Genomic DNA, 57,671 nt, shown 5'->3' with positions numbered 1-57,671 from the left:
CGAAGTTAACCGCCTTAGCCTGACGTCGCATATTGGAAGTGACTTCTTCCTCCGCCACATGGAATACATCCATAGCGGTTTGGGTATGAATATCCTTATCTTGTTTGAATGCATCCTGTAACCTTTCGTCCTTAGCAATATGTGCTAACACTCGTAATTCAATTTGCGAGTAGTCTGCTGCAATCATCTTCCAACCTGCAGTAGATGGAATGAAAGCTTGACGGATTTTACGCCCTTCCTCAATTCGGATTGGGATATTCTGTAAGTTAGGATCGATTGAACTTAATCTTCCTGTCTGTGTTAATGCCTGGTTAAAACGAGTATGAATTTTACTAGTGTCCTTATGAATTACTTTTAATAATCCTGCGATGTATGTTGAATCTATTTTTTTCAATTGACGGTATAACAAGAGCTTGTCAATAATGGCATGTTTTCCTTGTAATTGCTCTAATACATCAGCAGCAGTAGAATACCCCGTTTTCGTTTTCTTAATCACAGGTAATTCTAATTTTTCAAAAAGGATCGGACCAAGCTGTTTTGGTGAGTTTATATTAAATTCTTCACCTGCTAACTCGTAAATTTCTTTTTCTAAAGTTGCAAGGCTTGCTTTTAACTCTTCACCCATATCAACGAGACGCTGTTTGTCCACCTTTACACCCGTTGCCTCCATTTCACCTAAGACAAGCGCAAGTGGTAACTCCAGATCAATGAGCAATGCCAATTGCTTATTCTCTTTTAATGCTTGTTCCATTTGTTCTTTCAGTTGATAAATCATATTCGTTTTCCGGACAATATGCTCTTCCCATTGCTTGGTTTCTTCAGGTAAACCTTTCTTTGCTCCTTTACCATATACCTCTTCATCAAACAGCACATTTTTTTGACCAAATCGGTGGCTAATCGCAGGAATGTCATGATTGTTTTCAGATGGATTAATTAGATAAGATGCTAACAGGGTATCGAAGGCAATACCTTTGATGGAAATCGATAATCGCTTTAATAGAACAGTAATTTTCTTAGCATCAAACACATATTTCTTCTGGTTTTCATCTTCTGCCCATTCTTTGAACACTTGTGAACTTTCAAGTGTAGAAATCGGAATGAAATACTTACCATTGTCATTCACCAATGAAGCACCAATCATCTTCTCAGTATGATAATTTTCATCTAGTATTTCTATTTCAAATGCGTCATGTCCAGTAAAAATATCTTTTTTAATTTCTGTCAGATTTTCATATGTAATATCTTCTAATGCTTCTGACTGTTCAGTCTCTTCCACATCACCATCTATCCGATTTAATAAGGACTGGAAGCCTAAATCCAGAAAGATTTCTTTAACATTTTGATCGACATATCCTTCGTACAGTGTATCATCGGCTGCTATTTCAATTGGTGCTTGTAGATTTATCGTTACAAGCTCTTTGCTCATAAAGGCTTCTTCTTTATTTGCTTCTAGCTTCTCTTTTAATTTTTTCCCTGATACTTCATCTAAATGTTCATATAAATTTTCCACCGTTTCAAACTGTTTGATCAGTTTAACAGCTGTTTTTTCTCCAACACCTGGTACACCTGGGATATTATCAGATTTGTCTCCCATCAATGCTTTCAGGTCTATGATTTGTTCCGGTGTAACTTCCATATCTTCTTTCAATGTTTCTGGTGTATAGGTCATGACATCACTAATACCTTTTTTCGTTAGTCTGACATCGACTTTGTCAGAAACTAGTTGTAGCAAGTCCTTATCACCTGAAATTACTTTAACTTGCCAATCCTTATCTTTAGCCTGATTGGCAACCGTACCAATAATATCATCTGCTTCATAGTTTTCTAATTGATAATGTTTAATGTTAAACGCATCTAATAGTTGTCGCAAAACCGGAAACTGTTCACTTAATTCAGATGGCGTTTTCTCTCGTCCGCCTTTATATTCCTTGTATGTTTTATGGCGAAATGTCGTTTTCCCAGCATCAAATGCAACAAGCATATGAGTAGGCTGCTCTTCTTCCAAGATTCTTAATAACATGGTGGTGAAGCCGTATACCGCATTCGTGTATACGCCTTTATCATTATTTAATAATGGTAAGGCGAAAAATGCACGATATGCAATACTGTTTCCGTCGATTAATATTAATTTATTCGTCATTTTACCGATCTCCTTTTTGGTTCAATACATTGCTTATATTTTACCATGATTGCAAATGATTATAAAAACTTTCGTTACTCTTGTCACCGTCTTTATATATAAATTAACTAATGTAAAATAGATATAAACTGTGAAGTAGCTTAGTTACAGAGTTAACAGGACTTCTCTTCCGGGGATATCTCTTTCTCTTCCCTGGATATCCTTTGCTGTTCCGGGGATATGCCCTTCTCTTCCCTGGATATAGTCGTTTATCCTCGGAAGAGAAGATCTTTTCCCTGGAAGAGAAGCCTTTTTCCTCGGAACAGATCGGCGCTTCCGGGGATATCTCTTTTCCATATCCTACGTTACTGCACAGTTTATGGATGTTGTTCATCAATTTAATCTTCACTAAAAATAGGACCAACCTGATTCCACATAAGGGGACACAGGTTGGTCTAAGCATTGATTATTCGATATATCCTAACAATAAATCCGCATATGGTGATCCTTGCGGGATAATGATGGTTGTTTCGCCATCTATTGTTTCTTTGTATGATTCAAGTGTTCGATATAGCTGATAGAATTCTGGATCTTGTGAGAATGCTTCATTATACATTTCTGCAGCTTCCAATTCCCCTTCAGCACGGATTTCTTCGGCTTCAGCATTTGCCTTCGATAACATTTCTGTTACATCACGGTCGGCATTGGCGGTAATTCTGCTCTTTTCCGCTTCCCCTTGGGATAAATATTGCTGAGCTTGTGATTCACGTTCAGAGATCATCCGGTTAAATACAGATTGTTCATTTTCTTCTGGCAAATCAGTCCGTTTAATGCGAACATCATCTACCTGAATCCCATAGTTATCCCTTTCTAATAGCGTATTAACACGGTCTGTAACTCTTTCATTAAGGTCACCTCTTGTGCTTCCTTCATCATTAATAATCTCATCATAATCCATGGATCCAAGTTCGGATCGAATAACTGAAAAGATAAACTCTCCCATTCTTGCTTCTGCACCCATTTCCGTTCTAGCATTTGCAATCATTGAAGCAGGATCCGTAATTTCCCAAATCGCATAATTATCAATAATCATACGCTTCTTATCTAAAGTATTGATTTCACGCTCCGTTACATCATATATTAGCTTTTTCTTAGGTAGTGTTGTAACTGATTGTAATATGGGTATCCTAAATTTCAGGCCAGGTTCATCTTTAATGTCAACCACTTCGCCAAACTGACGAACAACCTTGTATTCTCCTTCTTTCACAACATACATACTACTTACAAAAATGATCAAAAGTACAACTGTAAGTAAAAAGACAACACCAATTTTAATTAATCTTCTTATTTCTTTTGGTGTCATTTTCTTCATTTCATAGACATTATTCTGATCTGTCATTATTATTTCCCTCCTCACTATCGTCAGTATCATTATCTGATTGATTGTCTTCGGAGGACTCTGTTACTGGTGGTTTGGTAGATGATGTGTTTTCTCCTAACGGTAGATATTTCAATGTATTTCCATCATCATTCATAATGTAAATGTTTGCACCTGGCAAGACTTGATCAAGTGTTTCTAACACCAGTCGCTGTCTTGTAATATCAGGATTACTTTCATATGCATCATATAATGCGTTGAATCCTGCTACATTCCCTCTCGCTGTTTCAATTCTTTCAATTTTATCACCTTCAGCTCTTGAGATAATGGCATCCTTTTCCCCTTGAGCTTCCTCATATATCTCATTACGATATTTATCTGCTTCATTTTTCTTGGTATTCATTGTTTCACGAGCATCCGTTACTTTCATAAAAGCCTGACGCACTTCTTCATTAGGTAAATCTACTTCTTGCAATTTAACATCCTGAATCGTAATTCCAACTTCATAATCTTCCATAAGCGATACTAATAAGTCCAATACTTCATTCTCGATTTCAGCTTTACCATCTGTTAGTGCTTCGTCAATTGTAGAAGATCCTATGATACTTCTTAAAGAAGCCGACGTCGCATTATAAAGTACTTGTTGTGGATCGTTTGAATTAAATAAGTATTTACTTGGCTCAATGATTTTCCACTGAACAACTAAATCTGCTTGAAGAATATTCTCATCTCCGGTAATCATTCGCACAACATCTGCATCTTCTTCGTTTTCCGGGTCATATCCAAAGTTCAAACTAAATGTTTCCTTTGATAAAGTTTCTACTGTTTGAATTGGCCAAGGCAATTTAAAATGAAGACCTGGTTCGGTCGTTCCTTCTTCTGCTTTACCAAATGTAATTAAAACAGCTTGCTCTGATTCATCTACGGTATACCAACTCGTTGCCGCAAATAAACCTAAGACAACTACAGCTACAACAATCCCGATCCAGCTGTATATTTGCTTTAAAGTCATTCCATTTCCCCCTTCTGTACTTCCTCTGTAACTTTACCATACAACCAGTAAATACGTAAGATGTTACAGAAAGGTTTCATTTTCTTTACAAAAAAAGTGGTGAAAGAATCTATTCCATTCTCTCACCACTTTTTCGGTATTTTTACGGTAAAGCATGATCCTTTTCCCATTTCACTTGTGACGGTTATCGTGCCTTGGTGTGCTTCAATAATATGTTTTACAATGGCTAATCCTAAGCCTGTTCCTCCCGTATTGCGGCTTCTTGCTCTATCTACACGGTAAAACCTTTCGAAAATACGTTGTCTTGCTTCATCAGGTATACCAATACCAGTGTCTTCTACTTCGATTATCACTTCATAATCATTTTCATCAACTCGAAGGAATATACTTCCTTCTTCAGCAGTATAATTAATCGCATTATACATTAAATTTAATACTACCTGTTGTAAGCGGTCTGGATCACCATGAAAGGAAATGTTCGGTTTTATTTCTTTGGTAAATTCCAGTGATTTTTTACTTGCTTGTTGCTCGATTAACGTCAAACTGCTTTGTAACCATTCGTCCACTTCAATAAGTTTGGTTGAAAGCTTCATTTCTTCTTTTTCTATTTTGGACAGCTCGAGTAAATCATGTACTAACGATTGTAAACGAGTGCTTTCTTTTAAAATGATCGTTAAAAATTGTTCTTTAATCGCGTCGTCTGCTTTTTCATCTTCTAACAATGTTTCAGCAAACCCGCGAATCGATGTTATCGGTGTCTTTAATTCATGAGACACATTTGCTACGAAATCTTTTCGCATTTCTTCGACTCGCTTCAAATCTGTTATATCATGAAAAACAAGGACAGCTCCCTTTAAATCCTTTACATCGTTAATAACAGGTGCTCCTGCAACTTCAAAATAATGTTTTTCACCATTTATTGTTTTGGTAATATTACCAGTCATTTTTTCTTCATACAAAAAAGTTTCCTGTACCACTTTATGAATTGTCTTATCCTGTAACACGTCATAATATAGGAAGCCAATATAGTCAACAGATTTTTTACCAAACATTTGCATGAATTTCCGGTTGATCAAATGGACGTATCCACGTTCATCAATTAACATCAATCCACTTTCCATGTTATTCATCACTGTTTTCCATTGACTACCTTGCATTTTTTCTTGAATGGTCATTTCTTGTAAATTTCTTGCCAGTACATTAATTGCATTACTTAACTGTTGTGCTTCACCGTAAGGCTTTACATAAGTGCGGGCATTATAATTCCCTTTAACAAGTTCATTTGTAACATTAATGGACGCTCGAATTGGACGAACATAGTTTTCAAACATATGATATATTAATATCAATAATATGATAAATCCAATAATTAAAGAAAATAGCACAAAAAATTGCTCTTCCCCAGATGTAAGAGGCAAAATAACAATACCTATTAAAATAAATACAGAAGCTGTCATCAAAATGTAGCGATAAAACAGATTTATTCTTTTTTTGGCGTCCATTAATATGGCTCCTCCATTTTATAACCAAGCCCTCTAATCGTTTTAATATAGACTGGATGTTTCGTATCCGGTTCGATTTTCTCACGTAAATGGCTAACATGCACATCTACAATTCTTGTATCACCAACAAAGTCATAATTCCACACTGCACTAAGCAATTGATCACGTGATAAAACTTTTCCTTTATGTTTAGAAAGATAGTGTAATAGCTCAAATTCTTTACGGGTAAAGCTAAGAGGTTCCCCTTTTATCGTAGCTTCATATTGTTGTGGATAGATAAGTAAGTCAGAAATTTTAATAAACGGCTGGTCTGCTGCTCCTTCTTGTTTTCTAGTCCTTCGTAAGATCGCTTTAATTCTCGCGACTACTTCCTTCGGGCTAAACGGTTTTGTTAAATAGTCGTCAGCACCCAGTTCTAGCCCTAACACTTTATCAAATTCATCATCTTTTGCCGTTAACATTAAAATAGGTGTTTCAATTTGCTTCTGTCGTAAAGCTTTACACACTTCTGTGCCTTCCATACCTGGTAACATTAAATCTAATATAATTAAGTCAAATTCTCCGGTAGCCGCTTTATGTAAACCTTCCACTCCATCGAAAGCAGTATCCGTTTTAAAACCAGATTTTTCAATGTTATATTGTAATAAAGTTACAATAGATTGTTCATCATCAACGATTAATACTTTCTCTTCCATAAAAAAAGCACCCCATTTTTATATCTATCTTAATTTAATCATACATGGACGTGCAATTAATGTGAATAGATTTACACTAGAAAAGTGATAATTACTTGTAAATTTTTCTTTACAATATTAATTTATATTAATGTCCTATTTACAAATGAAGTAAGCACTTGATTTCTTTTAACCGTTAGTTTTTTGTTATGGTAAATGTGTAAGAAAAATAATAATTGACGGGAGTTGTAAAAATGAATAACCAAAATAAACAAATCCTTTTAGCTAAACGTCCAAGTGGAACACCCAGTAAAGATACCTTTCAGTTTGTTACAACAGATATAAAACAGCCTGAGAAAGGCGAAGTACTTATTCGCACCTTATATGTTTCAGTAGATCCATATATGCGCGGGAGAATGATTGACGCTCCTTCTTACGTAGCACCTTTTCAATTGAATGAAGTAATTGAAGGTGGAGCAATTGGTGAAGTAATTGAGTCACAGTCTGATCAGTTTACTGAAGGTGATATAGTCATTGGCGGATTTGGATGGCAGACATACTATACTGCTAAAGAAAAGGAAATTAGGAAACTAGATAAAGATATTGCCCCTATTTCTACTCACTTAGGTATTCTAGGGATGACTGGATTAACTGCATACTTTGGATTACTCGAAATTGGTAAGCCAAAAGAAGGTGAAACTGTCGTTATTTCCGGAGCAGCTGGAGCTGTTGGATCTGTTGTTGGCCAAATTGCCCGAATTAAAGGCGCACGAGTTGTTGGAATAGCTGGTTCAGATGAGAAGCTTCAATACTTAAAAGAAGAATTACAATTCGACGAGGCGATTAATTATAAAAAAGCATCAAATCTCAAGGATGATTTGGCAAATGCTTGTCCAAACGGTGTAGATGTTTACTTTGATAATGTTGGTGGAGAGATCTCTGATGCAGTACATGAACTCTTAAATAAATTCGCACGCATTCCAGTTTGCGGTGCCATATCTAGCTATAACTTGGAAGCCGAGGATATTGGTCCACGAGTACAAACTACGCTTATTAAGAAAAGTGCTTTAATGCAAGGTTTTACCGTCGGAGATTTTGCCAATCTATTCCCTAGTGGTACAGCTGAACTTGCAAAATGGCTGAATGAAGGAAAATTAAAATATCAAGAAACAATCAAAGAAGGCTTTGAAAATATCCCTGACGCGTTCCTAGATCTATTCAAAGGTAACAACATCGGAAAACTATTAGTAAAAGTCGCAGATATATCTGATTAATAGCTTTCTTTCAATTGAAATAGGAAAAACTGAGCAAAATTCGCTCAGCCCTTATCACAAAATGATCAGATTTACGCTTCCTCTAGTGGTATTATGGAATAATATCAACTGCTTGATCACCACTCCGGCTGCCCACTTCCCTTTCCGTGGGGTTTGTCCTTCAGCTAACTTTTTTGAGCAAAACCCGCTCAAAAAAGTGGATCTTCAGGTCAAACAATTCCCACAGGAGTTGAAGTGGGCGGCCTTCGCTATTATCAGGCTCTACAACGCTAGCATGAAGTAACACAGCTGCTTTTATACTCACGGATAACGGTCCATTGTAAAAAAAGTCAACCTATCACTTCTGACTAGAATTGTTGCACACTCATAGCGGAGACTAATTACATAGACTCCTGCGGGAATAGCGCGAGCCGAAAATCCACTTTACAAAGTGTTTTTCTTTGCAAAGTTAGTTGAGGCCGTGCCCACGGAAAGCGAAGTAATTAGTCGGAGCGTTGGCAACCACACATAAAATATGTCAAAATAACTACTTCGTTAAACATGGTCATTGCGCTGATTATATACTTCCTTACCTTTTAACATAGAAAAAGCACCGGTTATCCGGTGCTTTTTTCTTAGTCCATATTTTTAATTAATTCATCAGCAAATTCTGATGTTTTCACTTCTGTTGCGCCATCCATTAGACGTGCAAAATCATATGTTACTACTTTAGAACCGATTGTTTTGTCCATAGATTTAAGGATTAATTCACCAGCTTCTCTCCATCCTAGGTGTTCAAGCATTAATACACCAGAAAGAATAACAGAAGATGGGTTTACTTTATCAAGACCAGCATATTTAGGAGCAGTACCGTGTGTAGCTTCAAAAATAGCATGACCTGATTCATAGTTAATGTTTGCACCTGGAGCAATACCGATACCACCAACTTGTGCAGCAAGTGCATCAGATACATAGTCACCGTTTAAGTTCATTGTAGCAACTACATCAAATTCTTTTGGACGAGTAAGAATTTGCTGTAAGAAAATGTCGGCAATCGCATCCTTTACAATAATACGGCCAGCTGCTTCCGCGTCAGCTTGTGCTTTATCAGCTGCGTCACGACCTTGTTCTTCAACAATTTTGTCATATTCAGCCCAAGTGAATACTTTGTCACCGTATTCTTTTTCAGCTAATTCATAACCCCAATTTTTGAAAGAACCTTCTGTAAATTTCATAATGTTACCTTTATGTACTAGTGTAACACTCTTACGTCCTTCATTAATTGCATACTCAATTGCAGCACGCACAAGACGACTAGTACCTTCTTTAGATACTGGTTTTACACCTAGACCAGAAGTTTCAGGGAAACGAATGTTTTCAACACCCATTTCATTTTGAAGAAAGTCGATTACTTTTTTCACTTCGTCAGATCCTTCTTGCCACTCAATACCAGCATAGATGTCTTCTGTGTTTTCACGGAAGATTACCATATCTGTATCTTCAGGACGCTTAACAGGAGATGGTACACCTTCAAACCAGCGAACTGGACGCAAGCAAGTAAATAGATCTAACTTTTGACGTAATGCTACGTTTAAGGAACGGATACCTCCGCCGATTGGCGTAGTAAGAGGTCCTTTAATCGCAATTTTATAGTCACGAATTACATCAAGTGTTTCTTCTGGTAACCATTCACCAGTTTGGTTATATGCTTTTTCACCAGCAAGAACTTCTTTCCATTCAATACCCTTTTCACCGTTATAAGCTTTTTCAACAGCAGCTTCTAAAACTCGACTAGCAGCAGCCCAAATATCTGGACCAGTTCCGTCCCCTTCGATAAAAGGAATGACTGGTTTATTAGGTGTTTGCACAACACCATTTTCTACAGTAATTTTTTCACCCATAATTCATATTCCTCCTAGATTCATTAATATTTATATCATTTTCAAAAGAAAATGGTTAACGCTGATTGATATCCACGTATACTTGTTTTTGTGGACCTACATATTCTGCACGTGGTCTGATTAAACGGTTGTTTTCATATTGTTCTAAAATATGTGCAATCCAACCTGAGAAACGACTCATCGCAAAGATTGGTGTGTAAAGATCATGTTTAATCCCTAAACTATGGTACACCGAAGCGGAATAGAAATCAACATTGGCAGGTAAGCCTTTTTCAGATTTAATATATTCTTCTATCTTTTCAGACATTTCATACCATTTTTCCATTCCTTGCCGTGCTGTAAGTTCTTTGGACATTTTTTTCAAATGTTTTGCACGTGGGTCGCCCGTCTTATAAACGCGGTGGCCCATACCCATGATCTTTTCTTTATTCGCCATTTTTTCTTTTACATATGGAATCGCATTATCGACTTCACCGATTTCAAGTAGCATTTCCATTACACGCTCATTAGCACCACCGTGAAGCGGACCTTTAAGCGCACTAATTGCAGCAGTAATACCTGAATAAATATCTGATAATGTCGCGACACATACTCGTGAAGTGAAAGTAGAAGCATTTAATTCATGATCTGCATGGAGCACTAATGCTTTGTTAATTGCTTCTGTTTCTAGATCACTTGGCTCTTCCCCATTCAGCATATATAGGAAGTTTGCTGCATAGCTTAAGCCTTGTTTCGGCTGAATGATACCCTTTCCATCGCGAATACGAGAAAAAGCGGTTACGACAGAAGCAACTTGTGCTTGCAATCGCACAGCTTTACGCTTGTTTGCCTCATCTGTCATCTCATCAGCTTCAGGATCGTATAATCCAAGCAGTGAAACCGCTGTTCTTAAAGCTGCCATTGGATGAACATTATGTATATCATAAGACTTAAAATGTTCTACTATTCCATCTGGTAATGTCATATTTTCAATTAAGTCTTTTTCCAGCTCGGCTAACTCTTCTTTGTTTGGAAGCCTTTTATTCCATAATAAAAAGACAACCTCTTCAAAGCTAGCATTTTCTGCCAAGTCATCAATTGTATAACCGACATATGTGAGCTGGTCATCAATAATGGAACTTACCTTTGACTCTGCTGCTACTACCCCTTCAAGTCCTTTCGTTGTTGACATAACATCCCTCTCCTTTTCTTATCCAAATTGCTTTTATTTCTATCGTTCAAGCGATAAAAATAATGGTGCTTTTGAACATCCCCATGCCTATTATAAACAAACAAAAAAAGATAGTAAATGAAAACGATTAAAATTTATCATATAATCTTGTTTTCTCTCATAGCTTGTATTACCTTTCCTTACTTAAGAAATGGAAGTGCGTCAATCATTCTGATAATAACATATGCAATTCCTGCACCGATTAACGGACCTACTGCAACACCTTGAAACGCTACAACGGCAATGATAGTACCAATTACTAATGCAGTTGTGATCTCGGGATCGTTTGCTAACAATGAAAGTCCATGTCTGGCAACGACTGCTACAAAGATACCTGCAATAAGGGCAACCCAGGCATGATACGACTTTACACTTTGCATTAAATCTTTAAACCCAATCTCGCCTGTTGCAATCGGGATTAACACAGCAACTGTTATGATGATGACGCCCCAGCCAATTCCTTTATCTTGTATATATGGAAAAAGCTTGTCATCAATTTTTAATAATTTCATGCCAAAAAGTATGTATACAGCTACCATAATAGCCTGATTTTTTGCAATGTACCCTAGCAAAAATAGTATGAATAAAAATATCGTTGAACTACTTAACATAACATGTCCTCCACTGCATTCTAACCAATGCTAATCTTATCACAAAGTGCTAAATTTTTAAAAAAATAACCCCTGATTTCAAAGGAGACTTTCAATATGATGAACAGGCAAATGTTACTAAGGATCTTTTACCTGATTGCAATTCTTTCTGCGTTGTTTTTAACCGCTTATTTAATTATCCAATTTCTATTTCCGTTCTTTTTAGCTTGTATATTTGCCATTCTTTTATATCCAATTATTCAATTAATGCATGTTCATCTCAAAATCCCTTATGTACTCAGCTGTCTATTGGGAATAGTAATCGCTATCGTTAGTACGATTATGGCGCTGTTTTTTATTGGTGTGGAATTATTACAAGGAATTATTTATTTAGCAAAATGGATTCCAGATAATCTCCGGTTTTTACTAGAACAGTCTATACATCATTTTAATCAATGGGTTCAACCACTCATTCAAAAGGCGAATCAATATATCCATAGTCTGCCTGAAGAACAGCATACCATTATTGAAGAACAATTAGCCGAAATAAGTATAAGTATTGCCGATCAAATCGCCTATTTATTAGAGATCATCTTGAATTGGCTTGGAAACCAAGTGTCCAGTTTACCTGGATCTGTCATGATCTTAATTTTTTCTTTCTTATGTACTTTTTTTATCTGTAAAGATTGGGACAAGTTCTATCAATATGTTGCGGAAAAAGTCCCTTTATCATTCATCGAAATTACACAAACTGTTTCTATTCAAATAAAGTCAAAGATCATTCGGTATTTAAAAGCACAATTAATACTAATTTCCATTACTTTCATTATTATCCTGATAGGGTTAAGCTTATTCCAAATTAAACATGCTTTTACAATAGCTATTTTGATGGCATTAGTAGATCTATTACCGATATTAGGAACGGGGATTATTTTTGTACCATGGAGTTTATATTTATTTATGACAGGAGAAACGACTTTGGCTATCTGCTTATTTTCACTTTATTTATTCGTCATTCTACAAAGACAAATACTAGAGCCAAAAATCGTTTCCAATGCTTTGGGGATTCATCCAATCTTGACGATTACGACCATCTACTTAGGTTTTCAACTATTTGGCGTTAAAGGAATATGGCTAGGGCCTGCTATCCTATTTGTTGGAAAAGCATGTAGTGAAGCCAACCTGTTCCATATCCTTTGGCAATACATTAAGCATAATCGGATTAGCGTCGATAAATCGTAAATCTCCCACTATCCATCCATTTACGTGCGATGTTTTGGAACATATTTTTAAACGGTCTTCTTGTGAAAGGAATTAATAGACAAAAACCGATAGCATCTGTTATAAACCCTGGAGTTAACAGGACGACACCACCAATTAAAATACAAATCCCGTCAAAAATGGAGTCCTGTGGTGGATATCCCATACTCATGGACTCTCTTGCCTTTCTTAACGTTTCTAAACCTTGTTGTTTAGCTAACCAAGCACCAAGCACTCCGGTTAATATAATCAATAGAATGAGCCACCATGGACCAATATAACCACCTGCCCAAACAAAAATTCCAATTTCCAATGCCGGAACGACCAAAATAAATAAAAGTAACCAACGAAACATAGTATCACCCTTTTTTTGATTAAGAAAACTTGGTTTGTCGCTATATAGAGGCGAAACCCCCGTTTTCTTAAACTATCTTAAAATCTGAAAGTGTAAAAATAGAGAAGAAGGTAACCTTCTTCTCTATTTTCTCCACATTATAATACACTAGCATGACCAGCGTAAATATCACCTTTCTGTGCATCAATCGTGATATCTTGTCCATCATTAATCAATTCAATTGCTCTTTCTACACCTACGATCACCGGAATACCTAAGCTTAGACCAACAACTGCAGCATGAGAAGTCAAGCCACCTTCTTCTGTAATAATTCCACCGGCTTTCTCGATAGATGGCATCATGTCTTTGTCTGTACCATAAGTGACAATGATATCATCTTGCTTTACTTTTAACTTAGCTTCTTCTGCATCTTTACAAATAACGGCTCTCCCGTAAGTACTACCTTTACCAACACCTTGACCTTTAGCCAAAACATCTCCAATTACATGGATTTTTAGCAAGTTAGTTGTACCACTTTCACCAACTGGAACACCGGCAGTAATGATGACACGGTCACCGCGTTTGAAATGGTTAGTTTTCAACCCTTGTTCTATTGCTTCTTCCAACACGTCGTCTGTAGTATGTGCTAGTGTCCCAACTATGGTTTCGACACCCCATACTAACGCTAATCTTCTACTTACTTGCTCTTCAAAAGTAACAGCAATAATAGGTGATTCTGGACGATATTTCGAAATCATACGAGCTGTAAAGCCACTAACCGTTGGTGTTAAAATGGCATCAACATTTAGATTCATTGCTGAATGATTTACAGATTGACTAATTGCATCGGTAATGGTTACATCAGACGCTTTGGAACGAAGGTCAAGCATCGCTTTATGATCGATCGCTGTTTCTGCTTTCTTCGCAATGTTACTCATTGTTTCTACCGCTTCAATTGGATAGTCACCAGCAGCAGTCTCACCTGAAAGCATAATCGCATCTGTTCCATCTAGAATCGCATTGGCAACGTCTGATGCTTCTGCTCTTGTTGGTCTTGGATTGCGTTGCATAGAATCAAGCATTTGAGTCGCTGTAATAACTGGTTTACCAGCATTGTTACATTTATAGATCATTTCCTTTTGAACAAGTGGAACTTCCTCTGGCGGAATTTCAACACCTAAGTCACCACGTGCAACCATTAAACCGTCACTTACTTGGAGAATGGCATCTAAGTTGTCGACACCTTCCTGGTTCTCTATTTTAGGAATAATTTGGATATGTGTTGCATTCTGTTCTTCCAATAATCCTCTAATTTCCAACACATCTGATGCACGTCGAACAAAGGAAGCAGCTATAAAATCAACGCCTTGCTCAATCCCAAATTTAATATCTGCTGCATCTTTTTCTGTGATGCCTGGTAGATTTACACTTACGTTTGGAACGTTAACACCTTTTTTATTTTTTAGTAATCCAGAGTTTAACGCTACTGTTTTTAATTCGTTTCTATCTTTAAGAATTTCTGTAACTTCCAGAGCTATTAAACCATCATCTAATAGTAATTTAGACCCTACTTCGACATCATGAATTAGTTGCGGATAAGTTACTGAAATCCGTTCATCGTTTCCTTCAATATCATCCATTGAAACATACACGGTATTACCTTTAACAATATCAGCTTTTCCATCTTTTAAAGTACCTGTACGAATTTCAGGACCCTTCGTATCTAATAAAATGGCAACTGTTTTTCCTAATTTTTTCGCAGCATTACGAATGTTTTTAATTCTTGCTCCATGCTCATCAAAATCTCCATGGGAGAAATTTAAACGGGCAACATTCATCCCTGCCTCAATCAATTGTTCTAATTTTTCTTCTGATTCTGATGCTGGTCCAATCGTACAAACGATCTTAGTTCTTCTCATTTTGCTTCCTCCTTCAATCTCTAAACCCTATTATGACTATGTGTATCGATATTTATCAAATTAAATAGACAGTTGATTAGCTAATTTATACATGTTCATGTTAACAGCATGTTTTTTAGCTAAAACATCTGATATATCATGATCAACTACAATATTATTTTCAATACCAACCATGCGACCTCCGATTCCATCCAGCAATAAGTCGACAGCTTTTGCACCTAAACGACTTGCTAATACACGGTCATATCCTGAAGGTGAACCACCGCGTTGAATATGGCCAAGTACTGTTACACGTGTGTCCATGTTAGTTTCTTCTTCAATACGCTTTCCATATTCAACACCACTGCCGACACCTTCAGCAAGAATGATAATACTATGTTTTTTACCTCGTTCCTGTCCTCGCTTCAACTTACCTACAACACTTTCGAAACTTTCTTCTTGTTCTGGAATGATGACAGTTTCCGCACCATTTGCAAGACCAGCCCATAAAGCTAAGTCACCAGCATCTCTTCCCATTACTTCAATTACATATGTACGCTCGTGTGAGGTAGCTGTGTCTCGAATTTTATCCACCGCATTAACGATGGTATTTAAAGCTGTATCAAATCCAATCGTATAATCAGTACCTGGAATATCATTATCAATAGTACCAGGAACACCGATACACGGAAAACCTTTTTGAGTCAATTTTTCTGCACCACGAAATGACCCATCTCCACCAATAACAATGAGTCCTTCTATTCCAATTTCTCGCATTTGCTCGATTGCTTTTTGTTGCCCCGCATCTGTCTTGAATTCTTCGGAACGAGCGGAGTATAGAATCGTTCCACCTCGTTGGATAATATCCCCAACAGAACCTAGTTCCATTTTCTTAATATTACCTTCCATAAGACCTTCATATCCGTTATAAACGCCATAAACTTCTAATTCATGATAGATTGCTTTACGAACAACGGCACGAACTGCTGCATTCATTCCCGGTGCATCTCCACCACTTGTTAATACACCAATTTTTTTCAAATCAATCACCTCATTAACAAAATAAATTGCCCTACAACATTTCTCCCCATCTTTTATGTCTTTTAAACTATATAGGAATTCCACCTAAGATTATACATGAAATAAAAACGAAACTCACCCCTAAACATTATAATTTTAGCGTATTTCTCTTCACATTGAAAGTTTTTTTGTTTTTTTATCGTTTATCAAATTCAAAAAACTCTATTTATCTTTATAATAAATAGTATTAGATATAATATATACTGCGAAGTAATGAAAATACTGTTTGTTCGAAACTTAATTTACAGTTACCTATGAAGGCATTTTGACATTTATCGTGATCATCCGGCTCCTCACTTCACTTGCCTTGATATAATCGTTTATCCTCGGAAGAGAAAACTTTTTCCTTGGAACAGGATAGCTCTTCCAGGGATATCTCCTTCTCTTCCCTGGATATAATCGATTATCCCCGGAAGAGAAGACTTTTTCCTTGGAACAGGATAGCTCTTCCGGGGATATCCCTTGTATTACCGCACTATTTTCACAAACGCAATTAGAAAAACCTCTCCTGAAGTTGGAGAGGTTTATTTGAATTTAGACTTCTACTTTTTCTATGGATGATTGGACTTCACCGATTTGTTTGTACTTTTCCCATCGTTTTTCGAGTAGAGAAGTTTCATTTTCCTCTTCTAACTCGCGTAACGAATCATCTAATACTTTGCTGATGCTTAAGGCTTGGGTGACCTTGTCACGGTGTGCTCCACCAAGTGGTTCTGGTATTACCTCATCAATAACATCTAATGCTTTTAAATCAGGAGCAGTTATTTTTAACGATTTTGCAGCTTTTTCTGCTTGTCCCGAATCTTTCCAAAGCAAAGCAGCTGCACCTTCTGGAGAAATAACGGAGTAAGTGGAATTCTCTAGCATGTGAATTCGGTCTCCTACACCAATACCTAAAGCTCCACCACTTCCACCTTCACCAATTACCACACAGATGATTGGGACTTTAATACCTGCCATCTCCATCAAGTTTCTAGCTATTGCTTCACTTTGACCACGTTCTTCTGCAGCTTTACCTGGATAAGCACCTTTGGTATCAATAAAAGTAATAATCGGTCTGTTGAACTTCTCTGCTTGTTTCATGTGGCGCAATGCTTTTCGGTACCCTTCAGGGTGTGGACTTCCAAAATTACGTTTAATATTATCTTTCGTATTTTTACCACGTTGTTGCCCAATAATTGTAACAGGCTTGCCTTTGTACTTGGCGATTCCTGCAACAATCGCTTCGTCATCTCCGAAAAAACGATCTCCATGAAATTCAATAAAATTAGTAAATAATTGCTCAATATAGTCTAATGAAGTAGGACGTTCTGCGTGACGTGCGATTTGTACACGATCCCAAGGTTTTAACTTCCCGTAAATTTCATTTTCTAATTTAGCTAGACGTTCTTCCATTTTACTTATTTCATCAGATAAATCTATATCACTGTCTTTTGTCATAGCTTTTAATTCTTCTATTTTTTCACGTAATTCAATAACAGGTTTCTCAAACTCCAGCACTTGTTTCAACTGTTTCACCTCCATATCCATGGATATCCAATATCGTTCCTAGTGTATCTCGCATCTCCGCGCGCGAGATTACTTTATCGACTTGTCCATGTTTCAACTGAAATTCAGCTGTTTGAAAATCTTTTGGTAACTTTTCACGAATGGTTTGTTCAATAATTCGTCTACCGGCAAAACCGATTAGTGCACCTGGCTCAGCGAAATTGTAATCGCCGATCGAAGCAAAACTAGCAGATACTCCACCTGTAGTAGGATTTGTCATTACGGAAATAAATAACCCATTTTCACTATGCAAACGTTGAATGGCAATGGACGTCTTAGCCATCTGCATCAGACTTAATATACCTTCCTGCATACGAGCGCCACCTGAGGCAGTGAAAATGATAATCGGCATTTTTTCTTCACGAGCTCGCTCTATCGCTCTTGCAATTTTCTCGCCTACAACAGATCCCATACTTCCCATTCGAAAACGAGAATCCATAATTGCGATTGCAGTTCTGCTCTCGTGTATTTTACCTTCACCAGTTACTACAGCTTCATTTAATCCAGTTTTTATTCGATCTTTTTCTAATTTTTCTTCATACTGAGGAAATTGTAGTGGATTTTGCGATAATAAGTCTTTATCCCACTCCTCAAAACTACCTTCATCAAATAGACTGTTAATACGGTCATATGCAGAAATTTGATGATGATGTCCACACTCCGGGCAGACATTTAAGTTTTTTATAAGCTCTTTTTGATAAAATATCTTTTTGCATCCATTGCATTTTTGCATCAAACCTTCTGGTACATCTTTCTTTGCATTCTCACCAGGAATGGAAGCATATTTTTTCTTTTTTCCAAACATCAACAAGGAAGATTCCTCCTTCTTCATTACACTACAATGTATTCAAATCTAAAATTGCTTATTCAATTGTTTTTTTGTATTTTTTTAACATATCACAATAATATTGATCAGGGTAAACATCTTGCTCAATATTCTCTGAAAAGTCTTGCATAAGTCGCCATATTCTTAACAAAAGTTGGTTGTCATTTGCTTTAAAAAAGACCAAAAAGAAACGATGATGCTTTTCCTCTTTCGACAAAGATGAATCAGCTAAAATCTCTCTCAGCTGTGTTAATTGTTGATCGGAAAGGGAATCAATGGATAATACATAGTTTTCTAATACTTTTTTCGCTTGTTGTAACTCTTCTTGTATTTGAGAATCTTGTAAGACAAATGAAGCTAACAATTCTACGGCGTGGTACGTTTGATAATCCCTTAAATACGTACCTTCTCCTTGCCTTGTTTCGATTATCCCCAATAATTCAATAGCTCTTAAAGCTTCTCTAACAGAGGATCTAGCTGCATCTAATTGCACAGATAACTGCCTTTCAGATGGCAGTTTATCTCCAGGTAAATACCCATCTTCTTTGATAAGACGTTGAATTTCACTTAGCACTTGCTGATATACTTTACTGCGCTCTGACATCACTTTCCCCCTGTTAAAGTCTTTACTGGTCAGACCAATTAACTACTACATTATATCAGATCAATAAATGATGTAAAGAGGCACCCTTCTATGAAGAATGCCTAATCACTACATTATCTTCTCCAAAATATTGTTTTAACTCTTTGACAACATTCCACGCGCTATCTAGACTATAGTGACTCGATAACTTAAACAATTGTCGTTGACTCTCTTGATAAAGGTAAACAGTTGAAGACCCGGGAAACTTCGTCGCTAACTCTTCCAATTTCGCTAATGATTCTTCTTGCTCATCTAGTACTTTAATGTATACACTGTCTGTGGTTAGTTGCTTCTCTTCCAGTTGATATGGTTGAATATCATTGACAATTAATTGTTTTTTTTCATTTCGTTCTTCTAATTTTCCTTCCACAAACACGAAACTATCTTCTTCAAGCCAATGATTTACTTGTCGGAATATATTAGGAAATATGACGGTATCCATTTCCCCCGATTCATCCGAGATCGTTGCAAAAGCCATTGTTTCTCCTTTTTTAGTTCGGATAACTTTTAGCGACTGGACTACGGCAGCCATTTTTATCTTTTTCTGCTTTAGCTGGTTTGCTTGTTCGATCGAAACATATCCATACTTACGAATTTTATCACGTACCTGAGCTAATGGATGAGTCGATACAAAAAAACCTATCACTTCTTTCTCCATCATCAATTGCTTCATAATTGGATAGGGATCTGTCTCTGTATAAGAAACATCTAACGCTAAATCCCCCTCAAAGAAATGAATTTGATCATCAAATTCTCTAAATAACTCGCCTTGTTCCATTGCCTCATCAAGACTAGCTAACAGGGTTGCACGGTTGTCATGCAGTTCATCAAATGCTCCAGCTAATATGAGTGACTCAATAATTGTCCGGTTGATTTTTTGCAAGGGTACACGTAAGCAAAAATCAAATAAATTTTTAAATCGCTGATTTTTGCGGGCATCCAATATCGTTTGTACAGCTTGAAATCCTATTCCTTTAATCATATTTAAGCCAATTCTGATACTACCATTTTCTGCTTTGAATTTACCGATACTATGATTAATCGATGGCGGTAAAACCGCAATATTTCTGTTTTTCGCTTCTCGCAAATAAATTTGGATTTTTTCACTGTTTCCCATATGCATACTCAACATTTCAATAAAGAAAGCAACAGGATAATTTGCTTTTAGGTATGCTAATTGATAGGCAATAACACTATAGGCAACAGCATGACTTCGGTTAAATCCATAATTAGAGAATCGGACAATCCAATCAAAAACTTCTTCTGCCGTCTGGTTATGGTACCCATTTTTCAAACTTCCATTGATGAATTTTTGTTTGTTCTCCATTAAAAGGGTTTTATCTTTCTTACTGACTGCCCTTCTCAGAATATCTGCTTCACCATATGTAAAACCAGCCATTTTATGAACAATTTGCATAATCTGTTCCTGATAAACGAGCACACCATATGTTTTTTCCAATATCGAGGTTAAATCAGGATGAAGGTGAGGTATTTCCTTCTTTTTGTGTTTGCGCTCGATATAGGTTGGGATAAACTCCATTGGACCTGGTCGATACAAGGCATTTACTGCTACGATATCTTCAAAATTTGTCGGGCGTAATTCCCGTAAAACTTTTTGCATCCCTTGCGATTCTAGTTGAAAAATACCATTTGTTTCTCCTTTTTGCAAAAGTCTATAGGTATTTTCATCATCAAAGGGGATGTCTTGTAAAGAAATAATCTGCTTATGATGATATTCAATTTGTTTTAAAATCTTCTCAATCAATGTCAAGTTACGTAATCCGAGAAAGTCAATTTTTAACAAACCAATTTTCTCCAGATCATTCATAGGATATTGCGTAAGCTCAACATTACTTTGAGATGGCATTGTTGCGACGTGTTGTGTCATCTCTTGATCACTAATAATAACGCCGGCAGCGTGTGTTGATACATGTCGAGGGAGACCTTCAAGCTGATTAGCAATTTTAAATAAACGTCTCAACTGCTCCGATTGTTTAACATACTCCGTTAATTCCGTTGTTTGCTTTAATAATGCCGCAATACTACTATTACTATCCTTTGGCAATGCCTTTAAAATATAAGCCTGATCATTATCAGGTATGTCTAAAACTTTAAAAAGCTCTCTTAATAAAGATCGTGCCGCAAATGTTCCGAAAGTGATGATTTGTGCTACATGATCACTTCCATATTTCTCTACAACATAACGAATCACTTGATCTCTCTTCTCATCGGAAAAGTCTATATCAATATCAGGCATCGTCACACGATCCGGATTTAAAAATCGTTCAAATAATAAATCATATTGAATTGGGTCAACATCTGTAATACCTAGTAGATAGGCGACAAGGGAACCGGCAGCTGAGCCACGACCTGGTCCAACCATAATTTGATTTTCTTTGGCATAATTTACAAAGTCCCAAACAATGAGAAAATAATCACTAAAGCCCATCGATTGAATAACATCAATTTCATAGTGGAGGCGATCTGTAATCTCGTCTGTTACATGGGAATATTTATCAGGTATTTGTTTTTCACATAATTCCTCTAAATATTGATCGGCATGGATACCACCTGGGACAGGATATTTAGGTAATAACCTTTGTCCTAAACGAAGTTCAATTTGACACTGTGCTGCTAACTGGTTAGCTTCGGTCAGTAACTCTGGCCATGCTCGAAAAGCTATGTTTAGTTCATCAGCAGATTTTAAATAGGTACCTTCCACATCCTCCAACATTTCCTTATTCCATTTCACACCTTGATCCATAGCTCGTAAACAACTATAAGCAACCACTTCTTGCTTATTCAAGTATCTTATATCTGACAAAGCGACCTTTTTAATATTCAGTTGTTCAAGGATGTTACGCTGATCGACCAACTGTTCTGATACACCGAGATAGATATTGTTCCAACCACTATGCGAACTAATTTGTTGGAGATTTGCTTCTATTTGTGCTACTGACCATTGTTCGGCAGGCAGAATGGTAAAAAGTGATTCATCGTAGTTCTTCATCATATCGATCGTTATTTTTTCACCGTGCTGCAGTGCTGTACTTATTTGTAGCAAATGCTTGTAGCCTGTTGCATTTTTAGCTAAAGCAATGACGGCAACTGAATACTCATGGAGTTCAATGCGATAAGAAAGCCCGATAATTGGATTAATGCCTGCCTTCTTACATGCTTGATAAAAAGGAATTGCACCATGCAGGATTCCTTCGTCCGTCAATGCCAGGTGCTGATAGCCATAACTTTTCGCCTGTTTGACTAACGGTTCGATTTGGATCGTACTATTCATTAAAGAGTAGCCACTTTTCAGTTGCAGTGCAGATAAATCCGACATATTATCACCTCCTAGTGCAATGCGATCAAATGTTTCGTTCCTTTATTATATCAGACCTTGTGCAACTTGTAAGTTAGTAAACATATAGTAGACAAGTTTGCCATATATTTTAATTAAGGATTAAATTAATTCCCGGGAGGGGTGTGAATGGAAGAACGCTTCATGGCAACGATGATTCAATGTTATTTTATCGCTTTTGGTGTAATGATTGGTGGTTCGATCATTGGGAGTATAGGTGCATTTGTAGCTGGCGATGCCCCATTCACACATATTAACCGGATTGCTAAAAATTTACGCATTTGGGCTATTGTTGCAGCAATTGGCGGTACTTTTGATGCCATCTATAATTTTGAAAGAGGTATCTACGAAGGATCTACTATTGATTTAGTAAAACAAATTTTACTAATTATTACTGCAATGGGCGGTGCACATACTGCACTATTAATTATCGAATGGATTATTCAAGAGGAGATACAATAATGCACATTCCACCGTATCACAAACGTCCATCTTGGCAACGATTTCTGGCCGGTGTTGCGATTGGTACGATTATCGGCTATTTAATCTTTATTTACATGTTTGGCGAATTACAAGAAAAGTGGATTGAAGAAAATCTGGCATTGCGCGGAGATCTTCAGGACCTTAGACAAAGCTATGAAAATTTACGAAAAAATCATGAAGCACTTGATCAGCAAACAAAACAAGGTTTGCAGGTTGGAGAAATTAATATTGAATTTTTAAATCTGGAAGAATTGAATATAGACTCTGACCGAATTATGATTCAACAATTAGAAGATGCTGTTCGAACCGAGGCATCTCATGCTATCGGAAAAAGCGTGGAGGAGATTATCAATTCCATTGATTTACTTATTTCGACTATTGAAAACAAAACTATTAATATAGATGATTTCAGGTTTCAAGCAGAAGTTCGCAGAATTATTGTAACGGAGACAGTATATTTATCGATCGAACTTAAGATGGCACAATCCTAATCATTTCTCAAGGTCATACAACACTTGCTGACCTTGAGAGATGATCTCTTAAGGTTATTGCTCTTTACATACTTCTTCTAAATCAGCCAAAACATCGTCTACTTTCTCCCACTGATGAATTTTAGCACCAGATGCAAGCGGATGTCCGCCACCTTCATAATTTGCTGCTACTTGATTAATAACAGGGCCTTTGGAGCGGATTCGAACACGAATAACATCGTCTTCTTCGACAAATATCACCCATACTTTGATCCCCTCAATATCTCCTAACACCCCTACCACAGAGCTAGTCTCCGATGCCTCTACCTCAAACTCATTTAAAATATCCTTTGTTAATTTGACATAGCTTACACCAGCTTCTGATACAGATATATTTTGAAGAATGTAGCCTTTCAATTTGGCAATGTTTAAGTTTGTTTTGTACATTTCTTCATACATCTCAGAGCGGTCAAAATTATATGCAACTAATTCTGAGGCATATTGGAAAGTCCTTTCGGTCGTACTCGGAAATAAAAAGCGACCAGTATCACCAACTATTCCACTATACAAAAGAAAGGCAGCTCTATCAGACATTTTTAACCCGTTGTCTTTGTGTTCTCTATAAAAATGGTAAATCATTTCACTTGTGGAACTCGCATCTACATCTATCCATTGCAGTTCTCCATAAGCATCCACTACTGGATGATGATCGATTTTCACCACTTCCTTGGCTTGCTCGAAACGTTGATCAGAAATTCTTTCTTGATTTGCTGTGTCACATACAATAACAAGGGCATTTGAATAAACATTGTCATCAATATCATCCATTGTTGCTAGGAATGATAAAGAGGCTTCCTCTTCACCAACTACATATACATTTTTAGCTGGAAAGCTTGCTTTAATAATTTCGGCAAGTCCACTTTGAGATCCGTATGCATCAGGATCAGGACGAACATGGCGGTGAATGATAATCGTATCGTACTGTTTTATTTTCTCTAATATTTGCGACATTACTGACATATATATACTCCTTTTTTAGTACCTATTATTTTTTCACTAGCAATTCTATTATAGTCACGATACAATAGAAAGGTATTTTTATCTAGCATATAGCTCGTTATGTTATTGGAGGTTTTTACTATGGTTATTTTCCCCATCATGATTATCTTATCGTTTATGATGTATATTTATTATAAAGTAATGATAATACGGGATCGTGATCCACTGATGCAAGAGATTAAAAATGCCAAAGCTCGGATAGCATTGGGTGTTTTTATCGGCGTTTTTGGTGTCAATCAATACTTATATTATCAAACACAGCTTGCTTTATTTATAACACTTGTATTTCTTTTCTTTGGAGTTGTACAAGGATATGGTGGTATTAAACGTTTGTCTCATTATAAGGGAGAATTTCAAAAAAGAGCACAAACGAATCAATAACTTTTCTAATAACCTTAACGCACCATCCACAAATTGAGACGATGATCAGTAGTGGCACCGGGATAACTCTCTTTTGCGGATTTGCTTTTAAATCATTCTGAGGTTTGTATTAGAGGTGCAATACGTTCCGGCAAGATACTTGGCTTCGCGGGAGCGGACATTTATTCCGTTATTTGTGACAATAATGCCATTTTTATCATGTTGTCGGACATCCATTCCGCTATTCTTTAAAAAACAATGCTTTTTTTGTCAAAAGTCATCAAATAAGGGATTAAATGTCCGCACGCATCGAAAAAATGGGATTATTCAGTCAAATAACGTACTAAATGTCCGCTTACCACATAATAGCATTCTCGTGATGCTACTGAAAATATTCTTGAGTTTTCAGTTATTATCCAAAGTTAGCTCTACTACTGATTTAACGATCAATTAACTGTGCCATCAGCATCGCTTTTCCAACTACTTTTTTCTCATGATATACCTCTATATCAACTTTTGCCGACTTTCTGCCAACATCGATAATTTTGGGCTGAAAGGTAACCGTTGTTTCTAATTGAATAGGTTTGATGAAATAAACTGTAATATTCTCCACAACCAAGTCACCTTTCTTCTGATACCGCAACAATCTTCGCGCCGCTTCAATGACAAAGGAAACAAATACGCCATAAGATAACGTTCCTAGTTGGTTCGTCATTTGTGGAGTGATCTCGGCATGATAAGTAGCATGTTGTGGATCTGAAGGTGAATGATCAAAATAATTTGAAACGATATCATCAATAGTTTCACCGACTTGCGGCTGTTTTTGAATGTGCTGAAGTGCTTTCAACACATCTTGACGAGAAATAAGTCCCTCCAATTGATGATGATGATCGACAACAGGCATGATTTCTATACCTTCCCAGACCATCATATGTGCCGCATATGCCAAGGAAGTTTCTTTCATCACGGTTAACGGATTTTTGGTCATCACCTTTTCGATTAACATATCCATCTTACGTCCAATCACATCTTTTGATGTAACAATTCCTACCACTTTATGTTTTTCATCCACTACAGGATAGCGACTATGTGTTGTTTGTTCTTCCCATTCATACCATTTGGCAACTTGGTCTTTCGTTTTTAAAAAATATGTATCTTCTACCTTCGTATAAATATCACCAACTAACACTATTTCTTTTTTGATGAGCTGATCATAAATAGCACGATTAATCATCGCAGCTACGGTAAAAGTATCATAACTTGTTGAAATAATCGGTAATTGTTTTTGATCTGCTAATTGCTTGGTTGTATCATCTGTATCAAATCCACCAGTAATAAGTACAGCCGCACCTTCTTTTAACGCTAATTGATGGGCTTCTGTACGATTACCAACGATCAAAAGCGAATCCTTTTCGGTATAGCGCATCATTGCATCAAGCTTCATCGCACCGATAACAAACTTGTTTAATGTTTTGTATAAACCGTCTCTTCCTCCAAGTACTTGCCCATCTACAATACTTACAATTTCGGCAAAGGTTAGATTTTCAAAGTTTTCTTTTTGTTTGCGTTCGATTCGAATGGTTCCAACGCGCTCAATGGTACTAACCAGCCCCTTGTTCTCTGCTTCTTTTATGGCACGATAAGCTGTTCCTTCACTTACATTAAGCTCTTTGGCAATTTGTCTTACTGATATTTTATTTCCTACTTTTAAAGATTCAATAAAGGATAGAATTTGTTCATGTTTTGTAGCCAATCGCTTTTCACCATTCTTTCATCTGTACTAGTATATTTTCTCTTATTATAATTATACAGTTGTTCATTGTAATATTCAATTTTTTCTTGAAATATTATGCATTTCTTATGGTTATTAAATAATCAAGTTATACTGTTTTATCTCTTATTAATTATCTGTATTAATAAAAAAATATGGGTTGGATGTTCCTACCTATTGATTATTTATCGATCAAAGACGAACCTAGAAAATGTCAACAGCTTATCCTTTCTTTCATAGGCAAATTCATTTCAATTGAAACCCCTTCTTCTTTAACCTGGGTCGAATCAGAAATTATCCGATATGCTCAACGGGTATTACGCCCCATAAAAACGGACTTATCAACTTAAGTAAGTCTATGAATTTCTTGCGGACATTTGTTCCGTAAAATAGCAAAAAAAGGGGTATTCACGGCTTGTAACGGACATCTATTCCTTTATTCATCGAAATTATGCTCCCTATTTAACGATTTTACCTAAAATAACGGAATAAATGTCCGCTCAGCAACCCTGTTTTATCGTATCAACTCATTGGTCATCCATGACATCAAAAAAGGTCAAAGCAATATCGCTTTGACCTTTTTCTTATAATTCTACATGTTCTCCTGGTTTCAGGTGAACGCCTTTTCCTGTTTTTACTTGGTTGCAGAATGCTTCTCCATCTTGTTCGATTAATGGGAACGTGTTGTAGTGCATTGGTACAACTTGCTTTGCTTGTATCCAATCAGCTGCAATTAAAGCATCCTCTGGTCCCATTGTAAAGTTATCACCAATTGGTAAAAATGCTAAGTCAATATCATTCATATCTCCTATTAATTTCAAATCAGAAAATAATCCTGTATCACCTGCATGATAAATCGTTTTTCCCTCAGCAAAGAATAATATACCTCCAGGCATACCACCATAAATTTTGTTTCCTTCCTCATCCTCAAACATGGAGCCATGGAAGGCAGGTGTAAATTTCACTTTGCCGAAATCAAATGTATGTGCACCACCAATATGCATTGGATGTGTATTCAACCCTCGCGAACCGAGGTACACAGCTAATTCGTTTGGTGCCACTATAAGACAGTTGGTGCGCTCTCCAATACTGACCGTATCACCAACATGATCATTATGTCCATGCGTTAACAGAATAACATCTGGTTCTTGCTCATCTGGATCCAAATCACTCGTTCCGTTACCTGAGATAAATGGGTCAATTAATATCGTATGTTCGGATGTTTGAATTTTGACACATGATTGTCCGTGGAAAGATACTTTCATGCAAATATGCACTCCTTTTCACTATATTATTCTATTTCCGTTTTTCCCATTTAAGGTTTATTTAAACATGAATTAATAATATTGCCAAGAATTTTCATAGATTTCTATTAGTCTAGGGTTAATTAAGGTATTGACCTCTAATTCTTTCTGTTCACCGTTCTTTTCCAATATGTTCTCGTCTTCATCCTTGCCAAAAATGGTGAGGGTTTGTAGCATCTCATCTGTTATAAAATCCGTCTCGACATCAATGGCTAACGAATCAACATTTATCTGCTCCCTACTTGCCATTACAAATCCCCAATTACCAAAACTCGGTACATCTACATGGAAATTTTCCACTTCTAAACCAGTGGAAGCAATTGTATTCGAAATCGTCCAATAGACTTCACGAGCAAATACTGGGCTTGTTGCTTGTACCATTATCGCACCACCGGGCTGTAAGTGGTTGCGAACCAATGAATAGAATTCTTTCGTATATAATTTATTAAGACTTTCATTATTAGGATCTGGCAAATCTACGAAAATGGCGTCATACCAATCGTCACTTTGCTCTAGAAATTCAAATGCATCCTGATTAACCACTTTAACATGCTCATTTTGTAAGGAGTGATCATTTAGCGCCAGAAGATGCGGATTTGAATTGGCCAATTCTACAACAGCTGGATCTAAATCAACTAATGTTATGTTATTGATGTCTGGATATTTTAACAATTCCCTTACAGCTAATCCATCACCACCACCAAGAACTAACACTTCTTCATGACTTTCGGTATATGCCATTGCCGGATGGACTAATACTTCATGGTATCGATGTTCATCAATCGAACTCAACTGCAATGCCCCATCTAGATATAGCCGAATATCTTCGTCCTGTTTGGTAATGACGATTTTTTGGTATTGACTTTCTTCGAGATGGACAATCGGATCATTATAAATTTTTTGCTCAAAAGATAAAACTAGTGATTCGCCAAAAATCAAACCAGCTAATAACATGAGAGCGATGATTCCCCCAACAATTCCATGCAAAGTTTTTTTGATTAACTCCTTACGAAATAAATAAAGAACAACTAATGCTACAGAAAGGTTAATCAACCCTACTAAAAAAGCGGTCTTTACCATTCCCAATTGTGGTCGTAATAAGAAGACAAATAATAAACCACCAATTAAACCACCAGCATAATCAGAAAATAACACTCTCGCCGTACTTCGCTGTAATGTAACCCCTATTTCATTAGCTTTCCTGATTAAAATCGGTAACTCAACACCAGTTAATGCACCAATGATTAACGTAATGGAATAAAGAAATAATGCATCTGTTCCATCAGAAAAAAAGGCGGTTGCTGCAAACATGAGAAAGCTAGAAAATCCGCCAATCAAAGCAACAAGAAATTCTATGTAAATAAAAGATAAAATTAAATGTTTCGTTACTTTCTCACTTAAACTTGCACCAATTCCCATACCGGTCAGGAATAAGGAAATGGTTAATGTATATTGCTTTACACCATCACCTAAAATATAAGACCCTAGGGCACCGAATAATACTTCGAATATAATCCCACAGATCGATACGATACCTGATGCCCAATAAATAAAATGACTTTGCTTTACTTTTATCTCTTCCATACCTATTCCACACTTCCTAAGTAGTCACGATTGGAAAAGCCTGACCTTTTATGTATTGATGGTCAGGCTTTCTGTACCTTATGTGATAGATGATCCGATAACAAATGCCAAACCGACAGAAACAGCAAACGATATAATTCCGACTGCAACATTATTGGCCTTCAGTTGGTCCTCAACGGAAAATTTACGTGTGATCCCTTCAAATATAAGGTAAGCTATTAGTTGCAATACAACTCCATACGCTCCCCATATTAATGTTTCGACTACATCAATACTATGATAAATAGCAAATGATAAGATGATACAAATTCCAATTATTTTTCCTGCGATGGATAGTGCAATAGCTTGATTACCATCCCTTACCTGCTCCCAATCCTTATATTTAGTTGTCAACCATTCAAAAATGACCAACCCAATAATCACAATAATAATTGCAGCAATAAAATAAATAAATGTTGAAATAAAAGGTTCCATATTCAACTCTCCTTTTTTATTATTTTCCTGAACTAGGTCCGCCTCCACGAAAAGAACCTAAACCTCTGTTAGTCGTAGTACCACCCTTATTATAACTGCGTGATGTAGAGTAGCCGCCATAACAGTCATTGGAACTGCAGTAACTCCGTCTATTAGACACCCAGTTATTGCCAAAGAAACTGTCGAGCATGCGGATAGTAAAATATGTAGTTAAGAAATTAGGTGAATAATTTTTACGAACAAATTGCTCACTTGCGACTTCGATAAATGTTGCATTATCTAGCTCTTCACTGTCTTTGATAATAATAAACAAGTCAGAGTAAGCAAGGATTTGTTGACCATCGATATAGTCACTAACCTCTTGTGGTTTTTTAATGTCAGCCAAGAGATCGGCTAGCTCCTCTACTTCAAACAGCAGTGTTCCATAGACATTTGCAGTTGTGTCGTCACCCACAACAGAATCAACAAACGGGAAATTGTTGGATATAAGTGCTTCCATATCTGAGTTATTGGTCGATTTCAACTGGTTAATTATTTCATCTTTTGTTTCGGAAACCTGCAGATCTTCTTCTAAGATAGCATCGGATTCGTCAAATGCAGATAAATTACTGAACGAATTTGAATTACAACCTGCGAGTAAAATAAAAAATAGCAAGGTAACACTTAAGCCTATCTTTTTATTCACGCCAAAATCACCTCCTGCTTTCGTCCTAAATGTATCCATGAGAAAGAGGGTGTTCCAGACGTTTAGCACCATATAAGGTTAACTAACTGCTGAAACCCCCCGCTTATGTTTGTTACTCTTTTCCTAATTTCTTTTTAAGAGCTGCTAGTTCGTCATCGACATCACTTTTTTCTAAATCTTCAAATTCATCATCTAGTGACTTGCTTGCGGAAGATAAGTCTTCACTTGTGTCAGCTTCTGCTTCAAACTGCATCACTTTTTCCTCCATACGTTCAAACCCTTGTTTCGAAGCATCATTCCCAATAGATGACATAGTACGGTTCATTTTCGTACGAGTTTTTGCTGATTCTGCTCTTGCTTTTAGAGAATCTTTCTTCAATTGCATTTGTTGATATTCTTTTTTCATTTCATCTAATTTTTCACGTAGCTGATCTGCATCGCGTTTAGCACGCTCCCAAGATTCACGAAGCGTATTAGCTTGGGCTTCTTGTTCGTTCTTATCCTCTAAAGCACGACGAGCAAGGTCTTCGTTGCCAGCTTCAATAGCTTTTTCTGCTTGTGCTTGTCGCTTTTCTACTAGTGATTGTGCATCATCTGTCTTTCTTTTTAACATTTTTTCATTGGCAATTTGCTTAGCTACTGCTGATTCTACCTCGCGGATATCAGACTCCATATCACGCATGAACTGGTCAAGCATTTTCACCGGATCTTCTGCTTTGTCTAACATTGAATTCAACTCTGAGCTTACTACTGTTTTTACACGTTTGAAAAATTGAAACATATTAAATTCCTCCTAATAATGTTTAATGTGAACCTGCAATAATTTTAACCTCATAATTTTCAATTGGGTAACCAATGCTTGCTTCTACATCACTATTCCACTCTTCCACACTAATAAAAGATTCTTCAGCTGCATCACAATACTCAGCATAACGTATACGTTGACCTGTAAGCGAACTGCTTCGTCCCTCACCAGTCACATCTGCCTGGCCACTTTCATCTAGAGAGTAGGTTTTGTTATTATATACTAGCTGGTTAGGGAAATTGTCTGCTTCAGGAAGCTGAATTTTTTCATAAATACCTAGTTCCAATTCATCATCCATCTCGGCAGATAACCAAATTGTCCTGCCTTCCCCTAAAAGCTGGTAACTGTACCACTTATAATTGTTTTGTCTGTAGATTATTTTTCCAACTACTTCGTAATCTGCTAAATCATATTCAACAATATCCCCCACTTCTATTGAAAGCAGATCTCTTTTTCTGACAGTTGCTTTCTTTTCTTTTTTATTAAATAACTTGGAAAAGAAACCCAATGGTACACCTCTTTTCTTCCTTTAATGGGTTGTTATAATTAGATACGATCCATGTTAAAAAAGGTTTCAGTTTTTTTAAAAAAATTTATCGATGTTGATGAATAACATCTAATCCGCCTGTCACATCCACAACAGTACCTGTTACCATATCTGCATCGTTTTCACAGAAAAACATCACCGTTCGGGCAATATCTTCACCTGTTCCAGAACGCCCAATCGGTGTATCGGGATCTTCGGTCTTTCTGCTTTCCATTATCGATGCTTCCTTCATCTCTCCAACAATGTCGCCTGGACATACCATATTCGAAGTAATACCATTTTCGGCTTCTTCATATGCAATAGACTTGGTTAATGATACTAACCCCACCTTCGCAGCCGAAAAAGCAGCTCGATTAACCCAGCCAGCTGCAGTATTAGCACTCTGAAAGCCATAATTGACAACTCTTCCAAAATGCTGCTTTCGCATTGCTGGTATTGTTAATTGTAACAGATGAAAGACAGCATCTAAATTGCCGCGAATCATTTGATTCCATTCCTCTTCTGTATGGTCGATTAATTTTTTCCTTTCGAATATAAATGGTCCTGCATTATTTATTAAATAATCAATGGTTCCAAACCTTTCCACGGCTTTTTTCACAGCCTTTGTTAGATCATCTTTTTTACAGACATCAGCTTGAATGATTTCAATCGATGCATCTGGGAATTTTTCTAACATTTCTTTTGCACGCTGATGATCCCTGAAGTATGTAATAGAAACAGCATGTCCTTTATTGATAAATGCCTCTGTTACTTTTAACCCTAGGCCTTTTGTTCCAGCCGTAATAAAGGCGTGTCCCATGTTATTTCCTCCTTAAACTTACTTCTCTCTTATCTTATATGTTACATGATTGTTTTATTTTTTTCTATTAAAGTGTAGACAATTTCTATTTAAGAGTAAAGTTTTATCAATGGTTAATCGTGGTATATGAATAATAAGAAAAGTGGAGAGCGCCCGTTAGAAACGTAGTGACTGGAGCTAACAACTGAGATAAAGGAATCACTGAGAAAAGCGAGCCGATGATGACTTATCGTAGGATGACTCGTGAAGTCGCCTAGTTTCTGGGCGCTCGGAGCTAGACATCTGCGCAAATTTATACTTTCTGGTCTAAGAAAAATTTATTCAACCTTTCACCTGTAAGCGGATACATGATATAATGAGACTATAGACTTGAAGGGAGAGATAATGATGCCTTTTGAATATGGTCGTATTTTAGTAGCAGTGGATGGTTCAGATGCTTCAGAATTAGCATTCAAGAAAGCTGTTGACATCGTTCTAAGAAATGATGCGAAGATGTTTTTAGCGCATGTGATTGATACAAGAACTATTACCACTGTTGCACCTGAAGTATATGATCAAACACTTGCAGCCCGCTCAGAAAATTATGCGCAAACACTACTTGATGAATATAAAGATAAAGCGAGTAAGAAAGGAATTACAGATATTACGACACATGTAGAAATTGGGTCACCGAAAATTAAAATCCCGAAAGATCTAGCTAAAAAGTTTGACGCCGATTTGATTATATGTGGTGCAACTGGAATGAATGCAGTGGAAAGATTTTTAATAGGAAGTGTTTCAGAAAGTATTACCAGATATGCTAAATGTGATGTGTTAGTGGTTAGGAGTTAATAGCTTCCTTTAATTACAGTTTTACAAATGATAGAGAGAAGTCATAATCTCTCTATCATTTGTATTGTAAAAAGGCCGTATTTTTAAATGAAAGTTACATATTAAGTTTAATATCTTAGGAAAACCATTACACATTTCTGAATTATTTGAAAAATTAGAATTTTTTTATTTTTTTTAATTAATTAATTTCTTGCCTTTTATATGGTATAGTTATTTTCGTGTCTACTTGTATTTGATAATAAGCGACAACATTCTACAACCATATATAAAGGTTGTTATCGTTATTATCAAATGTAAAATGTAGGAGATGTTTTGTTAATTTATTTAACAGCCCACTTACATTAAATAACCTTTCCTATATAATAATTGGGGATAGATTTTGGATAAAAGGAGGTCATACTTTGAACAGTAATCAAATTGATCAAGCAAATATCAAAATTAAAAAAGCTGAAAGTCCATGGAAAAGGTCTTTAAAAGACTTTTATAAAAAGCTGGTAAAAAACAAAAGTGCGCTAGTTGGAGGATATTTAATCCTTATTCTTATCATTATAGCAATAATAGGTCCACATCTTACCAGTATTGACCCGGATACCCCAGATTATGGCATAAAACTTCAAGGTCCATCTGGTGAGCATTGGTTTGGTACAGACCATCATGGCAGAGATATTTTCACTCGAGTTATTCATGGTCTAGGCATCACCATGTTCATCGGTTTTACTGCTACAATTCTAGGTAGTCTTGTTGGTGTGATTATTGGAATCATATCAGGGTACTATGGTGGCAAAATTGATTCTGTCATCATGCGTTTGATGGATATACTATTAGCATTCCCTGGCATCTTATTAGCACTAGCGTTGGTTAGTATTTTAGAACCTAGTCGTGCAAATGTTATTTATGCGATATCTATATTTGCGATTCCTACCTTTGCACGGATTGTACGAGGATCTACACTAGCTACTAAGAACTTGGAGTATATTGATGCCATGAAAGCTTTAGGTGCATCAGATTTGCGAATAATTTCAAAACATATTTTTCCAAACATTCTATCTCCCATTATTATACAAATGAGTTTGTTTATCGCAAATGCGGTATTAACTGCAAGTGGTCTCTCATTCTTAGGAATGGGTGAACAACCTCCATCCCCTGAGTTAGGTGCATTATTAAGTGATGGACGAGACTTCATGTGGGATGCAGGACATATCGCTCTATTCCCTGGCTTAGTCATCATGCTAATTGTACTAGCTTTTAATGTATTCGGGGATGGCTTACGAGATGCATTAGATCCTAAGATGAATAAAAAATAAAGGAAGAAGGTGCGCCAATGTTTCAATTTATTGTCAGACGTATCATTCAATTGATCCCTGTACTTTTAGGTGTATCCATTATTGTATTTTCACTTATGCACCTTACTCCAGGGAACCCAGCTCAAATCATTGCTGGTGAGAGTGCTCCAAAAGAAACAATTGAGCAAATAGAAAATAGATTAGGTCTCAATGATCCTATCCCAGTTCAATATTTTAATTTCGTTAAAGACGCTGTTATGTTAGACTTCGGAAGTTCATGGAGAACAAGCTTACCAGTCAGTCAAGAACTATGGCCCAAATTTTGGGTTACCTTTGAATTAGCGGTTTATAGTACAATATTTAGTGTATTCCTAGGCTTAATAGCAGGTATTATCTCAGCTGTGAGACAATATTCATTTGCTGATGTAGGAATTATGCTAGTAGCTTTATTCGGGTTGTCCATGCCAAACTTCTGGTTCGGTTTAATGCTTATGCAATGGTTTTCAATTAAACTTGGTTGGTTGCCACCAACAGGCTGGGGGTCACCTGAGCAAGTTATTTTGCCGGTTATAACCTTAGGAACAATGGGTGCAGCTGTAGTCGCCCGAATGACACGATCAAGTATGCTTGATGTCATTTCTCAAGATTATATACGTACAGCAAGAGCAAAAGGGTTAAAAGAACGAGTAGTTATATACAGACATGCTCTCAAAAATGCGCTGATACCGGTCGTAACTGTGATTGGTTTACAGTTTGGTAGTTTACTAGCTGGTGCAGTTTTAACGGAGTCTGTATTTGCTATTAATGGTATGGGAAAATTAATCATTGATCGAATCCTTGCTAGAGACTTCCCTGTTGTGCAGGCTGCTGTACTAATTATCGCAGTGGTTTTTGTATTTGTTAACTTAATCGTCGATATATCTTATAAATTTCTAAACAAACGAATTGATATGGATTAACTCATTCAGAAAGAGGTGAGCGATGTGAGTCAAGAAACAATTTTGGATATAAAAGATTTACGGACGTCCTTTCTATTGGAAGATTTTGAAGTAAAGGCTGTTGATGGTGTTTCTTTCAAACTTCCAAAAGGAAAAACGATAGGTATTGTTGGAGAATCAGGTTCAGGAAAAAGTATTACTGCTATGTCGATACTTCAACTTCTAGATAAACCAGGAAAGATTATGGGTGGAGAAATTAACTTTAAAGGAAAAGACCTTACAAAACTAAGTGAAAAAGAGATTCAAAACATTCGTGGTAATGAAATCTCAATGATATTTCAAGAACCAATGACTTCTTTGAATCCTGTTTATACAATAGGTCAACAAATTCGTGAAACATTAAAAGTACACCAAGGACTTAACAAACAGAATGGTACAAAAAAAGCCATTGAACTACTGAGTTTAGTAGGTATTCCATCACCTGAGCAACGCGTTAAACAATATCCTCATGAATTATCTGGTGGTATGAGACAACGTGTCATGATTGCTATGGCACTAGCCTGTAATCCAGAGTTACTGATAGCGGATGAACCTACAACTGCTCTAGACGTTACCATCCAAGCGCAGATTCTTGAATTAATCAAGGATCTCCAAAAAGACTTAGGAATGTCTGTAATTATGATTACCCATGATATGGGAGTAGTTGCAGAAACTTGTGATTATGTCGCTGTTATGTATGGTGGTAAAGTAGTAGAATACCAAGATGTTAAATCAATATTTAAATCTCCTAAACATCCATATACGGTAGGGTTACTTAATTCTATCCCTAGACATGATACTGATGTAGATGAATTAGAGCCTATTAAAGGCAATGTACCAAGTCCAAAAGATATGCCTGCTGGCTGTCGTTTTGCACCACGTTGTCCGTTTGCCACAGAGTTATGCGCAAAAGAGTTGCCAAGTCTAGATACTCAAGCAGATGGTAGCGAAGTACGTTGCTGGATTTACACAGACCGTTGGGACGGAGATCCGGAGGTGAATGTACGTGAGTCAAAAAGAACTGCTGAAAGTGAATAATTTAAAGCAACATTTCCCTATTAAAGGAGGGATCTTAGGAAGAACTGTAAATCATGTCAAAGCTGTTGATGACGTTACTTTCGATATATATGAAGGTGAAACCTTAAGTGTTGTGGGTGAGTCTGGATGTGGGAAATCAACGACAGGTCGTGCCATTCTACGTTTAGACGAACCGACAGATGGTTCCATTGAATTTGATGGTGTCGATTTGCTTTCATTAAGTAAAAGAGACATGAGAAAGAAACGAAAAGATTTACAAGTAATTTTTCAGGATCCTTATGCTTCGCTTAATCCGAGACAAACTGTAGGAAAGATCTTAATGGAAGCTATGGCAATACAAAATGCTGTACCAAAGGGAAAGCGACGTGAACGAGCAATCGAATTACTAGAAACAGTCGGACTAAATGCCGATCAAATCGATCGTTATCCACATGAATTCTCAGGTGGACAGAGACAACGTATTGGGATCGCCCGTGCATTGTCTGTTGATCCAAAACTAATCATTTGTGATGAAGCTGTATCTGCTCTTGATGTATCTGTACAGGCACAAGTTCTTAACTTACTTAAGAAGCTGCAGAGAGAATTTAATTTGACATTTCTATTTATTGCACATGATTTAGGTGTTGTTCGTCATATTTCCGATCGAATTATTGTAATGTATTTAGGTAAAATCGTAGAAATCGCTGATAAAAAATCATTATTTGATAATCCTCAGCACCCTTATACAAAAGCATTACTTTCTTCGATTCCGACACCTGATCCCGAGGTAAAGAAAGAAAGAATAATCTTGAAAGGCGATGTACCGTCTCCTATTAATCCACCACAAGGATGCAGATTCCATACAAGATGTCCTTTCGCTACGGATATTTGTAAACAGGAAGTTCCTGCATTGCGTAATTTGGATAATATGAAAGAAGGGCATCGTGCTGCATGTCACCATATTGAAAAGATTGCTGCAGAGCAATAATAAAGAAAAGAGCTTAGATTACTTTAAGTAATCTAAGCTCTTTTTTCATAACCTCTGTTACCTCCATCACAATCCTTTCATATGCCTCAACAAATAGATGGTTCTCCTTCTAAACATCCCCCAAAAAAGGAAACAGATGGTCATAAAAATTTGCCATTTTAGTATCTGAGACTCTGTACTTCTTGAACATAAAACTAAACAATAATACCCCTAAAATGAGAGCAATTAGAGCACTTTTTTGAAAAAACCAGTCTCTAAAAACTTTCCCTTCTCGATATTTTCATTTTTCAACACAAAAAAGGAAGCCATACAGTAGGCTTCCTTTTTTATACTTATTCTTCAATATATGCATCTTTAATTTGGTAGATACCTTGTGCATTGATGCTGAAGTCTTTAACTGAATCACTTACACCTAATAGATACTCTTGGTGATGCGTATATATCATAGGAGCAAGATCAACAAGCTTTTCCTGTACTTCCGTGTAAATTTCTTTTCTTGCTGCAGGATCTGTTTCTCGACGTCCCTCATCTAATAATTCATCTACTTCATCATCAGCTAAGAAAGTACGGTTCCCTGGCTCACCTTGCTGAGAGCTATGGAATAATGGATATAATCCATAATCAGCGTCAGCAGTTACAGTAGACCAACCTAGAATAAACATATCATGCTCTCCATTAGCAGTACCTTCTAAGTATGCTCCCCATTCTAATTCTTGAATCTCAACATCGACACCAATCTCGCCTAATTGTGCTTGAAGTGCTACAGCTGTATCAACACGCTGCTCATTATCATTTGTCCAGATAGTGGTTTCAAACCCATCTTCATATCCAGCTTCAGCTAATAATTCTTTCGCTTTTTCTACATCATACGGTAAACCTTCAATGGAATCATCGTATCCAAATACAGGTGGCGCTAACGCACCAATTGCAGGGATACCTACACCATTCATTACACCATTGATGATTTGATCTTTATCCACTGCCATAGAAAGGGCTTGACGTACTCGGACATCATCGAATGGCTCTTTTTCTATATTAAATCCGATATAAGACACAGAAACACTTGGAGATTGTAAAACACTTGCATCTGGTAGACCATCGACTCTAGACATATTATTCGGTCCAATTTGATCTGCTACATGAGTCACACCTGTTTCTAACTCTGCTACTCGTGAGCTTTGTTCTGATACTACTTTAAATTGAACAGAATCTAATTTAGCATTGTCTCCCCAATAATCCTCATATGGAGTTAATGTTACGCTCTCACCTGCAGACCAATCTTCTAATTCAAATGGTCCTGTACCACTAGGATTTTGGTTGATATACTCGTCAACATCGCCACCATCTTCTAGTTGTTCATAGTCTTTATCAATAATAGTAGGACTCATAATCCCTGTACCACTATGCGCTAGATTAGCTAATAATGGAGCATATGGATACTCTAAATTAAATCTAACGGTATAATCATCTACTACTTCAATACTTTCCACTTGCTCTATTAAGAATACATATGGAGAAGCAATTTTCTCATCTGCTAAACGATCAAAACTCTTTTTAACTGCTTCAGCGTTGAATTCTGCACCATCATGGAAAGTGACACCTTCTTGAAGGTGGAATTCCCATGTTACATCATCCACTTGTTCCCAATCAGTCGCCAAACCTGGCTCAATTTCTTGCTCGTCGTTCAGTGTAGTTAGTGTTTCATAAATATTTTCACGTACATTACTTGAAGGTACGTCATTTTGTCCTTGAGCTGATAGTGAAACTACATCAGATGGTACCGTTATCACTAAGTCTCCCCCGGAACCTGCTGCTTCTTCGTTCTCGCTGCCTTCTTCTGCTGAATCGTTTTCATCTGTTGTTTCCTCCGGTTCACCGTCACCTGCACAAGCAACTAGTGCAATCGATAGTACAAACAGAAGAGATAACATTAAAAATAAATGTTTAGATTTCATTAATCTAAACCCCCCTCTTTTAAGTTTTTGTAAAGATTATGTAATATATAATCATGTTATAATATAACTGAAATTTCCCAAACTTTCAAGCAATTTTGTCAAATATCTTCCCAGACTTTTTAAATTCAAGATATTTAACAAACTATTGACTTTCAGATATTGATATATTGAACATTAACTTATAATAGTAAGTTTAATCACCATCAACAAGGAAACTAGCTTTCTCCTGAATGGAGAGTCATCTAATCTCTCAATATTTTTAAATATAAATAAAAAAGATCTTCTCCCTATTTAGTAGGAAAAAGATCTATTTCTAAATAAATTTATTGTGTTAATCTCACTGCATCTCTAGCAATCATTACTTCCTCGTTTGTTGGAATAACAATTACTTTTACAGGGGAATGTGGATAGTTTACAAATGTTTCTTTACCACGAATGTTGTTTAGGCTTGGATCCCAGTATACACCCATAAACTCTAATCCTTTTAATACACGTTCACGAATGGTTATACTGTTTTCACCTACACCAGCGGTAAAGATGATCGCATCCACACCATGCATTCTTGCAGCATAGGAACCAATGTATTTATGAATTCTCTCTGCAAATACTTGAAGAGCTAATTCGGCACGATTGTCACCATTCTCTGCTTTTTCCTGGATATCTCGTAAATCACTAGAAAATCCGGATAAAGCTAGCATACCACTTTTCTTATTTAAAATATTCATTACTTCTGAAGCAGATTGTCCAGTTTTCTCCATGATATACGGAATTAAGGCTGGATCAATATTTCCAGATCTTGTCCCCATTGTAACACCAGCTAAAGGTGTAAAGCCCATAGAAGTATCAATTGACTTACCTTTTTCAATTGCAGCGATACTTGCGCCATTTCCTAAGTGACAAGATAACAGACGTAATTGTTCCAAAGGTACACCCATTAACTCTGAAGCACGTTCAGAGACGTACTTATGTGACGTACCATGAAATCCGTATTTACGGATGCCATATTTTTGATAATATTCATATGGTAAACTATATAAATAAGATTGCTCAGGCATTGTCTGGTGAAATGCTGTATCAAATACTGCTACAGAAGGTACATTAGGCAACACTTCACGGAAAGCGCGAATACCAGTTAAGTTTGCTGGGTTATGCAATGGTGCTAATTCAGATACTTCTTCAATTTCCTTAATTACTTCATCAGTAATCACTACCGAATCATTAAATTTCTCGCCACCGTGTACAACACGATGACCGATACCATCGATTTCATCCAAACTTTTAATTACACCAAATGATGTTAATTTATCAAGTAATAGCTTGACAGCTACAGCATGATCAGGAATATCTCTTGTTTCTTCATCTTCTTTATCATCAAATTCAATAGAAAAAACGGAATCAGCAATACCAATTCGTTCAACTAGTCCTTTTGACAACACTTTTTCTTCCGGCATTTCAATTAGTTGAAACTTTAGTGAAGAACTTCCGGCGTTTACAGCTAAAATTTTACGCAACATTTTCAATCCTTTCATTCTTTCATTTACTTATCCTGTCTAATAAAATCAATGTTTTGACATATGTTCAAACATTCCCATATCCATTTAAACACCGTCAGAATAAGTTTGCAACCGGAATATCAAATGGTAACGTTTGCTTCATGAAATTTTTATTTTCTGACTATTCTCGCTTTTCTGATTTGAACCAATCATCGATTTTTTGAAGGATGTTATGTGTCTTATTGACATCTTTAAAGGACGGCAATTGAGCCATTAATGTTTGCTTTGGTGGTTTGGTATCCTTACCGTGCTTCTGTAAGACTAAAATACTTTTAGCATGTTGCTCGGAAGAAAACATCGATAATGGTAATTGCAGCAGTGCTAATATATGGGCATTATTGTGCAAATACTTTTGTAATTTATCACTTTGATCACTAGTAAAAAGAAAATTAGGGATGACGAATAATAAGTACCCTGCTTCTTTTGTGTACATCATACTCTGTTCAATGAATAAGTGATGTGCATAAGCATGTCCTTCATCAGCATTCAATTCAAATTTAGCGGCTTGTTCATCGTTTGGATAATATCCGACAGGTAAGTCAGCTACAATTGCATCAACCGGCTCTAACAATAAAGGTGTTAAGCTATCTTGATGAAAGTATTCAACCTCAACTTCCTGCAAATTCGCACTTTCTACTGCTAATTGAATCAATGTGGGGTCAATTTCACTTCCATATCCGGTAACATCTGCTTCCACTTGATTAATGACAGCAGTTAATAAATTCGCCGCACCACTTGCTGGATCAAATAGTCGTAATTGTTTTGTTTCAGGCATTAATTTTTGGATAAAGTAACCCATAAACATAGCTACACTGTCAGGTGTTACAACGTGTTGATGTTGAGTTGATCCCTTCATTCCTTTTATTAAGGCCAATTGAATGACTTTTCGAATCGATTCACTTGTAGTGTCATCACTGTAAAGTGATTCTTTCAGTGCTGCTAAACTATCTGCTGTCTTTTTATCAGGTAAATCTAAGGTTTCTTCTGTTTGAATAGCACGTAATGCAAAAATTAAGCTTTCTAAATATGGTTCATTTTCTGTTTCTTCTATCGTAGATGTTAGTTGATCCAAATCCGAAAAAGCTTTTTCTATATCAAATGACATCTTTTATTCCCTCCACAATATACAAAATGATTCACTGCCTAACTTATCACGGTGCTAAATGTCCGTTCTTGCAAGATAGGACGCTAACACCCTGATAAGCTTCGCTAACCAACAGTGGGGTCAAATCCCACTGTTGGAAGTCTCACTATATTATGAAGGCAGTGAATTCAAATTGTCTACTGAGAAGCATTATATATCATTACCTTGCTGCTTTTCATCTTTTCTTTGTTTTAACATATCTAAAACCTGGTCAATTACTTGCGGGCTTTTCTCTAACACCTTCTCATATGCTGTTGTCGATTCATTTAGTGGCAACAGCTGTACACCTTCCTTATTAGCAATGACAAATGCTGAAGGGATAATAGAAACTCCTCCACCACTTCCACCACCAAATGGGATGATTGATTCTGATTGAGTATCTCCTTGTCCGCTTTCTTTACCGCTTTCTTGACCTTGCTGATCTTGCCCTCCCCCAGGTACAAACTCACTGCCACCAGCTGCAAAACCAAATTTGACTTTTGATAAAGGAATGATCAAGCTGCCATCTGGAACTTCTATTGGTTTACCAATTGCTGTATCCACTTCGATTAATTGTTTTAAATTGGCCATCGTTAAATTCATAAATCCTTCTAACGGGTGAACATTTTGATTGTTATCTTCCATTATTGTCTGGCTCCTTTTCGTATTTTTTTCATTTTTTTCATTTCTTTGATAGTCTTGCTCAATTTTACCGATATCATGCACTCACCTACTGATTGAAAAGTTTCTTGTTCAAAATCTGCCGCTATATTAATTTCAACGTCTCGTTTACTACTATAATGAGCTTTAATCCATTCAGCTAACGTAGTGATAGACACGTAAAGGTATGCTGTTATCGAGGGATCATATGTAGCAACAATCGTTTCGGTATGTAAAGCTTCAATTTCTGATTTTTTCAACAAACTTTTTACAAGATGATACATCTCCTTCATATCCACGCTATTATCTGTTTCTAAAGATGATAAATCGAACTGGGTGAAATCGATTGTCTCTTGATAAAAAGTGAAACGTAATATACTAATTTGAAATTGGGCATTTTTATCCTCTTCATCCCATTGCCAATCCAATGATATATATACTCGTGACCTAAGAAAAATCAACAGAATAATAATGAAAAGAACAATTATAATCAATAATAAGACAATCAGCATATTCTCACCTCTTCATTATTATTTACGAGTAAATAGTAGATTAATCATAAAGTCGTAACAATCAACACAAAATAATCCAAGTTATCAATAGGATAGCTTTGGAAACCATGATAAGATGAGAAGAGATAGATATGCTTGTTAGGAGGAAGGAAAATGGACAACAGAAGTAAATTATTTTTTTACTACAAGAAAAACGAGGAACTTATCAAAAAATTGGAACCGTTATTTGAATATGTGGAAAATCAAGGATTTCAAATCGTAGAAGAGTCTAAAGAAGCTAATATCATCATCAGTGTTGGTGGGGATGGTGAATTTCTACAAGCTGTCCGTCATACAAACTTTCGTCAGGATTGCTTATATGTAGGCATTACCCAAGCAGATGAATCTGGCTTGTACTGTGATTTTAATATTGACCAATATGATGAGATGGTGGAATCGATGAAAAATGACAGTATTGAGGTTCGTCGCTTTCCAATAATTGATGTTACGATCAATGGGCAGTCAACATTCCATTGTTTAAATGAAGCCGCTATTCGTTCTGCGATTATTAAAACGATTGCAATGGATGTATTTATTGATGATAATCATTTTGAACGCTTTCGTGGAGATGGATTGATCGTGGCCACACCTACCGGAAGTACGGGTTATAACAAGTCAACTTCAGGTGCTGTAATTGATCCAAAAATTCCTTGCTTGCAAGTAACGGAGCTTGCTTCTTTAAACAATAACCGCTACCGTACATTAGGTTCTTCATTTGTTTTAAATCAAGATCGAATTTTACGTCTAGAGGTCATTCAGGATGGTAATGATTACCCGATTGTAGGGCTTGATAATGAGGCTTACTCGATAAGGAACATTCAAACATTAACGATTCAGCTAAGTGATAAACGAATTAAAACCGTGAAGCTAAAAAACAACTCCTTCTGGGACCGCGTTCAACGAACCTTCCTCTAAGTTGAACGTTATCCTACTATCATGTTGAACGGACATTTAGTGCGCTATTGGGCGCAATCTCAGCCTTTTTTCGGTGTTGGCGGACATCTAATCCGTTATTTGTTCTTTTTTGGTATAGAATGACGTCATTTTCAATGAATAGCGGAAAAGATGTCCGCTTGTAGCCTAAAATCGCCACTTTTATCACAAATAACGGAACAAATGTCCACACTTTCACACAAAAACCAGAGGTGTTACGCCTCTGGTTTTTCGTACATCATTTCTCCGTCTACGATGGTTGCTTTCACTTCTATTTCGTGGAATCGATCAGGATCGTGTTTGAGCAAGTCTTTTTCCAATATGGTAAAATCCGCTACAAAGCCTGGCTTGATCATACCTCGGTCATGAGCATGATTAATGACATAGGCACTGCCCTTGGTATATAAAGAAATAGCTTCAAAAACAGAAAGCTTTTGGTGACTACCATACACTTGTCCATCAATGTTAGATCTTCTTGTTACAGCTGCTTGAATCCCTAATAACGGATTTACCTCTTCAATTGGTGCGTCTGATCCTCCAGCACAAGCAATGCCATTATTTAAATAGGTTTTCCATGGATAGGCATCATTCGTTCTTCTATCACCTAGCCTCTCCTTGACCCACGGGAAATCCGATGCAACAAAGGAAGGCTGAATATCCAGTACAACCGGAATTTGCTTTAATCTGTCCAATAACTTGTCATTCATAATTTGAGCATGGATGATTCGATCTTTTAAACCATTATGTAATGGATACTTTTCGATACAAGCTACTATCTCCTCAACCGCCTGATCACCAATTGCATGCACAGCTACAGGATGCTCTCTTTTTCGCGCTTTTTGAAACAAAATCTCTAAATTATGCCGCTTATGAATTGGGATTCCCACATTACTTGGGTCATCGTGGTATGGTTCACTCAACCAAGCAGTTCTTCCCCCTAGTGCGCCATCCGAAAATATCTTCATTGCACCAAGAGTAGTAAACTCTCCTCCATCACCATACTGTAAACCTTGCGCTAACATTTCATTAAAAACAAGATGATGAACTAATAGGTGTGCTCTAAATTTATACTTTTCAGGTAAAACCTTGTGATACGCATTCAATGTACGTTCAAACCCACCATAATAAGAAAGATCTTCACTATGCCCTCCAACTAAACCTAGTCGAAGAAGATCTTCAATTGCGACTTTAACGGTTTCCTGTAACTTAGATTCTGATATTAGTGGCATTATTTCCTTCACTAATTCTTGGGCTTGATCTAATAAATATCCGGTTGGCTCTCCAAATTGATCTCGGACAATTTTTCCGCCTTGTGGGTCTTCCATTTCCCTCGTTATTCCAGCTAAGTTCAATACTTTAGAATTAACTATAAGTGCATGACGGCATACTCGGGATAAAATGATAGGATGTTCACTTGAAATATCATCTAATTCTGTTTTATCAATAATTCTGACTTCTTCCCATTGATTTTCATTCCATCCATCTGCAATTAACCATTCCTCTGGTTCTAATTCTTGTGCTTTTCTTTCTAAAGCTTGCAATACTTCATTTGCAGATTTCATAGATGATAAGTCTAAATGTAACAATTTTTCACCATGACCAATTATATGTAAATGACTGTCGACAAAACCAGGGTACATGGTTGCTCCACTCAGAGTGTATTCGTCGTCTATACTGTTCATCCATGTATTTCTTAACTCTGATTCTTTCCCGACGCCCATAATTGTCCCATCTTCTACATAAACAGCTTCTGCTATCGATGTTTCATCTTCCATTGTGTAAATTGTACCGCCATAAAAGAGTGTACCCATTCTATCACCTAGCCTAATATTCTTCTCTTGATTATGATATAACGATAGCAAAAAGTCATTCATAAGAAAAGGATAGTGCACTTTGCACTATCCTCCATTTTATTATTGATTTGCTTGACCACCCATTTGTTGTTCAGCCATTTGTACAAGACGTTTTGTGATCTCTCCACCAACTGAACCATTGGCACGTGAAGTAGTATCAGCACCTAAGTTTACACCAAACTCTTGTGCAATTTCAACTTTCATTTGATCTAGAGCTTGGCTTACTCCAGGAACTACTAGATTGTTTGAACTGTTGTTGTTCGCCATTTGCTTTCACCTCCTCTTGACTACATTACTATCATGAACTTTTAGAGGTGAAATCATGCAAAATATTGACTGGTAGTTGTTGTTAATTCATCCAACCGTTAGAGCAAGTCTTCTAGCTCCGCTTCTTGTTTATCTTTTGCTTCAATCTCAACGGTTTCAATCGATGACAAGATTTCTTGAATATCTGACTCAAACTCTATATTAGCTTCAAATTGCTCTACTTTTTCCAATTTTGGTTTTGTTTTTGGCTGTTTAGGTACAAATACTGTACAACAATCCTCAAAAGGACGAATAGAGATATCATACATATCAATCTCTTCTGAAATTCTAATGATCTCGTCTTTGTCCATTGCGACTAATGGTCGAATAACAGGATAATTGGTTACCGCATTAATCGCGTGCATACTTTCCATTGTCTGACTGGCAACTTGCCCAAGACTCTCACCAGTTACAAGTGATAAGATACCTTCTTGTTTGGCAACAGCTTCACTGATACGCATCATCATTCTACGCATCACTGTCATGGAGTAACCATGTGGAATCTCACGATGTATTTTTTGCTGTAATGCTGTAAAAGGTACAATATGCACTTTGATCGAATGGCCATAAAAAGACAGTTTTTCCGCTAAATCTAACACTTTTTCTTTCGCTCTTTCACTTGTGTATGGTGGTGAATGGAAATGGATAGCTTCCAATTGGACACCACGTTTCATCGTTAAATAACCAGCAACAGGACTATCAATACCTCCAGATAAAAGTAGTAATGATTTTCCGGAGGAGCCTACTGGAAGTCCAGCAGCACCTGGAACCTTTTGCGATGTTAAATAGGTTGCTTCAGAACGAATATCAACGGTAATTTCCAAATCCGGCTGATGAACATCGACTGTAATGCCATCTGTATTGGACAATAAATATCCACCAAGCACTTGATTAAATTCTTGTGATCCAATTGGAAACTCTTTATTGGAACGCTTGGTTGATACTTTAAAAGTTCTTACATTCTCGGTTTCCGTTAAAAGTTTAAGTGCTTGCTCTTTAATAGCTGTTTCCTCATTTTCTACCTTAAGTGCCACACTCATATTTTGAATACCGAATATTTTTTGGCATCTGTCCATGATTGCTTCCGGGTCCTCACCATTTAACACGATATACATGCGATCACGCTTTTTGTCTACTTTAATAGCTGGGAAATTGCGCAATGCCTGACGGACATTTTTAGCTAATTGCGTTGTAAACAGTTTTCGATTTCGACCTTTTAATGTGAGTTCCCCATATCTAATTACTATATGATCATACTGCATTGATATCTACCCCATTACTTCACTTAATTTTTTTATAACTTCGGTTAATTTTTGGAAGAAATAATCGATCTCTTCTTTGGTTGTCTCATAAGACATACTAACACGCAAACCGGAAATTGCAATATCACGGTCTTTACCACAGGCAATAAGTACAGCACTTTCATCCGCACTTTTCGATGAACAAGCAGACTTAGTCGAAATAAAGATTTCAAAGTCCTCTAATGCATGAATAACTACTTCCGGTTTTAATCCACGAACAGAGAAATTTACTATATGTGGTGCACTGGCGATTTTGGGTGTATTGATGACAACTCTATCTAACGTTTGCAGTTGTTCCATTAATACATGCTTTAAATTAGTTAATTTCTTATGAAGTTCTGACTGCTTTTCTTTAGCGAGACGCATCGCCTTTACTAATGAAACGATCCCAGCAACATTCTCTGTACCTGAGCGTATTCTTCTTTCCTGACCACCACCATGAGCTAATGAAAACAACTTAACCGTTTGTTTTACATAAAGAAGTCCAGTTCCTTTCAACCCATGAATTTTATGACCAGAAATCGTACATAAGTCCACATGACTTGCTTGAATATTTAATGGGACTTTTCCATACCCTTGTACATGATCAACATGAAAAAATGCTTTCGGATAGCTTTGTACGACTTCTCCGATTTCTTTAATCGGCTGAATCGTTCCTATTTCATTATTTACATGCATGATAGAGACTAATATTGTATCTTCGCGCATTTCTTTCTTTAACTTGTCTATATTCACTAAACCTGACTCATCCACATCTAAATAGGTCACTTCAAAACCTAAAGCTTCTAACCCTTGGCAAGTTTCGATAACAGACGGGTGTTCAACAGAAGAGGTAATAATATGCTTTCCTCTATTTTGATGTTCCAGCGCAATTCCTTTAATTGCTAAGTTATTACCTTCTGTACCTCCCGATGTAAAAATAATTTCATTAGGATTAACTTCTAATAATGATGCTGCTTGTTCTCGAGACTTACGTAATAAACGTTCCGCATCCATCCCAATCCCATGAATGGATGATGCATTCCCAAAGAACCCGGTAGATGCTTTTGTAAAACTGTCTAATACTTGTGGATTTGGTTTTGTTGTAGCACTATTATCTAAATATATCATCCTTGAACCCCTCTTTTTCGATTAACATTGGGATATCTTATCATATTTTACCGATCGTGCAAATAAGTTATGCCTGACAAAAGTTTGCTACTGACAATAGAAAAGATATCCCTATATCAATACAGGAATATCTTCTCGACTTTACTATTCAACCTCAATATCTAACTTCGACATTATCTCATCAATGGAAACTGTATTGTCATCATTCAATTCCAAAGTCAAGTTTGCTAAAGATTTTGGAGCTTGTTGTGATTGTTCAGATTCAGTTTCTGAATTACTCGACTCTTGACCTTCCGCTCCAGTGTCAGTATTGTCGGGCATTTTCTTCGTTCTAAATATAAAATTGGTCTGTTTGTAATCATGTTTATGTTGCACTACTTCATGTTGATCAGCGTATACATAAGCTGTTTGCCCTATATCTAAATAAAAGAATAGAACAATTCCCCAGATGGTAACTGTCACGGTAGATAGTGCCATTACTAACCATTTCATGATGTCCTCCCACCTTTGCTATATCTAATTAGCTTTTCGTTGAAATGCTTTGTCCATTTCTTCAATTTTTGCCATAGCATTGGGATCGACTTCCTCCAACGCCTTTACCGCTGTTTCTAATGCATTTTCGTATTTATAATCTCTAAATAATTGTTCTGCTTCCGATAAATGGGAAGCTAATAATGGATGACTACTTCGATATCGATTTCCATATTGAATAGCTAATTCCACTAAACGTGCCTGATCCAGTAATAAATTAGTTTGCTCAACAAAATTATTAACGGATTTAGTCGCTTCTGCAATGCTATGTTGTACTTTCCCCATATCTAACGGATGTTTCTGTAACTGTTTTAAAACGACTTCACATTTTTCCGTCGATTCTTCCAATGCATTGATGATAAAAGAAGGAATTCCTGGCATATTACTTTTCTGTAATTTCTTATCTGTATGAATTAACTGTTGCTTTAATTTAGCAATCTGTTCTTTTGCTTCCATTTCATCTTTTCTTAAATCTTTAATTTGCAATTGAAAATCTGCTTGTGCTTTATCTAACTTATCTAGTTCTTCAGAGAAAGTATCCAGTTTATCTTTAATTTCTAAATGATTTGCTTGACGATCTTCATATTCTTTTTCAATTTGTTCAAATTGATTTTCTGTTTTAGCAAGCCATTTTTCAATGCTTAGGAACAATTCAAGATCGGCTTCTTCTAAATAGTATGTTTGTTGTAATTCTTTAATTTCATTAGAAGTGCTTTCCACCTGCTCTTGAATATCGATTAAATGTTGTCTCGCATTCGGAAATTGACTTTCTACAATTGATTTTGACTTTGCTTCTTTTTCCAATAACTGAAACATTTCGTTCAGACGTTCTTCCATTTGTTCTAATGATTCTTCAATTTTATTTGTCTCACCATTATCTAATTCTTTTATCGCATTTTTTAACATATTTTCATATTGCTTTAATTCTTTTTCAAAACCAAACTGCTGCACACGATAACCTTCTTCTTCCATTTCAGCCATACCTCTAAGCAAGTCTTTCATCTGCTCTGGAATTTGCTGTTTACATTGGCGATAGATACCTGGAAAAGCACTGATTCTTTCTTCTATATTTTCTATTTCATCTTTTAGTGCTTCAATCAAATCTTGTGCTTCCATATAATTTCCTTCATCTGTTAACATGGAGTACTCTGTTAAGCGTTTCTCCAACTTCGTTAATTCTGATTCAAAAACAATTTCCGCTCTACCAAATTGCGTACGATTATGTAAGAGGTATTTCTTCAGTTCTTTAATTCTCGGATCTAAATCTTTAATTTCTTGTCGAACATATTTCTCTGAATTAAGCAAATGATCAAGCTCCGTATACATGTCTTCAATATTCTTTTCAATATTTTGCAATGCTTTTTCAACATGTTGCAGATTTTTCTTCGATGCATTAATTCGAAATCTGTCTGCAGCTTCTTCTGCATCTAACAAATATTCCTCCATATCTGGCAGTTCTCTTGTCAGAATGTAGTCCCAGTTTTCTTTCCAGCTCTCAAATTTTTCTTGTGTTTCACCTGATAAATTTAACTGTTTTACTTTGGCCAATTCTGCCGTAACATTTCGATTCATAATATCCATCTTCCATGCTTCCAGACGATCGACATTATCATAGACCTTTTTCCTAAAGATGAGTCCAATAATAAGTAATACAATAATAATAAGAATTCCACCGATCACGAATTCCAACATAAGTAATCCTCCTTCAAAACAACCGATAGCTTGTATATGTATAGTTAAATTTCCTTATATTTTTAGACGACTTTATTGTTACTTGTTATGATACCATGTTTCTACACCTTTTTGCTAAAAATTTTACTATTTTTGAATATTTTTATCGAAATCTGTTTTTTCATATAATTAAGTTTGATGATTTGTCACGTAAGTTAATGTGTTGTATGATAAATAAAATTCATATTGAGGAGTGGGGACATATGTTTGAAACACAAAGTTATAACGGTGCTAAACAGAAAGATTATCCAATCGTTATTAAGCAATTAGATGCCCTTTTACATGATGAACCTGATGTAATTGCAAATTTATCTAATGCATCTGCATTATTAAACCAATTTTTAGAAGATGTGAACTGGGTGGGTTTTTATATTTGGAAAGACGACGAATTAGTGTTGGGGCCTTTCCAAGGGTTGCCTGCATGTGTACGAATTAAAAGTGGCAAAGGAGTATGTGGAACAGCTGTTGCGGAACAGAAAACCCAACTGGTAGCAGATGTCCACCAATTCCCTGGTCATATTGCTTGTGATGCAGCAAGCCAATCAGAAATCGTTGTACCCATTATCAAAGATGGCGAAATTTTCGGTGTATTAGACATCGATAGTCCTCATAAAAATCGCTTTGATGAAACGGACCAAAAATATTTAGAACAATTCGTTCAGACTTTAGAAAAATATATTTAGAACAAATATAGCTGTTGACATTACTCCTCTAGCATCATATAATGGACTTTGTGTAAAAAAGGTAGCCTATGTGAACCACTGGCTGACCATTTTGTTCCTCATTGGAAAAGCTAAAGCGAGGTGCATCGAGTAACTCTCTGCTACTAGGGCGAGGATGCATGAAAACAAAATGGCTGTCGAGATAGGGACACACTGTCTTATTTTATGCAAAATTCATATATAAAGGAGAAGATGTACAATGGCTCGCTATACAGGTTCTGTATGGAAAAAGTCTCGTCGTCTTGGTATCTCATTAACAGGTACTGGTAAGGAGTTAGACAAACGTCCTTACGCACCAGGTCAACACGGACCTAATCAACGTCGTAAACTATCTGAATATGGTTTACAATTACAAGAAAAACAAAAGCTGCGTTTCATGTACGGAATCAATGAACGTCAATTCCGTAATCTATTTGATGCAGCTGGTAAAATGAAAGGTATCCATGGTGAGAACTTCATGATCCTTCTTGAATCTCGTCTTGATAACCTTGTTTACCGCCTAGGTCTTGCACGTACTCGTCGTCAGGCTCGTCAATTAGTAAACCATGGTCACATTACTGTAGATGGAGGTCGCGTTGACATTCCTTCTTACCAAGTAAAACCTGGTCAGGTTATCGGTGTTCGTGAAAAATCTCAAAAGCTAGATATTATCGCTGATGCTATTGAGGCTAACACTTTCACACCTGAATTCGTATCATTCGACGCAGACAAACTAGAAGGTACTTACACTCGCTACCCAGAGCGTTCTGAGTTACCTGCAGAAATTAACGAAGCACTTATTGTTGAGTTCTACTCTCGTTAATGAGAATGACTCACTTATAAGTAACAATAAAAGTCCTACAAACATTGTTTTATCAGTGTTTTGGGGCTTTTTTTATTGTACCAGTAATATGCAAAATGATGTGGAAAAACGAATGATTTTGGGGCTAATCAAATATAGCGTGGGCAGATGTATGTAAAGGAAAAGGTACCGCGATTTGCTTACGGTACCGTCATTAAGATTCTTTCAAATTAAGACGAAGCATTATAATCTTTTGATGTTAATTTTAAGGAGTGCTATTTCGAAAATATCTAATTTTATCGTCTGCAGTTAATTTATAATAACCGTTTTTATCATAGTTTTTAATCTCTTGTCTGAAATCTGTAACTAACCCTTTTTTTTCAGCAATTTTTAAAATCATTGGTAAAGGATGAATCTGTGGATATTGTTGAGATTTAAAATAGAATTTAACATGTTTTCGAGCTTGACCTTCATCTAGTAATAAAGCTTTAATATTTTTCACTCTACACAATTCATCCGCCAGAATAATAGCTTCAGCTTCTCCAGGATGCAATCCATGAGTGTTAGTTAGAACATTATAAGACTCATGTGATTGAATTTTTAGTATATTAATCCAACTTGGAATATTGACGGATTTAATTTCATTTGCTACTGCTTCAGGGATATAAATATTTGAGTATATGTCTTTTAATATATTCAAATTACCAGCATTCCCCAAAGCTAATATAGCAGTGGTATTAGACACAGCATCTCCAGACATTAAAGCCATTCCTCTATGTCATCTTCGTTTATTTCTAAATCATCTTCATAGTACAAGGTCATATTTCTTTTTGATAGCTCATTATAAAATCCGTCTACTGTTAAATTGTTAAACTCTAATACATCATTCATATGGAAAATACCCTTGTTATATAAATCTAAAGATGTTTCCAATTTTACATCTTCGGTTAATTCACCTTCAGCTACACTATTAACAACTTCCATAATGTACTTTTTAAGCTTTTTATTTTCTTGGATATATTCTTTTACTATATCTTGAGTTGCATTTTTGTATTTGTCAGCAATATCATCATAGTCAGCAAATCCAGTCAAAACACTTTCACCAACTTTCCGATATGGTCTCTTTGAGGTATTATATGCTACCATAATTTTTTCATGACTAATTGTTTCTTCATCATCATAGCCAATTTTTAAATAAGTTAAACTCTCTCTGTCTTTAATATTTCCTATATAGTTTCGATCCAAACCTTCTTTTGAAAAAGTTGTCATCTCTACTCCTCCTTCTCAATAGATTCAATACTCTTCCGTGCTTTACTTAATTCATCAATTAAAGTATCTATTTGTTTTTTTGTAAGTTCTAAATGTAGGACATCATAATCTGATACATCATCAACATGCGTCTCTCTAGTAATTAAGGTTATTAATCCATTATATGATATAATACTTTTCGAATTTGTTTTTGATCTTTTAGTAATAATATCAGTATCAACTTCCTCAAGTATATTATTGTGAGAACGTAATTGTAGATTAATTAAATTTATTCGCTCATCATTAAGGTAATTATTTTTTATTAGCTCTATGCTTTCCTCTGAATACTCTTCTGTAGGATTACCTAAAGCAACATCTTTTGCTAGAGTTAAGAATTCGTCTAATTGATCTGCGAAACTTTCCCTATCCCCATCAAAATTATAATTTTTTAATGATTCATCAAATTCGTCTGATTTGATTCTAATTCGTGCAGAATCTTGAAAAAATTTAAATTCTATTTCTCCTTCATTCGCCATCTTTGAAATTATTTCAATACTCTTCAAATCCATCAAATAGTTCCTCCTACATTAAATATAAATCCTTTTTCTTTTCATATTGATTTATTTTAATATAATTTACTTGCCGTTGACAAACATTAACCGCTTTTTTGTCAACAAATTCATATATATTTATTCGACATAAACAGAGGGAAATCCTGCAAGAATTCACATTAATGTAGTACTACAATAGTGTAACAGTCAGTGTGGCATGCTTCAAAACATTAATGTGACAGTGTTTGTAGAACTGTTTTGTAGTACTTAAAAAATTCCAAAATTTTAACTGAGGTGCGCGTTTGAGTCCCCCTACCTATCACCCAAATGGTGCAAAAATTCATTTTGACAGGGGGGATTATGCAGTTTCACTTGCTCTCACTCATGGTTAGATGTTACTTAAAAGAAATGTTGATATAAATCTTTTATAAACACGTAATAATACATTATCGCCTCTTCGAGTCCAGGTATAGAAACAAACAAAGTCATGGAATTAGAAAATATACTTAGTTTACTATCCTTTGCTTTCTCACCCTTTGAGGCTTCTTGTAATACTTCTCTAAATATTTCCTTTACTTGCTCTTTTTGTTCTTCATTTAAAAGCGTTATTTCAGGTTCAATATTAGGTATATGAATTGTACTCTCATACTGACTTTCATCCTTATAATAATTAGCAAACTCCCTAACACTATTATAACTTTCTATATAATTAACTAGTAATTGAGGTTTTTCCATAGTGCTCTTTAGTAGTTCCACTGATTGTTGTATCTCTCTCATTTTTAAGAACGCAGAATTTGTTTGGTTCATAAATTGAATTTTTGATCGAAAAGCCTCTTGCTTTGCTAGTAATTCTTTCTGTGGTGCCAACATGTTATCAATTTGTTTTTGAACGGTATTTAACGTTTGAAAATAATCCATACTCCTCCCCCCTAATAATAATATTCGACAAAAAAGAGGAAATTCCTTCAAAATAATCTTGAATCACATGATTTTTTGCTTTTTAATACAAAATCACAAACATTTGATAAACTCCAAATAAAAAGACTCCAACTCCTATGTACCTAATTAAAACTACTGGAATTCTACACACCTTCAATAAAAACATAACAATAAATGCAGCAAGAAGAGGGATAAATATAATGATTGCTAGTTTCAATGCCAACTCATTCATAACTGGTTGTCCCTCACTAAAATCAATTTCCATGAATTACACCTCCACCTATTTTATATCGGAGGTAACAATAATTTGTTTATGGCAATCCTTGGATTGAATAATGATTAGAGATTAACAAAAAAGAGCCACTTATTGCGACTCCATTAGTTTGAATTGTTCATGCAATGGTGATGTGTCCTTCACAAATTCGCTGTATTCTATACCGTTCTCTGTTTTGTGTATCACTTTAACATGACAATCTGGCGAAACATTTACTTGATTTTCAGAGCTAATACGTCCATGTACCAATAACATTTGAATTAGAGCCATAAATCATCACCTTATATTTACATACTTTACTACATCAAGTATTAGAAACTCATAAACTTAAATATTTCCTCTTGTAAAAAGGACAAGATAAAATAAAAAACACCTTATTTAAGACGTCACTGTTATAACACCAAATATCCATTTCCATATTTTCTCCACTCATTTAAAAATATGCCTTTGAGTCCCTATTAATAACCTACACATAATTCTGTCACCTGCTTATAATACAGTAATAATTTTATAGATAAGAATGATACAGAAAGGCTGAAGAATGTGATCATTTTTGATAAAGAAGCTACGAACCCTGAGAACCCAGTTTTTTTGCATATACCGAAAACTGGAGGAAAGACTTTGTGGGACTTATTCGAAAGACAACAAGATACTATCCATGTATGGCACAACCGATATTTTAAGGAGTATCCAAAACCAATTCGCTTCTTCACGTTTCTAAGAGACCCAGCTGACCGTGTTATTTCTACTTATTTTTATATAAGAAGTTATGAACGAGATCCCTTATACCAAAAAGTAAATGATATGTCCTTGCAAGAATTTGTCGAATATGTGCAAAATGAAAAAATAGAGAACCAACCCTATAACAAAAGCGATATTCGTAATATTCGTTATAGAACGGTTAACCTCGCGACACGATATTTATCCGGCGGTGATCCCAATGATTTAGAAAGAGCGAAACATCATATCACCAAACACTTTGACTTAGTAGGATTTACCGACATGTATCGTGAATCATTGTTTTGTATGCAGCAAATTTATGGTTGGAACATTGCATCTATTAACAGAAAAAATAAAACAAACAGCAGACCGGAGATGGATAGCATTGCTCCAAACATCATTCAATCCATTGAACAAGTCAATCATCATGATAAAGAACTATATGAATGGGCAAAACATCATTTCTTGAACTACCCCCACTTAACCTCCTTTCAGGATGTTTGAAGTGGGGGATTCTTGGGAACAGAGCGTACTTATTAGGTTATTTCTTCCCTAACAGTGGTTTCTCTTCTTTACCAAGCTATCCCCGTAGTCCCTACGGTTTTATTGGTTGTTGAAGCCGAAGCTACCATTCGTAATCCTTCGGCTAGAATATTTTTGCTCGCATTGACATCTCGATCGTGGTGAGTATGGCAAACTGGACAAGTCCATTCCCTTATGTCAAGCGATTTCTTGCCATCGTGATGCCCACAAACGGAGCATAGCTGACTGGATGGAAACCATTTACTTATTTTCACGATCGTTTTGCC

The 57,671-nt window shown here is 36.2% G+C and carries 58 protein-coding genes (1 of these 58 running past the window's edge); 15 read left to right on the top strand and 43 right to left on the bottom strand.

All coding sequences use genetic code 11. The annotated features are described in order from the left end of the window. From polA to GH715_RS01755, 5 genes are all read right to left on the bottom strand, one after another. Window positions 1–2,140 carry the 5' portion of a DNA polymerase I gene (gene polA, locus GH715_RS01775; RefSeq protein WP_153834127.1) on the bottom strand. Its footprint begins 500 nt before the window's first position, so the window shows 2,140 of its 2,640 coding nt (coding positions 1–2,140); its start codon is at window positions 2,138–2,140; its stop codon lies beyond the left edge, outside the window. A 445-nt stretch (window positions 2,141–2,585) separates the two neighbouring features. Further along, window positions 2,586–3,518, bottom strand: coding sequence for a protease modulator HflC (gene hflC / locus GH715_RS01770; RefSeq protein WP_153834126.1), 933 nt, complete (start codon window positions 3,516–3,518; stop codon window positions 2,586–2,588). After that, a complete protein-coding gene (hflK, locus tag GH715_RS01765; protein ID WP_153834125.1) occupies window positions 3,502–4,509 on the bottom strand; it encodes an FtsH protease activity modulator HflK in 1,008 nt (335 codons plus the stop codon). The genes hflC and hflK overlap by 17 nt, the downstream gene beginning before the upstream one ends. A gap of 122 nt (window positions 4,510–4,631) precedes the next feature. Then, entirely contained in the window at window positions 4,632–6,011 is a 1,380-nt protein-coding gene (gene pnpS, locus GH715_RS01760) for a two-component system histidine kinase PnpS (protein WP_153834124.1), read from the bottom strand. Next, the gene (locus tag GH715_RS01755) at window positions 6,011–6,706 is read right to left on the bottom strand and encodes a response regulator transcription factor (protein ID WP_018931283.1); all 696 of its coding nucleotides are present in this window, start codon (window positions 6,704–6,706) and stop codon (window positions 6,011–6,013) included. The genes pnpS and GH715_RS01755 overlap by 1 nt, the downstream gene beginning before the upstream one ends. 233 nt (window positions 6,707–6,939) lie before the next feature. On the opposite strand from GH715_RS01755, the gene GH715_RS01750 reads away from it, so the two are divergent. Further along, window positions 6,940–7,959 (top strand): NADP-dependent oxidoreductase, encoded by a 1,020-nt coding sequence (locus tag GH715_RS01750; protein WP_153834123.1) that lies wholly within the window; start codon window positions 6,940–6,942, stop codon window positions 7,957–7,959. Window positions 7,960–8,020: 61 nt separating this feature from the next. Continuing rightward, window positions 8,021–8,242 (top strand): hypothetical protein, encoded by a 222-nt coding sequence (locus GH715_RS01745; RefSeq protein ID WP_163578394.1) that lies wholly within the window; start codon window positions 8,021–8,023, stop codon window positions 8,240–8,242. A 331-nt stretch (window positions 8,243–8,573) separates the two neighbouring features. Here GH715_RS01745 and icd read toward each other — a convergent pair whose 3' ends face one another. From icd to GH715_RS01730, 3 genes are all read right to left on the bottom strand, one after another. Further along, complete coding sequence (gene icd, locus GH715_RS01740; RefSeq protein WP_018933531.1) at window positions 8,574–9,839, bottom strand: NADP-dependent isocitrate dehydrogenase; 1,266 nt, start codon at window positions 9,837–9,839, stop codon at window positions 8,574–8,576. Between the two features lie 55 nt (window positions 9,840–9,894). Beyond that, window positions 9,895–11,010 (bottom strand): citrate synthase, encoded by a 1,116-nt coding sequence (citZ, locus tag GH715_RS01735; RefSeq protein WP_153834122.1) that lies wholly within the window; start codon window positions 11,008–11,010, stop codon window positions 9,895–9,897. A gap of 179 nt (window positions 11,011–11,189) precedes the next feature. Next, entirely contained in the window at window positions 11,190–11,660 is a 471-nt protein-coding gene (locus tag GH715_RS01730; RefSeq protein WP_153834121.1) for a DUF441 domain-containing protein, read from the bottom strand. Between the two features lie 96 nt (window positions 11,661–11,756). On the opposite strand from GH715_RS01730, the gene ytvI reads away from it, so the two are divergent. Next, a complete protein-coding gene (ytvI, locus tag GH715_RS01725) occupies window positions 11,757–12,881 on the top strand; it encodes a sporulation integral membrane protein YtvI (protein ID WP_153834120.1) in 1,125 nt (374 codons plus the stop codon). Here the strand turns inward: ytvI and GH715_RS01720 are convergent. The 7 genes from GH715_RS01720 to dnaE form a co-directional block, all read right to left on the bottom strand. After that, window positions 12,862–13,254: an FxsA family protein gene (locus GH715_RS01720; RefSeq protein WP_153834119.1), complete on the bottom strand. Its 393-nt coding sequence runs from the start codon at window positions 13,252–13,254 to the stop codon at window positions 12,862–12,864. The two genes, ytvI and GH715_RS01720, sit on opposite strands and share 20 nt — an antisense overlap. 137 nt (window positions 13,255–13,391) lie before the next feature. Next, the gene (pyk, locus tag GH715_RS01715) at window positions 13,392–15,152 is read right to left on the bottom strand and encodes a pyruvate kinase (protein WP_153834118.1); all 1,761 of its coding nucleotides are present in this window, start codon (window positions 15,150–15,152) and stop codon (window positions 13,392–13,394) included. Between the two features lie 60 nt (window positions 15,153–15,212). Further along, window positions 15,213–16,172 (bottom strand): 6-phosphofructokinase, encoded by a 960-nt coding sequence (pfkA, locus tag GH715_RS01710; RefSeq protein WP_153834117.1) that lies wholly within the window; start codon window positions 16,170–16,172, stop codon window positions 15,213–15,215. 573 nt (window positions 16,173–16,745) lie between these two features. Beyond that, a complete protein-coding gene (gene accA, locus GH715_RS01705; protein ID WP_153834116.1) occupies window positions 16,746–17,720 on the bottom strand; it encodes an acetyl-CoA carboxylase carboxyl transferase subunit alpha in 975 nt (324 codons plus the stop codon). Next, window positions 17,698–18,564 carry an acetyl-CoA carboxylase, carboxyltransferase subunit beta gene (gene accD, locus GH715_RS01700; protein ID WP_228760239.1) on the bottom strand — a complete coding sequence of 289 codons (867 nt, stop codon included), beginning with the start codon at window positions 18,562–18,564 and terminating at the stop codon, window positions 17,698–17,700. The genes accA and accD overlap by 23 nt, the downstream gene beginning before the upstream one ends. A gap of 58 nt (window positions 18,565–18,622) precedes the next feature. Continuing rightward, entirely contained in the window at window positions 18,623–19,189 is a 567-nt protein-coding gene (locus GH715_RS01695; RefSeq protein WP_153834114.1) for a FadR/GntR family transcriptional regulator, read from the bottom strand. Window positions 19,190–19,277: 88 nt separating this feature from the next. Continuing rightward, window positions 19,278–22,565, bottom strand: a complete 3,288-nt coding sequence (gene dnaE / locus GH715_RS01690) for a DNA polymerase III subunit alpha (RefSeq protein ID WP_153834113.1) — start codon at window positions 22,563–22,565, stop codon at window positions 19,278–19,280. A 147-nt stretch (window positions 22,566–22,712) separates the two neighbouring features. Between dnaE and ytrH the strand changes: the two genes are divergently transcribed. Next, window positions 22,713–23,045 (top strand): sporulation membrane protein YtrH, encoded by a 333-nt coding sequence (gene ytrH, locus GH715_RS01685; RefSeq protein ID WP_018933542.1) that lies wholly within the window; start codon window positions 22,713–22,715, stop codon window positions 23,043–23,045. Then, entirely contained in the window at window positions 23,045–23,557 is a 513-nt protein-coding gene (gene ytrI, locus GH715_RS01680; protein ID WP_153834112.1) for a sporulation membrane protein YtrI, read from the top strand. The genes ytrH and ytrI overlap by 1 nt, the downstream gene beginning before the upstream one ends. A 54-nt stretch (window positions 23,558–23,611) precedes the next feature. Here the strand turns inward: ytrI and GH715_RS01675 are convergent, their stop codons facing one another. Beyond that, window positions 23,612–24,556: a DHH family phosphoesterase gene (locus GH715_RS01675; RefSeq protein ID WP_153834111.1), complete on the bottom strand. Its 945-nt coding sequence runs from the start codon at window positions 24,554–24,556 to the stop codon at window positions 23,612–23,614. Between the two features lie 120 nt (window positions 24,557–24,676). Here GH715_RS01675 and GH715_RS01670 point away from each other — a divergent pair, with 120 nt between their 5' ends. Next, the gene (locus GH715_RS01670) at window positions 24,677–24,976 is read left to right on the top strand and encodes a YtpI family protein (protein WP_153834110.1); all 300 of its coding nucleotides are present in this window, start codon (window positions 24,677–24,679) and stop codon (window positions 24,974–24,976) included. A 418-nt stretch (window positions 24,977–25,394) separates the two neighbouring features. Here the strand turns inward: GH715_RS01670 and GH715_RS01665 are convergent, their stop codons facing one another. From GH715_RS01665 to GH715_RS01630, 8 genes are all read right to left on the bottom strand, one after another. Next, window positions 25,395–26,708 carry a DRTGG domain-containing protein gene (locus GH715_RS01665; protein WP_153834109.1) on the bottom strand — a complete coding sequence of 438 codons (1,314 nt, stop codon included), beginning with the start codon at window positions 26,706–26,708 and terminating at the stop codon, window positions 25,395–25,397. Window positions 26,709–27,310: 602 nt separating this feature from the next. Then, window positions 27,311–27,991 carry a metal-dependent hydrolase gene (locus GH715_RS01660; protein WP_153834108.1) on the bottom strand — a complete coding sequence of 227 codons (681 nt, stop codon included), beginning with the start codon at window positions 27,989–27,991 and terminating at the stop codon, window positions 27,311–27,313. A 72-nt stretch (window positions 27,992–28,063) separates the two neighbouring features. Next, complete coding sequence (locus GH715_RS01655) at window positions 28,064–29,614, bottom strand: polyamine aminopropyltransferase (protein WP_153834107.1); 1,551 nt, start codon at window positions 29,612–29,614, stop codon at window positions 28,064–28,066. Window positions 29,615–29,692: 78 nt separating this feature from the next. Further along, window positions 29,693–30,088: a DUF350 domain-containing protein gene (locus GH715_RS01650; RefSeq protein WP_153834106.1), complete on the bottom strand. Its 396-nt coding sequence runs from the start codon at window positions 30,086–30,088 to the stop codon at window positions 29,693–29,695. Between the two features lie 19 nt (window positions 30,089–30,107). Continuing rightward, window positions 30,108–30,773, bottom strand: coding sequence for a DUF4247 domain-containing protein (locus GH715_RS01645; protein ID WP_240469333.1), 666 nt, complete (start codon window positions 30,771–30,773; stop codon window positions 30,108–30,110). 112 nt (window positions 30,774–30,885) lie between these two features. Next, entirely contained in the window at window positions 30,886–31,554 is a 669-nt protein-coding gene (locus GH715_RS01640) for a PspA/IM30 family protein (protein ID WP_018933551.1), read from the bottom strand. 22 nt (window positions 31,555–31,576) lie between these two features. Beyond that, window positions 31,577–32,086: a DUF4178 domain-containing protein gene (locus GH715_RS01635; RefSeq protein WP_153834104.1), complete on the bottom strand. Its 510-nt coding sequence runs from the start codon at window positions 32,084–32,086 to the stop codon at window positions 31,577–31,579. 85 nt (window positions 32,087–32,171) lie between these two features. Continuing rightward, on the bottom strand, window positions 32,172–32,924 hold the full coding sequence (locus GH715_RS01630; protein ID WP_153834103.1) for an SDR family oxidoreductase: 753 nt from the start codon (window positions 32,922–32,924) through the stop codon (window positions 32,172–32,174). A gap of 387 nt (window positions 32,925–33,311) precedes the next feature. On the opposite strand from GH715_RS01630, the gene GH715_RS01625 reads away from it, so the two are divergent. The 5 genes from GH715_RS01625 (at window position 33,312) to GH715_RS01605 (ending at window position 38,020) form a co-directional block, all read left to right on the top strand. After that, window positions 33,312–33,755, top strand: a complete 444-nt coding sequence (locus tag GH715_RS01625; RefSeq protein ID WP_153834102.1) for a universal stress protein — start codon at window positions 33,312–33,314, stop codon at window positions 33,753–33,755. 401 nt (window positions 33,756–34,156) lie between these two features. Then, window positions 34,157–35,059, top strand: a complete 903-nt coding sequence (locus GH715_RS01620) for an ABC transporter permease (protein ID WP_153834101.1) — start codon at window positions 34,157–34,159, stop codon at window positions 35,057–35,059. 17 nt (window positions 35,060–35,076) lie between these two features. Then, entirely contained in the window at window positions 35,077–35,997 is a 921-nt protein-coding gene (locus GH715_RS01615) for an ABC transporter permease (protein WP_153834100.1), read from the top strand. 24 nt (window positions 35,998–36,021) lie between these two features. Next, on the top strand, window positions 36,022–37,053 hold the full coding sequence (locus GH715_RS01610) for an ABC transporter ATP-binding protein (protein WP_163578393.1): 1,032 nt from the start codon (window positions 36,022–36,024) through the stop codon (window positions 37,051–37,053). After that, entirely contained in the window at window positions 37,016–38,020 is a 1,005-nt protein-coding gene (locus GH715_RS01605; RefSeq protein ID WP_153834099.1) for an ABC transporter ATP-binding protein, read from the top strand. The genes GH715_RS01610 and GH715_RS01605 overlap by 38 nt, the downstream gene beginning before the upstream one ends. 332 nt (window positions 38,021–38,352) lie before the next feature. Here the strand turns inward: GH715_RS01605 and GH715_RS01600 are convergent, their stop codons facing one another. The 5 genes from GH715_RS01600 to GH715_RS01580 form a co-directional block, all read right to left on the bottom strand. Beyond that, window positions 38,353–39,975 (bottom strand): glutathione ABC transporter substrate-binding protein, encoded by a 1,623-nt coding sequence (locus tag GH715_RS01600; RefSeq protein ID WP_153834098.1) that lies wholly within the window; start codon window positions 39,973–39,975, stop codon window positions 38,353–38,355. A 323-nt stretch (window positions 39,976–40,298) separates the two neighbouring features. Beyond that, window positions 40,299–41,486, bottom strand: coding sequence for an acetate kinase (locus GH715_RS01595; RefSeq protein WP_153834097.1), 1,188 nt, complete (start codon window positions 41,484–41,486; stop codon window positions 40,299–40,301). A 163-nt stretch (window positions 41,487–41,649) separates the two neighbouring features. Continuing rightward, the gene (locus GH715_RS01590) at window positions 41,650–42,633 is read right to left on the bottom strand and encodes a class I SAM-dependent methyltransferase (RefSeq protein ID WP_153834096.1); all 984 of its coding nucleotides are present in this window, start codon (window positions 42,631–42,633) and stop codon (window positions 41,650–41,652) included. Between the two features lie 189 nt (window positions 42,634–42,822). Next, entirely contained in the window at window positions 42,823–43,296 is a 474-nt protein-coding gene (ytfJ, locus tag GH715_RS01585; RefSeq protein WP_153834095.1) for a GerW family sporulation protein, read from the bottom strand. After that, a complete protein-coding gene (locus tag GH715_RS01580; RefSeq protein ID WP_153834094.1) occupies window positions 43,296–43,823 on the bottom strand; it encodes a hypothetical protein in 528 nt (175 codons plus the stop codon). Before GH715_RS01580 ends, ytfJ begins: the two co-directional genes overlap by 1 nt. 153 nt (window positions 43,824–43,976) lie before the next feature. Between GH715_RS01580 and GH715_RS01575 the strand changes: the two genes are divergently transcribed. Then, the gene (locus GH715_RS01575) at window positions 43,977–44,777 is read left to right on the top strand and encodes an NAD kinase (protein WP_153834093.1); all 801 of its coding nucleotides are present in this window, start codon (window positions 43,977–43,979) and stop codon (window positions 44,775–44,777) included. 19 nt (window positions 44,778–44,796) lie between these two features. Here GH715_RS01575 and GH715_RS01570 read toward each other — a convergent pair whose 3' ends face one another. The 7 genes from GH715_RS01570 to ezrA form a co-directional block, all read right to left on the bottom strand. Next, on the bottom strand, window positions 44,797–44,994 hold the full coding sequence (locus GH715_RS01570; protein WP_163578392.1) for a hypothetical protein: 198 nt from the start codon (window positions 44,992–44,994) through the stop codon (window positions 44,797–44,799). 16 nt (window positions 44,995–45,010) lie between these two features. After that, entirely contained in the window at window positions 45,011–46,669 is a 1,659-nt protein-coding gene (locus GH715_RS01565; protein ID WP_153834197.1) for an amidohydrolase, read from the bottom strand. 39 nt (window positions 46,670–46,708) lie between these two features. Then, window positions 46,709–46,915 carry an alpha/beta-type small acid-soluble spore protein gene (locus GH715_RS01560; protein WP_018933566.1) on the bottom strand — a complete coding sequence of 69 codons (207 nt, stop codon included), beginning with the start codon at window positions 46,913–46,915 and terminating at the stop codon, window positions 46,709–46,711. Window positions 46,916–47,013: 98 nt separating this feature from the next. Next, window positions 47,014–48,216 (bottom strand): tRNA uracil 4-sulfurtransferase ThiI, encoded by a 1,203-nt coding sequence (gene thiI, locus GH715_RS01555; protein ID WP_153834092.1) that lies wholly within the window; start codon window positions 48,214–48,216, stop codon window positions 47,014–47,016. Between the two features lie 6 nt (window positions 48,217–48,222). Then, the gene (locus tag GH715_RS01550) at window positions 48,223–49,365 is read right to left on the bottom strand and encodes a cysteine desulfurase family protein (RefSeq protein ID WP_153834091.1); all 1,143 of its coding nucleotides are present in this window, start codon (window positions 49,363–49,365) and stop codon (window positions 48,223–48,225) included. A 144-nt stretch (window positions 49,366–49,509) separates the two neighbouring features. After that, window positions 49,510–49,857 (bottom strand): hypothetical protein, encoded by a 348-nt coding sequence (locus tag GH715_RS01545; RefSeq protein ID WP_153834090.1) that lies wholly within the window; start codon window positions 49,855–49,857, stop codon window positions 49,510–49,512. A gap of 24 nt (window positions 49,858–49,881) precedes the next feature. Then, a complete protein-coding gene (ezrA, locus tag GH715_RS01540) occupies window positions 49,882–51,588 on the bottom strand; it encodes a septation ring formation regulator EzrA (RefSeq protein WP_153834089.1) in 1,707 nt (568 codons plus the stop codon). 242 nt (window positions 51,589–51,830) lie between these two features. Between ezrA and GH715_RS01535 the strand changes: the two genes are divergently transcribed. After that, entirely contained in the window at window positions 51,831–52,310 is a 480-nt protein-coding gene (locus tag GH715_RS01535) for a GAF domain-containing protein (protein ID WP_153834088.1), read from the top strand. A 238-nt stretch (window positions 52,311–52,548) separates the two neighbouring features. Beyond that, window positions 52,549–53,151 (top strand): 30S ribosomal protein S4, encoded by a 603-nt coding sequence (gene rpsD, locus GH715_RS01530; protein ID WP_153834087.1) that lies wholly within the window; start codon window positions 52,549–52,551, stop codon window positions 53,149–53,151. A gap of 244 nt (window positions 53,152–53,395) precedes the next feature. On the opposite strand, the gene GH715_RS01525 is transcribed toward rpsD, so the two are convergent. The 6 genes from GH715_RS01525 to GH715_RS01500 form a co-directional block, all read right to left on the bottom strand. Further along, window positions 53,396–53,899 carry a PIN domain-containing protein gene (locus GH715_RS01525; RefSeq protein WP_163578391.1) on the bottom strand — a complete coding sequence of 168 codons (504 nt, stop codon included), beginning with the start codon at window positions 53,897–53,899 and terminating at the stop codon, window positions 53,396–53,398. Next, window positions 53,890–54,399, bottom strand: a complete 510-nt coding sequence (locus tag GH715_RS01520; protein WP_153834085.1) for a hypothetical protein — start codon at window positions 54,397–54,399, stop codon at window positions 53,890–53,892. Before GH715_RS01520 ends, GH715_RS01525 begins: the two co-directional genes overlap by 10 nt. Window positions 54,400–54,401: 2 nt before the next feature. Continuing rightward, window positions 54,402–54,947, bottom strand: coding sequence for a hypothetical protein (locus GH715_RS01515; protein ID WP_153834084.1), 546 nt, complete (start codon window positions 54,945–54,947; stop codon window positions 54,402–54,404). 381 nt (window positions 54,948–55,328) lie between these two features. Then, a complete protein-coding gene (locus GH715_RS01510) occupies window positions 55,329–55,847 on the bottom strand; it encodes a hypothetical protein (protein WP_153834083.1) in 519 nt (172 codons plus the stop codon). A gap of 82 nt (window positions 55,848–55,929) precedes the next feature. Next, entirely contained in the window at window positions 55,930–56,133 is a 204-nt protein-coding gene (locus tag GH715_RS01505; RefSeq protein WP_153834082.1) for a hypothetical protein, read from the bottom strand. A gap of 99 nt (window positions 56,134–56,232) precedes the next feature. Next, a complete protein-coding gene (locus tag GH715_RS01500; protein ID WP_153834081.1) occupies window positions 56,233–56,412 on the bottom strand; it encodes a hypothetical protein in 180 nt (59 codons plus the stop codon). Window positions 56,413–56,685: 273 nt separating this feature from the next. Between GH715_RS01500 and GH715_RS01495 the strand changes: the two genes are divergently transcribed. Continuing rightward, on the top strand, window positions 56,686–57,366 hold the full coding sequence (locus tag GH715_RS01495) for a sulfotransferase family 2 domain-containing protein (RefSeq protein WP_163578390.1): 681 nt from the start codon (window positions 56,686–56,688) through the stop codon (window positions 57,364–57,366). A 68-nt stretch (window positions 57,367–57,434) separates the two neighbouring features. Here the strand turns inward: GH715_RS01495 and GH715_RS01490 are convergent. After that, window positions 57,435–57,671 (bottom strand): zinc ribbon domain-containing protein (locus tag GH715_RS01490; protein ID WP_163578389.1); only part of this gene is annotated, 237 nt, incomplete at its 5' end.

This window comes from Gracilibacillus thailandensis (assembly GCF_010994055.1).
Taxonomy (GTDB): domain Bacteria; phylum Bacillota; class Bacilli; order Bacillales; family Amphibacillaceae; genus Gracilibacillus; species Gracilibacillus lacisalsi.
This window is presented reverse-complemented; position numbering and strand designations above follow the sequence as displayed.

Excerpts from the sequence above, each read along its gene's own strand:
- hflC (WP_153834126.1), bottom strand. The coding sequence starts at position 3,518 with ATGACAGATCAGAATAATGTCTATGAAATGAAGAAAATGACACCAAAA.
- hflK (WP_153834125.1), bottom strand. The coding sequence starts at position 4,509 with ATGACTTTAAAGCAAATATACAGCTGGATCGGGATTGTTGTAGCTGTA.
- pnpS (WP_153834124.1), bottom strand. The coding sequence starts at position 6,011 with ATGGACGCCAAAAAAAGAATAAATCTGTTTTATCGCTACATTTTGATG.
- GH715_RS01755 (WP_018931283.1), bottom strand. The coding sequence starts at position 6,706 with ATGGAAGAGAAAGTATTAATCGTTGATGATGAACAATCTATTGTAACT.
- GH715_RS01750 (WP_153834123.1), top strand. The coding sequence starts at position 6,940 with ATGAATAACCAAAATAAACAAATCCTTTTAGCTAAACGTCCAAGTGGA.
- GH715_RS01745 (WP_163578394.1), top strand. The coding sequence starts at position 8,021 with ATGATCAGATTTACGCTTCCTCTAGTGGTATTATGGAATAATATCAAC.
- icd (WP_018933531.1), bottom strand. The coding sequence starts at position 9,839 with ATGGGTGAAAAAATTACTGTAGAAAATGGTGTTGTGCAAACACCTAAT.
- citZ (WP_153834122.1), bottom strand. The coding sequence starts at position 11,010 with ATGTCAACAACGAAAGGACTTGAAGGGGTAGTAGCAGCAGAGTCAAAG.
- GH715_RS01730 (WP_153834121.1), bottom strand. The coding sequence starts at position 11,660 with ATGTTAAGTAGTTCAACGATATTTTTATTCATACTATTTTTGCTAGGG.
- ytvI (WP_153834120.1), top strand. The coding sequence starts at position 11,757 with ATGATGAACAGGCAAATGTTACTAAGGATCTTTTACCTGATTGCAATT.
- GH715_RS01720 (WP_153834119.1), bottom strand. The coding sequence starts at position 13,254 with ATGTTTCGTTGGTTACTTTTATTTATTTTGGTCGTTCCGGCATTGGAA.
- pyk (WP_153834118.1), bottom strand. The coding sequence starts at position 15,152 with ATGAGAAGAACTAAGATCGTTTGTACGATTGGACCAGCATCAGAATCA.
- accD (WP_228760239.1), bottom strand. The coding sequence starts at position 18,564 with ATGTTTGGAAAAAAGAAAAAATATGCTTCCATTCCTGGTGAGAATGCA.
- GH715_RS01695 (WP_153834114.1), bottom strand. The coding sequence starts at position 19,189 with ATGTCAGAGCGCAGTAAAGTATATCAGCAAGTGCTAAGTGAAATTCAA.
- dnaE (WP_153834113.1), bottom strand. The coding sequence starts at position 22,565 with ATGTCGGATTTATCTGCACTGCAACTGAAAAGTGGCTACTCTTTAATG.
- ytrH (WP_018933542.1), top strand. The coding sequence starts at position 22,713 with ATGGAAGAACGCTTCATGGCAACGATGATTCAATGTTATTTTATCGCT.
- ytrI (WP_153834112.1), top strand. The coding sequence starts at position 23,045 with ATGCACATTCCACCGTATCACAAACGTCCATCTTGGCAACGATTTCTG.
- GH715_RS01675 (WP_153834111.1), bottom strand. The coding sequence starts at position 24,556 with ATGTCAGTAATGTCGCAAATATTAGAGAAAATAAAACAGTACGATACG.
- GH715_RS01670 (WP_153834110.1), top strand. The coding sequence starts at position 24,677 with ATGGTTATTTTCCCCATCATGATTATCTTATCGTTTATGATGTATATT.
- GH715_RS01660 (WP_153834108.1), bottom strand. The coding sequence starts at position 27,991 with ATGAAAGTATCTTTCCACGGACAATCATGTGTCAAAATTCAAACATCC.
- GH715_RS01655 (WP_153834107.1), bottom strand. The coding sequence starts at position 29,614 with ATGGAAGAGATAAAAGTAAAGCAAAGTCATTTTATTTATTGGGCATCA.
- GH715_RS01650 (WP_153834106.1), bottom strand. The coding sequence starts at position 30,088 with ATGGAACCTTTTATTTCAACATTTATTTATTTTATTGCTGCAATTATT.
- GH715_RS01640 (WP_018933551.1), bottom strand. The coding sequence starts at position 31,554 with ATGTTTCAATTTTTCAAACGTGTAAAAACAGTAGTAAGCTCAGAGTTG.
- GH715_RS01630 (WP_153834103.1), bottom strand. The coding sequence starts at position 32,924 with ATGGGACACGCCTTTATTACGGCTGGAACAAAAGGCCTAGGGTTAAAA.
- GH715_RS01625 (WP_153834102.1), top strand. The coding sequence starts at position 33,312 with ATGCCTTTTGAATATGGTCGTATTTTAGTAGCAGTGGATGGTTCAGAT.
- GH715_RS01615 (WP_153834100.1), top strand. The coding sequence starts at position 35,077 with ATGTTTCAATTTATTGTCAGACGTATCATTCAATTGATCCCTGTACTT.
- GH715_RS01605 (WP_153834099.1), top strand. The coding sequence starts at position 37,016 with ATGTACGTGAGTCAAAAAGAACTGCTGAAAGTGAATAATTTAAAGCAA.
- GH715_RS01600 (WP_153834098.1), bottom strand. The coding sequence starts at position 39,975 with ATGAAATCTAAACATTTATTTTTAATGTTATCTCTTCTGTTTGTACTA.
- GH715_RS01590 (WP_153834096.1), bottom strand. The coding sequence starts at position 42,633 with ATGTCATTTGATATAGAAAAAGCTTTTTCGGATTTGGATCAACTAACA.
- ytfJ (WP_153834095.1), bottom strand. The coding sequence starts at position 43,296 with ATGGAAGATAACAATCAAAATGTTCACCCGTTAGAAGGATTTATGAAT.
- GH715_RS01580 (WP_153834094.1), bottom strand. The coding sequence starts at position 43,823 with ATGCTGATTGTCTTATTATTGATTATAATTGTTCTTTTCATTATTATT.
- GH715_RS01575 (WP_153834093.1), top strand. The coding sequence starts at position 43,977 with ATGGACAACAGAAGTAAATTATTTTTTTACTACAAGAAAAACGAGGAA.
- GH715_RS01565 (WP_153834197.1), bottom strand. The coding sequence starts at position 46,669 with ATGAATGACTTTTTGCTATCGTTATATCATAATCAAGAGAAGAATATT.
- GH715_RS01560 (WP_018933566.1), bottom strand. The coding sequence starts at position 46,915 with ATGGCGAACAACAACAGTTCAAACAATCTAGTAGTTCCTGGAGTAAGC.
- thiI (WP_153834092.1), bottom strand. The coding sequence starts at position 48,216 with ATGCAGTATGATCATATAGTAATTAGATATGGGGAACTCACATTAAAA.
- GH715_RS01550 (WP_153834091.1), bottom strand. The coding sequence starts at position 49,365 with ATGATATATTTAGATAATAGTGCTACAACAAAACCAAATCCACAAGTA.
- GH715_RS01545 (WP_153834090.1), bottom strand. The coding sequence starts at position 49,857 with ATGAAATGGTTAGTAATGGCACTATCTACCGTGACAGTTACCATCTGG.
- ezrA (WP_153834089.1), bottom strand. The coding sequence starts at position 51,588 with ATGTTGGAATTCGTGATCGGTGGAATTCTTATTATTATTGTATTACTT.
- GH715_RS01535 (WP_153834088.1), top strand. The coding sequence starts at position 51,831 with ATGTTTGAAACACAAAGTTATAACGGTGCTAAACAGAAAGATTATCCA.
- rpsD (WP_153834087.1), top strand. The coding sequence starts at position 52,549 with ATGGCTCGCTATACAGGTTCTGTATGGAAAAAGTCTCGTCGTCTTGGT.
- GH715_RS01525 (WP_163578391.1), bottom strand. The coding sequence starts at position 53,899 with ATGGCTTTAATGTCTGGAGATGCTGTGTCTAATACCACTGCTATATTA.
- GH715_RS01520 (WP_153834085.1), bottom strand. The coding sequence starts at position 54,399 with ATGACAACTTTTTCAAAAGAAGGTTTGGATCGAAACTATATAGGAAAT.
- GH715_RS01515 (WP_153834084.1), bottom strand. The coding sequence starts at position 54,947 with ATGGATTTGAAGAGTATTGAAATAATTTCAAAGATGGCGAATGAAGGA.
- GH715_RS01510 (WP_153834083.1), bottom strand. The coding sequence starts at position 55,847 with ATGGATTATTTTCAAACGTTAAATACCGTTCAAAAACAAATTGATAAC.
- GH715_RS01505 (WP_153834082.1), bottom strand. The coding sequence starts at position 56,133 with ATGGAAATTGATTTTAGTGAGGGACAACCAGTTATGAATGAGTTGGCA.
- GH715_RS01500 (WP_153834081.1), bottom strand. The coding sequence starts at position 56,412 with ATGGCTCTAATTCAAATGTTATTGGTACATGGACGTATTAGCTCTGAA.